Annotated in this window: 55 protein-coding genes and 3 pseudogenes; 55 read left to right on the forward strand and 3 right to left on the reverse strand. The window is 34.3% G+C overall.

Going from position 1 to position 44,754, the window contains the following annotated elements; translation table 11 throughout:
• The 37 genes and pseudogenes from IDG65_RS10060 to IDG65_RS10240 form a co-directional block, all read left to right on the forward strand.
• Positions 1–156: pseudogene (locus tag IDG65_RS10060) on the forward strand (dUTP pyrophosphatase); the annotation flags it as partial.
• Between the two features lie 36 nt (positions 157–192).
• A complete protein-coding gene (locus IDG65_RS10065; protein WP_001106583.1) occupies positions 193–438 on the forward strand; it encodes a hypothetical protein in 246 nt (81 codons plus the stop codon).
• Positions 435–635: a hypothetical protein gene (locus IDG65_RS10070; RefSeq protein WP_001034430.1), complete on the forward strand. Its 201-nt coding sequence runs from the start codon at positions 435–437 to the stop codon at positions 633–635. Before IDG65_RS10065 ends, IDG65_RS10070 begins: the two co-directional genes overlap by 4 nt.
• Positions 635–868, forward strand: a complete 234-nt coding sequence (locus tag IDG65_RS10075) for a DUF1381 domain-containing protein (protein WP_206174088.1) — start codon at positions 635–637, stop codon at positions 866–868. Before IDG65_RS10070 ends, IDG65_RS10075 begins: the two co-directional genes overlap by 1 nt.
• Before the next feature lie 24 nt (positions 869–892).
• Complete coding sequence (locus IDG65_RS10080; protein ID WP_000481976.1) at positions 893–1,129, forward strand: DUF7366 family protein; 237 nt, start codon at positions 893–895, stop codon at positions 1,127–1,129.
• Entirely contained in the window at positions 1,119–1,505 is a 387-nt protein-coding gene (locus IDG65_RS10085; protein ID WP_180992527.1) for a hypothetical protein, read from the forward strand. Before IDG65_RS10080 ends, IDG65_RS10085 begins: the two co-directional genes overlap by 11 nt.
• Entirely contained in the window at positions 1,505–1,678 is a 174-nt protein-coding gene (rinB, locus tag IDG65_RS10090) for a transcriptional activator RinB (RefSeq protein WP_148843742.1), read from the forward strand. Before IDG65_RS10085 ends, rinB begins: the two co-directional genes overlap by 1 nt.
• Positions 1,679–2,080, forward strand: a complete 402-nt coding sequence (locus IDG65_RS10095; RefSeq protein WP_000286968.1) for a hypothetical protein — start codon at positions 1,679–1,681, stop codon at positions 2,078–2,080. It abuts the gene before it with no gap.
• 351 nt (positions 2,081–2,431) lie between these two features.
• Positions 2,432–2,926 (forward strand): terminase small subunit, encoded by a 495-nt coding sequence (locus IDG65_RS10100; RefSeq protein WP_000594088.1) that lies wholly within the window; start codon positions 2,432–2,434, stop codon positions 2,924–2,926.
• Positions 2,919–4,142, forward strand: coding sequence for a PBSX family phage terminase large subunit (locus IDG65_RS10105; protein WP_206174090.1), 1,224 nt, complete (start codon positions 2,919–2,921; stop codon positions 4,140–4,142). The genes IDG65_RS10100 and IDG65_RS10105 overlap by 8 nt, the downstream gene beginning before the upstream one ends.
• Positions 4,139–5,563, forward strand: coding sequence for a phage portal protein (locus IDG65_RS10110; RefSeq protein ID WP_000177426.1), 1,425 nt, complete (start codon positions 4,139–4,141; stop codon positions 5,561–5,563). The genes IDG65_RS10105 and IDG65_RS10110 overlap by 4 nt, the downstream gene beginning before the upstream one ends.
• Positions 5,532–6,482: a phage head morphogenesis protein gene (locus IDG65_RS10115; protein WP_029549386.1), complete on the forward strand. Its 951-nt coding sequence runs from the start codon at positions 5,532–5,534 to the stop codon at positions 6,480–6,482. The genes IDG65_RS10110 and IDG65_RS10115 overlap by 32 nt, the downstream gene beginning before the upstream one ends.
• A 95-nt stretch (positions 6,483–6,577) precedes the next feature.
• The gene (locus IDG65_RS10120) at positions 6,578–7,162 is read left to right on the forward strand and encodes a DUF4355 domain-containing protein (RefSeq protein WP_001019221.1); all 585 of its coding nucleotides are present in this window, start codon (positions 6,578–6,580) and stop codon (positions 7,160–7,162) included.
• Between the two features lie 16 nt (positions 7,163–7,178).
• A complete protein-coding gene (locus IDG65_RS10125) occupies positions 7,179–8,093 on the forward strand; it encodes a phage major capsid protein (RefSeq protein ID WP_029549387.1) in 915 nt (304 codons plus the stop codon).
• 11 nt (positions 8,094–8,104) lie between these two features.
• On the forward strand, positions 8,105–8,248 hold the full coding sequence (locus tag IDG65_RS10130; protein ID WP_000002931.1) for a hypothetical protein: 144 nt from the start codon (positions 8,105–8,107) through the stop codon (positions 8,246–8,248).
• 5 nt (positions 8,249–8,253) lie between these two features.
• Complete coding sequence (locus tag IDG65_RS10135) at positions 8,254–8,604, forward strand: head-tail connector protein (RefSeq protein WP_000177351.1); 351 nt, start codon at positions 8,254–8,256, stop codon at positions 8,602–8,604.
• 11 nt (positions 8,605–8,615) lie between these two features.
• The gene (locus tag IDG65_RS10140; RefSeq protein ID WP_000483041.1) at positions 8,616–8,951 is read left to right on the forward strand and encodes a phage head closure protein; all 336 of its coding nucleotides are present in this window, start codon (positions 8,616–8,618) and stop codon (positions 8,949–8,951) included.
• Entirely contained in the window at positions 8,938–9,345 is a 408-nt protein-coding gene (locus IDG65_RS10145; protein ID WP_001151323.1) for an HK97-gp10 family putative phage morphogenesis protein, read from the forward strand. Before IDG65_RS10140 ends, IDG65_RS10145 begins: the two co-directional genes overlap by 14 nt.
• A gap of 12 nt (positions 9,346–9,357) precedes the next feature.
• On the forward strand, positions 9,358–9,783 hold the full coding sequence (locus IDG65_RS10150) for a DUF3168 domain-containing protein (RefSeq protein ID WP_000270190.1): 426 nt from the start codon (positions 9,358–9,360) through the stop codon (positions 9,781–9,783).
• Positions 9,784–10,341 carry a tail protein gene (locus IDG65_RS10155; protein WP_000057582.1) on the forward strand — a complete coding sequence of 186 codons (558 nt, stop codon included), beginning with the start codon at positions 9,784–9,786 and terminating at the stop codon, positions 10,339–10,341.
• A gap of 66 nt (positions 10,342–10,407) precedes the next feature.
• Positions 10,408–10,914, forward strand: coding sequence for a tail assembly chaperone (locus IDG65_RS10160; protein ID WP_000134337.1), 507 nt, complete (start codon positions 10,408–10,410; stop codon positions 10,912–10,914).
• Positions 10,915–11,093: 179 nt separating this feature from the next.
• Positions 11,094–11,243: a hypothetical protein gene (locus IDG65_RS10165; RefSeq protein ID WP_000617400.1), complete on the forward strand. Its 150-nt coding sequence runs from the start codon at positions 11,094–11,096 to the stop codon at positions 11,241–11,243.
• Between the two features lie 3 nt (positions 11,244–11,246).
• Positions 11,247–14,132 carry a hypothetical protein gene (locus IDG65_RS10170; RefSeq protein ID WP_000379446.1) on the forward strand — a complete coding sequence of 962 codons (2,886 nt, stop codon included), beginning with the start codon at positions 11,247–11,249 and terminating at the stop codon, positions 14,130–14,132.
• A 14-nt stretch (positions 14,133–14,146) separates the two neighbouring features.
• Positions 14,147–15,088, forward strand: coding sequence for a phage tail family protein (locus tag IDG65_RS10175; protein WP_206174092.1), 942 nt, complete (start codon positions 14,147–14,149; stop codon positions 15,086–15,088).
• A 10-nt stretch (positions 15,089–15,098) separates the two neighbouring features.
• Positions 15,099–16,985, forward strand: coding sequence for an SGNH/GDSL hydrolase family protein (locus IDG65_RS10180; protein ID WP_001122001.1), 1,887 nt, complete (start codon positions 15,099–15,101; stop codon positions 16,983–16,985).
• Positions 16,986–16,997: 12 nt separating this feature from the next.
• Positions 16,998–18,896 carry a phage baseplate protein gene (locus tag IDG65_RS10185; RefSeq protein WP_000323257.1) on the forward strand — a complete coding sequence of 633 codons (1,899 nt, stop codon included), beginning with the start codon at positions 16,998–17,000 and terminating at the stop codon, positions 18,894–18,896.
• Complete coding sequence (locus IDG65_RS10190) at positions 18,896–20,719, forward strand: phage baseplate upper protein (RefSeq protein ID WP_000634521.1); 1,824 nt, start codon at positions 18,896–18,898, stop codon at positions 20,717–20,719. Before IDG65_RS10185 ends, IDG65_RS10190 begins: the two co-directional genes overlap by 1 nt.
• Complete coding sequence (locus IDG65_RS10195; RefSeq protein ID WP_000705893.1) at positions 20,719–21,096, forward strand: DUF2977 domain-containing protein; 378 nt, start codon at positions 20,719–20,721, stop codon at positions 21,094–21,096. Before IDG65_RS10190 ends, IDG65_RS10195 begins: the two co-directional genes overlap by 1 nt.
• A gap of 3 nt (positions 21,097–21,099) precedes the next feature.
• A complete protein-coding gene (locus IDG65_RS10200) occupies positions 21,100–21,273 on the forward strand; it encodes an XkdX family protein (RefSeq protein WP_001790193.1) in 174 nt (57 codons plus the stop codon).
• Between the two features lie 40 nt (positions 21,274–21,313).
• A complete protein-coding gene (locus tag IDG65_RS10205) occupies positions 21,314–21,613 on the forward strand; it encodes a DUF2951 domain-containing protein (RefSeq protein ID WP_000466769.1) in 300 nt (99 codons plus the stop codon).
• A gap of 136 nt (positions 21,614–21,749) precedes the next feature.
• The gene (locus tag IDG65_RS10210) at positions 21,750–23,624 is read left to right on the forward strand and encodes a glucosaminidase domain-containing protein (RefSeq protein WP_000524043.1); all 1,875 of its coding nucleotides are present in this window, start codon (positions 21,750–21,752) and stop codon (positions 23,622–23,624) included.
• A 12-nt stretch (positions 23,625–23,636) separates the two neighbouring features.
• Positions 23,637–24,809: a BppU family phage baseplate upper protein gene (locus tag IDG65_RS10215; protein ID WP_029052108.1), complete on the forward strand. Its 1,173-nt coding sequence runs from the start codon at positions 23,637–23,639 to the stop codon at positions 24,807–24,809.
• A 5-nt stretch (positions 24,810–24,814) separates the two neighbouring features.
• Complete coding sequence (locus tag IDG65_RS10220; protein WP_000398862.1) at positions 24,815–25,210, forward strand: hypothetical protein; 396 nt, start codon at positions 24,815–24,817, stop codon at positions 25,208–25,210.
• 55 nt (positions 25,211–25,265) lie between these two features.
• A complete protein-coding gene (locus IDG65_RS10225) occupies positions 25,266–25,568 on the forward strand; it encodes a phage holin (protein ID WP_000339141.1) in 303 nt (100 codons plus the stop codon).
• Positions 25,569–25,578: 10 nt separating this feature from the next.
• A complete protein-coding gene (locus tag IDG65_RS10230; protein ID WP_206174094.1) occupies positions 25,579–27,033 on the forward strand; it encodes an N-acetylmuramoyl-L-alanine amidase in 1,455 nt (484 codons plus the stop codon).
• A 687-nt stretch (positions 27,034–27,720) separates the two neighbouring features.
• Entirely contained in the window at positions 27,721–28,278 is a 558-nt protein-coding gene (locus IDG65_RS10235) for a PBECR4 domain-containing protein (RefSeq protein WP_000526932.1), read from the forward strand.
• Positions 28,279–28,752: 474 nt separating this feature from the next.
• Positions 28,753–28,892: pseudogene (locus tag IDG65_RS10240) on the forward strand (hypothetical protein).
• A 5-nt stretch (positions 28,893–28,897) separates the two neighbouring features.
• Here IDG65_RS10240 and IDG65_RS10245 read toward each other — a convergent pair.
• Positions 28,898–29,212, reverse strand: a pseudogene (locus IDG65_RS10245) (hypothetical protein).
• 365 nt (positions 29,213–29,577) lie between these two features.
• On the opposite strand from IDG65_RS10245, the gene IDG65_RS10250 reads away from it, so the two are divergent.
• The 8 genes from IDG65_RS10250 to IDG65_RS10285 all read left to right on the forward strand — a co-directional run bounded on the left by IDG65_RS10250 (position 29,578) and on the right by IDG65_RS10285 (position 36,632).
• Entirely contained in the window at positions 29,578–30,618 is a 1,041-nt protein-coding gene (locus IDG65_RS10250) for a hemolysin family protein (protein WP_000582326.1), read from the forward strand.
• Between the two features lie 13 nt (positions 30,619–30,631).
• A complete protein-coding gene (locus IDG65_RS10255) occupies positions 30,632–31,699 on the forward strand; it encodes an NAD(P)H-dependent flavin oxidoreductase (protein ID WP_000267252.1) in 1,068 nt (355 codons plus the stop codon).
• Positions 31,700–31,952: 253 nt separating this feature from the next.
• Positions 31,953–32,036 (forward strand): hypothetical protein, encoded by an 84-nt coding sequence (locus IDG65_RS10260; protein ID WP_031789467.1) that lies wholly within the window; start codon positions 31,953–31,955, stop codon positions 32,034–32,036.
• 47 nt (positions 32,037–32,083) lie between these two features.
• Positions 32,084–32,932 carry a DUF72 domain-containing protein gene (locus IDG65_RS10265; RefSeq protein ID WP_000608129.1) on the forward strand — a complete coding sequence of 283 codons (849 nt, stop codon included), beginning with the start codon at positions 32,084–32,086 and terminating at the stop codon, positions 32,930–32,932.
• Between the two features lie 12 nt (positions 32,933–32,944).
• A complete protein-coding gene (locus IDG65_RS10270; RefSeq protein WP_000927633.1) occupies positions 32,945–33,772 on the forward strand; it encodes a sulfite exporter TauE/SafE family protein in 828 nt (275 codons plus the stop codon).
• Positions 33,773–33,798: 26 nt separating this feature from the next.
• Positions 33,799–35,118 (forward strand): bifunctional metallophosphatase/5'-nucleotidase, encoded by a 1,320-nt coding sequence (locus tag IDG65_RS10275; protein ID WP_001241214.1) that lies wholly within the window; start codon positions 33,799–33,801, stop codon positions 35,116–35,118.
• 83 nt (positions 35,119–35,201) lie between these two features.
• Positions 35,202–36,119, forward strand: coding sequence for a lipoyl synthase (gene lipA / locus IDG65_RS10280; RefSeq protein WP_000201875.1), 918 nt, complete (start codon positions 35,202–35,204; stop codon positions 36,117–36,119).
• 129 nt (positions 36,120–36,248) lie between these two features.
• Positions 36,249–36,632 (forward strand): YutD family protein, encoded by a 384-nt coding sequence (locus IDG65_RS10285; RefSeq protein ID WP_000598445.1) that lies wholly within the window; start codon positions 36,249–36,251, stop codon positions 36,630–36,632.
• A gap of 78 nt (positions 36,633–36,710) precedes the next feature.
• Here the strand turns inward: IDG65_RS10285 and IDG65_RS10290 are convergent, their stop codons facing one another.
• Complete coding sequence (locus IDG65_RS10290) at positions 36,711–36,977, reverse strand: DUF3055 domain-containing protein (RefSeq protein ID WP_000566649.1); 267 nt, start codon at positions 36,975–36,977, stop codon at positions 36,711–36,713.
• A gap of 97 nt (positions 36,978–37,074) precedes the next feature.
• Here IDG65_RS10290 and IDG65_RS10295 point away from each other — a divergent pair, with 97 nt between their 5' ends.
• The 9 genes from IDG65_RS10295 (at position 37,075) to dltD (ending at position 43,955) form a co-directional block, all read left to right on the forward strand.
• Positions 37,075–37,509, forward strand: coding sequence for a DUF86 domain-containing protein (locus IDG65_RS10295; RefSeq protein WP_000273979.1), 435 nt, complete (start codon positions 37,075–37,077; stop codon positions 37,507–37,509).
• A complete protein-coding gene (locus IDG65_RS10300; protein ID WP_000816183.1) occupies positions 37,509–38,294 on the forward strand; it encodes a TIGR01457 family HAD-type hydrolase in 786 nt (261 codons plus the stop codon). The genes IDG65_RS10295 and IDG65_RS10300 overlap by 1 nt, the downstream gene beginning before the upstream one ends.
• Positions 38,295–38,320: 26 nt before the next feature.
• A complete protein-coding gene (locus IDG65_RS10305) occupies positions 38,321–39,280 on the forward strand; it encodes a 2-hydroxyacid dehydrogenase (protein WP_000239120.1) in 960 nt (319 codons plus the stop codon).
• 254 nt (positions 39,281–39,534) lie between these two features.
• A complete protein-coding gene (locus IDG65_RS10310) occupies positions 39,535–39,645 on the forward strand; it encodes a hypothetical protein (RefSeq protein WP_001790652.1) in 111 nt (36 codons plus the stop codon).
• A 47-nt stretch (positions 39,646–39,692) separates the two neighbouring features.
• On the forward strand, positions 39,693–39,845 hold the full coding sequence (locus tag IDG65_RS10315) for a teichoic acid D-Ala incorporation-associated protein DltX (RefSeq protein ID WP_000837752.1): 153 nt from the start codon (positions 39,693–39,695) through the stop codon (positions 39,843–39,845).
• Positions 39,846–39,860: 15 nt separating this feature from the next.
• Positions 39,861–41,318, forward strand: coding sequence for a D-alanine--poly(phosphoribitol) ligase subunit DltA (gene dltA, locus IDG65_RS10320; RefSeq protein WP_000129647.1), 1,458 nt, complete (start codon positions 39,861–39,863; stop codon positions 41,316–41,318).
• Positions 41,315–42,529 carry a PG:teichoic acid D-alanyltransferase DltB gene (gene dltB / locus IDG65_RS10325; protein WP_000613541.1) on the forward strand — a complete coding sequence of 405 codons (1,215 nt, stop codon included), beginning with the start codon at positions 41,315–41,317 and terminating at the stop codon, positions 42,527–42,529. The genes dltA and dltB overlap by 4 nt, the downstream gene beginning before the upstream one ends.
• Before the next feature lie 17 nt (positions 42,530–42,546).
• Positions 42,547–42,783, forward strand: coding sequence for a D-alanine--poly(phosphoribitol) ligase subunit 2 (gene dltC / locus IDG65_RS10330; RefSeq protein ID WP_000395692.1), 237 nt, complete (start codon positions 42,547–42,549; stop codon positions 42,781–42,783).
• Positions 42,780–43,955, forward strand: a complete 1,176-nt coding sequence (gene dltD / locus IDG65_RS10335; RefSeq protein WP_000769423.1) for a D-alanyl-lipoteichoic acid biosynthesis protein DltD — start codon at positions 42,780–42,782, stop codon at positions 43,953–43,955. The genes dltC and dltD overlap by 4 nt, the downstream gene beginning before the upstream one ends.
• Positions 43,956–44,212: 257 nt before the next feature.
• On the opposite strand, the gene IDG65_RS10340 is transcribed toward dltD, so the two are convergent.
• Positions 44,213–44,455 (reverse strand): NifU family protein, encoded by a 243-nt coding sequence (locus IDG65_RS10340; protein ID WP_001141883.1) that lies wholly within the window; start codon positions 44,453–44,455, stop codon positions 44,213–44,215.
• 100 nt (positions 44,456–44,555) lie between these two features.
• On the opposite strand from IDG65_RS10340, the gene IDG65_RS10345 reads away from it, so the two are divergent.
• The coding region (locus IDG65_RS10345) for a DUF1462 family protein (protein ID WP_206174096.1) at positions 44,556–44,754 on the forward strand (199 nt) is incomplete at its 3' end.

Here is a 44,754-nt window from a genome sequence, read left to right on the forward strand (position 1 = left end):
CCTTTTACTATAAATGATTATTACGAAATATATAAAGGCGACAAACTAGCTCAATTGGTTATCGTGCCTATATGGACACCTGAACTAAAGCAAGTGGAGGAATTCGAGAGTGTTTCAGAACGTGGAGAAAAAGGCTTCGGAAGTAGCGGAGTGTAAAGACATATTAGATCGAGTCAAGGAGGTTTTGGGGAAGTGAATTACATCATTACATTAGTTCTAATGGTTGTATTCATAGTAATATTTAACAATTTACTCAACAGATATATGGTTTTGTACAAAGAATTAGATTTATTTACATGCAGAATTGGCATGTTATTGGCCTTAATCGTTCTAGTAGAATTTGCAAAGCAACAAAATATGTTGGCTACATTGAGTGTTTTACTAATACTTTTATTCGTAGAAAAACTTAGAATCATTCAAAGGAGTGGCGAGAAGTGAATAAGAAGGAAACGTATTATGTTATAGAGGTTAATAAAGGAATTTATTTATATAGAAGTCGTGCTGGTGGATATCATTTCACTTATGATTTTATGAATGCGTCGAAATATTCGGATGCTAGCGATGCTGGTGATATTGCCAGAAAATCAGGTGGAAAAGTGTTGTGTTACACAATTACGCATGAGGTAATAGGCTAATGCAATACTTAGTCACAACATTCAAAGATTCAACAGGACGCAAGCATACACACATAACTCGAGCTAAAAGCAATCAAAGGTTTACAGTTGTTGAGGCAGAGAGTAAAGAAGAAGCGAAAGAGAAATATGAGTCACAAAATACACCTATTGTTTACTACACTAATAATTCTAAAGTGACCTTATTCGAAAGACCTAGTGAAGAAGTATTACGTTCTTTGTTCGAAGAGAAATAAAATCATTAAAGAGGGGAAATAATAATGTTTAATATACCTAAAATGAAATTACCAGAAAAGCACACTGAGGTATTTAAGACGTATAAAAATGGAACACCAGAAGAAAAAGCTAAGATTGAAGATTACTTTATTAAAACTGTCAAAGATGAAGATAGCGAATTTTACAGCCCTATGTTAGCTGGTCTAAACGAACAACAGTTAAAGAGTATGTTGAGACAGGTACTTTTTTTGATTGATACCGGAGATGATAATGATGATTAAAAAACTTAAAAATATGGATTGGTTCGATATCTTTATTGTTGGAATACTGCGATTATTCGGCGTAATCGCACTGATGCTTGTTGTCATATCGCCTATCTATACAGTGGCTAGTTACCAAAACAAAGAAGTACATCAAGGGACAATTACAGATAAATATAACAAGAGACAAGATAAAGAAGACAAGTTCTATATTGTATTAGACAACAAGCAAGTCATTGAAAACTCTGACTTATTATTCAAAAAGAAATTTGATAGCGCAGACATACAAGCTAGGTTAAAAGTAGGCGATAAAGTAAAAGTTAAAACGATTGGTTATAGAATACACTTTTTAAATTTATATCCAGTCTTATACGAAGTGAAGAAGGTAGGTAAATGATGGTTAAACAAATATTAAGACTATTATTCTTATTAGCAATGTATGAGCTAGGCAAGTATGTAACTGAGCAAGTATATATTATGATGACGGCTAATGATGATGTAGAGGCGCCGAGTGACTTCGCAAAGTTGAGCGATCAGTGTGATTTGATGAGGGCGGAGGTGTCAGAATAGATGTATAGCAAAGAGTCAATCGTTAATATGATAGGCACACATAAAATGAAGTGTAATGTGTTAGCTGATGTAATACCGGAATATGATAGCAATTCAATCGCACAGTATGGTATACAAGCGACGTTACCGAAACCACAAGGGGAAAACTCAAGCAAAGTTGAAGATGTTGTTGTGAGGCTTGAAAGAGCAAATAAAAGGTATGCGCAGATGTTAAAAGAAGTTGAGTTTATAAATCAATCACAACAGAGATTAGGACACGTTGATTTTTGCTTCTTAGAGTTGTTGAAGAAAGGTTATAACAGAGATGCAATTATCAAGAAGATGCCTAACTCTAAATTGAACAGAAACAACTTCTTAGCGCGCCGTGATGAGTTAGCAGAAAAGATTTATCTACTACAGTGACGAAAATGACAAAAATGACAGAAATGACGAAAATGACACTATTTTTAAACTGTGAATTAATTTTATATAATTGACTTGTAAGAATTATCTTAAGACGTGGGGTAATAGCCACAACAGATGTTCTCATCGATGTGATTGAGAAGTGACAAACATATAAAAGATGATATGTTACGCTATTAATCACTTACTACCTGCCTATATGGTGGGTAGTTTAATTCTTGCAATTTGAGTCATAACTATTTTCCTCCTTTCACATTTATTGAACGTAGCTCCTGCACAAGATGTAGGGGCATTTTTGTATTTAAATAACTAGAGTAATTAACGTAAAGGCGTGTGATACAGTGAAAACAATTGATTAAATTAACACCGAAGCAAGAAAAGTTTGTGCTAGGACTCATAGAGGGCAAGAGCCAACGGAAAGCATATATTGACGCAGGGTATTCGACTAAAGGTAAGAGTGGGGAATATCTAGATAAAGAAGCGAGTACACTTTTTAAAAATCGGAAGGTTTCCGGAAGGTACGAAAAATTGCGTCAAGAAGTAGCTGAACAATCAAAATGGACACGCCAAAAGGCCTTTGAAGAATATGAGTGGCTAAAGAATGTAGCTAAGAATGACATTGAAATAGAAGGAGTGAAGAAAGCGACAGCTGATGCATTCCTCGCTAGTTTAGATGGTATGAATAGAATGACGTTAGGTAACGAAGTTTTAGCTAACAAGAAAATAGAAACTGAAATTAAGATGCTTGAGAAGAAGATTGAACAAATAGATAAAGGTGACAGTGGAACAGAAGATAAAATCAAACAACTTCACGACGCAATAACGGAAGTGATCGTCAATGAATAAACTTAAATCTTTATATACGGACAAACAAATTGAAATATTGAAGCAAACGCAAAAACGAGATTGGTTTATGTTAATTAATCACGGAGCAAAGCGTACAGGTAAAACAATATTAAACAATGACTTATTTTTACGTGAGTTAATGCGTGTGCGAAAGATAGCAGACGAAGAAGGAATTGAGACACCTCAATATATACTTGCTGGTGCAACATTAGGTACGATTCAAAAAAACGTACTAATAGAGTTAACTAACAAATATGGCATTGAGTTTAATTTTGATAAATATAATTCATTCATGTTATTTGGCGTTCAAGTGGTTCAGACAGGTCACAGTAAAGTAAGTGGTATAGGAGTTATACGTGGTATGACATCGTTTGGTGCATATATCAATGAAGCGTCGTTAGCGCATGAAGAGGTGTTTGACGAGATTAAGTCACGTTGTAGTGGAACTGGTGCAAGAATATTGGTAGATACCAACCCTGACCATCCCGAGCATTGGTTGTTGAAAGATTATATTGAAAATACAGATCCTAAAGCAGGTATACTGAGTCACCAATTTAAGCTCGATGACAATAACTTTCTTAATGATAGATATAAAGAGTCTATTAAGGCTTCAACACCATCAGGTATGTTCTATGAACGTAACATCAACGGTATGTGGGTGTCTGGTGACGGTGTAGTATATGCCGACTTTGATTTGAATGAGAATACGATTAAAGCAGATGAACTGGACGACATACCTATCAAAGAATACTTTGCTGGTGTCGACTGGGGTTACGAGCACTATGGATCTATTGTGTTAATAGGACGAGGTATAGATGGTAACTTTTATTTTATTGAGGAGCACGCACACCAATTTAAGTTTATTGATGATTGGGTGGTTATTGCAAAAGATATTGTATGTAGATATGGCAATATTAATTTTTACTGCGATACTGCACGACCTGAATACATCACTGAATTTAGAAGACATAGATTACGTGCAATTAACGCTGATAAAAGTAAACTATCGGGTGTAGAGGAAGTTGCTAAGTTGTTCAAACAAAACAAGTTACTTGTTCTTTATGATAATATGGATAGGTTTAAGCAAGAGGTATTTAAATATGTTTGGCACCCTACAAACGGAGAGCCTATAAAAGAATTTGATGACGTGTTGGACTCGTTAAGATATGCCATATACACACATACTAAACCTGAACGATTAAGGAGGGGGAAATGACATTGTATAAGTTAATAGATGATATTGAAGCACAAGGAATATTGCCTAAGCATATTGAGGCTCTAATAGAATCACATAAAGACGATAGAGAGAGAATGGTTAATCTCTATAATAGATACAAGACACATATTGACTATGTACCAATATTCAAACGTCGACCAATTGAAGAAAAAGAAGATTTTGAAACTGGTGGAAATGTAAGGCGATTAGACGTGTCTGTTAATAACAAACTTAACAACTCTTTTGACAGCGAAATTGTTGATACACGTGTTGGTTATTTACATGGTGTTCCTGTTACTTATGATTTAGATGAAAACGCAGAAAAAAACGAAAAGTTGAAAAAGTTTATAACCAACTTTGCCATTAGAAATAGTGTTGATGATGAGGATTCTGAAATAGGTAAAATGGCAGCAATTTGCGGATATGGTGCTAGGTTAGCATATATTGATACGAATGGTGATATTAGGATTAAGAATATAGATCCCTATAATGTTATTTTTGTTGGCGACAATATTTTAGAACCTACATACTCATTGCGCTACTTTTATGAAAAAGATGATGATAATGGCACTGATTATGTGTACGCAGAGTTTTACGATAATACTTATTATTATGTATTTCGAGGAGAAGGTATTGACGCTTTGCAAGAAGTTGGACGATATGAACATTTATTTGATTACAATCCATTGTTTGGTGTACCTAACAACAAAGAGATGATAGGAGATGCTGAAAAGGTTATTCACTTAATTGACGCATATGATTTAACAATGAGCGATGCATCAAGTGAGATTAGTCAGACACGTTTAGCATACCTTGTGTTACGCGGTATGGGTATGAGTGAAGAAATGATTCAAGAAACACAAAAGAGTGGCGCATTTGAGTTGTTCGACAAAGATATGGACGTTAAATACTTAACAAAAGATGTAAATGACACAATGATTGAGAACCATTTAGATCGAATCGAAAAGAATATCATGCGTTTTGCAAAGTCAGTAAACTTTAATTCTGACGAGTTTAACGGAAATGTACCTATCATTGGAATGAAACTTAAACTTATGGCTTTAGAGAACAAGTGTATGACGTTTGAGCGTAAGATGACAGCTATGTTGAGGTATCAATTCAAAGTTATTTTATCTGCATTAAAGCGTAAAGGGTACAACTTGGATGATGATAGTTATTTAAACCTGATATTTAAGTTCACTCGTAACATTCCAGTTAATAAGTTAGAAGAATCACAAGTGCTAATTAACCTGAAGGGACAAGTTTCAGAACGAACAAGGTTAGGACAATCACAACTAGTTGATGATGTTGATTACGAATTAGACGAAATGGAAAAAGAAAGCCTTGAATTTAATGACAAATTACCTGACATAGATGAAGGTGACGCAAATGACAAATCCCAAAATAACCAATCAGAATGATATTGATGAGTATATCGAGGGTTTAATCTCTAAAGCAGAAAAACCAATAGAACAACTATTTGCTAATCGACTTAAAGAGATAAAACAAATCATCGCAGATATGTTTGAGAAATATCAAAATGATGATGTGTATGTTACATGGACTGAATTCAATAAATACAACAGGCTCAATAAGGAGTTAACTCGTATAGGTACGATGTTGACTGATGACTATAGGCAAGTAGCTAAGATGATTCAGAAGTCACAAGAAGATGCTTATATAGAAAAATTCCTTATGAGCCTTTATTTATATGAAATGGCGAGTCAAACATCTATGCAGTTTGATGTTCCGAGTAAAGAGGTAATCAAATCAGCTATTGAACAACCTATTGAGTTCATTCGTTTAATGCCAACACTACAAAAACATCGTGATGAAGTATTGAAAAAGATACGTATGCACATTACACAAGGTATTATGAGTGGAGAGGGTTACTCTAAGATAGCTAAAGCAATACGTGATGATATTGGCATGTCTAAAGCTCAATCATTGCGTGTGGCTCGTACAGAAGCAGGCAGAGCAATGTCACAAGCTGGACTTGATAGTGCAATGGTTGCTAAAGATAACGGTTTGAAGATGAAGAAACGTTGGAATGCTACTAAAGATACACGAACACGTGATACTCATCGTCATTTAGATGGGGAATCAGTGGAAATAGACCAAAACTTTCAATCAAGTGGATGTGTTGGACAGGCACCCAAGCTATTTATCGGTGTAAACAGTGCGAAAGAGAATATTAATTGTCGTTGTAAATTACTCTATTACATTGATGAAGATGAATTACCAACTGTGATGAGAGTGCGTAATGATGATGGTGAAAACGAAGTTATACCATTCATGAATTATCGTGAGTGGGAAAAGCACAAGAGGAAAAAGAAATAATACACCTATCGACCTTAGCATGTCGTTAAACTGCTTTTTATTATGCACTTTTCGGACTGTTAGGGTACGCGAAGGGCAAAAAGGAGTTCTGATATATGAATATCGAAGAAGTTAAGTCTTTTTTTGAAGAACACAAAGACGATAAAGAAGTAAAAGATTATCTAAACGGACTTAAGACGGTGTCTGTTGATGACGTTAAAGGCTTTTTAGATACAGAAGAAGGTAAACGATTCATTCAACCTGAATTAGATCGTTATCATTCGAAAGGATTAGAATCATGGAAAGAGAAAAATCTTGAGGATCTAATCGAACAAGAAGTACGGAAGCGTAATCCTGAGCAATCAGAAGAACAAAAACGTATTAGTGCTCTTGAACAAGAGTTAGAAAAACGCGACGCAGAGGCAAAACGTGAGAAGTTAAGAAGTAACGCGCTAGGTAAAGCGCAGGAACTAAATTTACCAACATCCTTAGTTGATAGATTTTTAGGCGATTCTGATGAAGATACTGAGCAAAACTTAAAAGCTTTAAAAGAAACCTTTGACAAGTATGTTCAAAAAGGTGTTGAGTCTAAATTTAAATCGAGTGGAAGAGATGTTAAAGAATCACGAAATCAAGATTTAGACCCTTCAAATGTAAAGTCCATTGAAGAAATGGCGAAAGAAATCAATATTAGAAAATAAAGTGAGGTAATAAAATATGGCAACTCCAACATACACGCCAGCCAATGTTATTTTATCGGATTTTAAAAACGGCGTTATTCCAGCAGAACAAGGTACTTTAATCATGAAAGACATTATGGCTAATTCAGCAATTATGAAATTAGCTAAAAATGAGCCAATGACAGCACAAAAGAAAAAATTTACTTACTTAGCAAAAGGTGTAGGCGCCTACTGGGTATCAGAAACGGAACGTATTCAAACTTCTAAGCCTGAATATGCACAAGCAGAAATGGAAGCTAAGAAAATTGGTGTAATTATTCCGTTATCAAAAGAGTTTCTTAAATGGACTGCAAAAGATTTCTTTAATGAGGTTAAACCTCTAATTGCAGAGGCATTTTACAAAGCGTTTGACCAAGCTGTTATCTTTGGTACTAAATCACCTTACAACACTTCAACTAGTGGTAAACCGCTTGTTGAAGGCGCAGAAGAGAAAGGTAACGTTGTTACAGATACTAATAATTTATACGTAGACCTTTCGGCATTAATGGCTACTATTGAAGATGAAGAGTTAGATCCAAACGGAGTATTAACTACACGTTCATTCAGAAGTAAAATGCGTAATGCTTTAGATGCTAATGACAGACCATTATTTGATGCTAACGGGAACGAGATTATGGGATTACCACTATCTTATACTGGAGCGGATGTATACGACAAAAAGAAATCGTTAGCACTAATGGGTGATTGGGATTACGCACGTTACGGTATCTTACAAGGTATTGAGTATGCAATTTCTGAAGATGCCACGTTAACGACGTTACAAGCATCAGATGCTTCTGGCCAACCAGTATCATTATTTGAACGTGATATGTTCGCTTTACGTGCGACGATGCATATTGCATACATGAACGTTAAACCAGAAGCGTTCGCAACGCTTAAACCAACTGAATAGGAGGAGATATGATGGCTAATCCTGCAGAAGAGATTAAGGTAAAAAAAGACAATATGACTATTACTGTTACAAAGAAGGCGTTTGACTCTTATTACAGTCTTGTCGGTTACAAAGAGGTTAAATCACGCCGTACTACGTCTGATAAGAGCGAGTGATAAAAATGACTCTTTATGAAGATGTTAAACTTTTACTCAAGAAAAATGGAGTGGAAGTTAAAAGTGATGAAGAAGAAATATTTAAGATGGAAGTTGACGGAATACTAGAAGATGTTAGGGATATAACAAACAATGATTTTATGAAAGATGGTCAAGTCATTTATCCTTACTCAATCAAAAAGTATGTCGCAGATGTCCTAGAGTATTATCAACGACCTGAAGTTAAAAAGAATTTAAAGTCAAGAAGTATGGGGACAGTGTCGTACACTTATAACGATGGTGTCCCTGATTACATTAGTGGAGTATTAAACAGGTATAAACGAGCAAAGTTTCATCCGTTTAAACCAATAAGGTAGAGGTGTTGTTTGTGTTTAACCCATACGACGAATTCCCTCACACTATTTCTATTGGAAGTATCAAAAAAGTAGGAGAGTATCCAATTATACAAGAGCGCTTTGTAAGCGATAAAACAATTAAAGGATTTATGGATACGCCTACTACATCTGAACAACTAAAATTTCATCAAATGTCACAAGAATATGACAGAAACCTATATGTACCTTATGACTTGCCAATATCTAAAAACAATTTATTTGAGTATGAGGGTAGAATCTTTAGTATTGAAGGTGATTCTGTAGATCAGGGCGGACAACATGAAATTAAGTTACTACGACTTAAGCAGGTGCCATATGGCAAAAGTTAAGTACGGTGCTGATAGCATGGTTGTTGAATTGGATAAGTTCGATAAGAAAATAGAAGAGTGGGTTAAAAAAGGTATCGCTAAAACAACGATGAAGATATATAACACTGCTGTAGCATTAGCTCCTGCTGACTTAGGATTTTTGAAAGAAAGTATAGACTTTCGATTTGAGAACAACGGTCTAACAGGAGTTATCAATGTAGGTGCAGAGTATAGTGTTTATGTTGAGTACGGCACAGGTATTTATGCCACTAAAGGTAGTCGCGCTAAAAAGATACCGTGGAGTTATAAAGACGCTAACGGTAAATGGCATACTACTAAAGGACAAGCGCCACAGCCGTTTTGGAACCCTGCAATTGACGCAGGACGCAAGACATTCGAGCAGTATTTTTCATAGAGGTGGTTAAATATGTGGGTATCAGTTGAACCTGAACTTACAAATCAAATATATAAAAGATTAATCTCAGACCCTAACATTAACAAAATAGTTGGTGATAGGGTCTTTGACGTTGTTCAAGATGACGCTGTTTACCCATATATTGTTGTGGGTGAATCAAACGTCACTAACAACGAATCTAGTGCAACAATGAGAGAAACAGTTGGTATTGTCATACATGTGTATTCACAGTTCGCTACACAATACGAGGCTAAGCTCATTTTAAGCGCAATAGGCTATGTGCTAAACAGGACTATAGAGATAGAAAATTACGAATTCCAATATAGCCGTATCGATAGTCAAGCAGTATTCCCTGATATAGACAGGTTTACTAAGCATGGCACGATACGACTTTTATTTAAGTACAGACATAAAAAGAAAAACGAAGGAGTGTATTAAATGGCGCAAAAAAACTATTTAGCAGTTGTACGTCCAGCTGAAACTGACTTAGATCCAGTAGAATCTTTATTATTAGCTGACTTACAAGAAGGTGGACATACGATTGAAAATGATTTAGCTGAAATAGTACGAGGCGGTAAAACGGACTATTCTCCCAATGCAATGTCAGAATCATTTAAATTAACAATTGGTAATGTGCCTGGAGATAAAGGAATTGAAGCAGTGAAACACGCTGTACAAACAGGTGGACAGTTGCGTATATGGCTTTATGAGCGTAATAAACGTGCAGACGGTAAACATCACGGAATGTTTGGTTATGTTGTTCCAGAATCATTTGAAATGTCATTTGATGATGAAAGTGACAAAATCGAACTATCATTAAAAGTTAAATGGAATACAGCAGAAGGTGCTGAAGATAACTTGCCGAAAGAGTGGTTTGAAGCTGCAGGTGCGCCTACAGTTGAATACGAAAAATTCGGCGAAAAAGTCGGAACATTCGAGAATCAAAAGAAAGCTAGTGTTGTATCTGATTCACACACGGAAGACCATTCTATGTAAACTAATAGATCAAGGGGGCGTAAGCTCCCTATTTTTTTATAAAAAAATTGAAAAGAGGTATATATTTTGACTGAATTTAATCCAATTACAACATTAAAAATTAATGACGGAGAAAAAGATTACGAAGTAGAAGCAAAAGTAACATTTGCATTTGACCGAAAAGCTGAAAAATTCTCAGAAGATAGCGAAGATGGGAGAAAAGGAGCAATGCCAGGATTCAATGTTATCTTTAACGGTTTGCTAGAATCTAGAAACAAAGCGATTTTACAATTTTGGGAATGTGCTACTGCTTATTTAAAAAACCCACCAACTCGAGAACAATTAGAAAAAGCGATTGATGATTTCATCACTGAAAACGAGGATACTTTGCCGTTATTACAAGGGGCTTTGGACAAACTTAACAATAGTGGTTTTTTCAAGAGGGAGAGTCGCTCGTACTGGATGACATTGAACAAAGCACCGAATATGGCCAAAAGCGAGGACAAAGAAATGACGAAAGCAGGCATAGAAATGATGAAAGAGAATTACAAGGAAATCATGGGCGCAGAACCTTACACGATTACTCAAAAATAAGGCAACTGACAGCTAGATATTTAGGATATATCCCTGAACATGAATTATTAGCACTAACACCTGCTGAATGGCGTGATTGGCTTATTGGTGGTCAGGATAGGTACCTAGATCAAAGACAATTATTAATTGAACAAGCGCAAGCTAACGGCTTAGTACAAGCTTCTAAGAGGCTAACTAGTATGATTCGTGACATTGAGAAACAACGTTACGAAATAAGAGAACCTGGTAGCTATGCTCGTGTACAAAAAGTTAGATTAGAAGAAGAAAAAAGAAGACGTGAACTCTTCAAAGAAGGTACAAGAAAATTCCTTGAATCGAAAGGAGGTTAGCCTTTGGATACTCATTTTATGGCAAAGATTATGGCCAATATTAGAGATTTCCAAAGCAACGTAAGGAAAGCTCAACGATTAGCAAAGACGTCTGTACCAAACGAAATTGAAACAGATGTAAAAGCAGATATTTCAAGATTCCAAAGAGCTTTACAACGCGCTAAAGCTATGGCGCAAAAATGGCGTGAACATAACGTTAAAATAGATGGTAATAATTCACCGTTAAAACGTGCAATTGCTAGTGCAAAAACGATGTTGGCCACGTTACACAACAAAACAATAAAAGTTAATTTCGATACGAGAGGTATGACAAAAACCCAAATTTTAACTAAGGCACTGAATCAGTCCTTAACTGATTATAGTGAGAAAATGGACGCGCTAGCTACTAAAATTCGTACATTTGGTACAATTTTTGCACAACAAGTTAAAGGCTTAATGATTGCTAGTATACAAGCATTGATACCAGTGATTGCCGGGTTAGTACCTGCAATAATGGCAGTACTTAATGCGGTTGGTGTATTAGGTGGTGGCGTTTTAGGTTTAGTTGGCGCATTCTCTGTCGCAGGTCTTGGAGTTGTTGGCTTTGGTGCAATGGCTATTAGCGCTCTTAAAATGGTTGAAGATGGAACATTGGCAGTAACAAAAGAAGTTCAAAACTTTAGAGATGCGAGCGATCAGTTAAAAGATACATGGCGTGATATTGTTAAAGAGAATCAAGCTAAAATATTTAACGCTATGTCAGCAGGATTAAGAGGTATTGCAAGCGCGTTAACTAAAATGAAACCTTTCTTGTCTGAGGTATCAATGTTAGTTGAAGCGAATGTGCGTAAGTTTGAAGAATGGGTCAAAACGTCTAACACTGCAAAAAAAGCGTTCGAGTCGTTGAATACCATCGGTGGGGCTATATTTGGTGATTTATTGAACGCTGCAGGACGATTTGGTGATGGATTAGTCAATATCTTTACTCAATTGATGCCGTTATTTAAATTCATGTCACAAGGTCTGCAAAACATGTCTATAGATTTCCAAAATTGGGCTAATAGTGTAGCAGGACAAAATGCGATACAAGCGTTTATCGAGTACACTAAGACAAATCTACCTAAGATAGGTAAAATATTCGGAAACGTTTTTAAAGGTATTGGTAATTTAATGATTGCGTTCAGTCAAAACAGTTCTAATATTTTTGACTGGCTCGTCGAATTGACAAATAAGTTTAGAGAATGGTCTGAACAAGTAGGGCAATCTCAAGGTTTTAAAGATTTCATCAACTATGTTCAAGAGAATGGCCCAACTATTATGAAATTAATCGGTAACATTGTTAAAGCGTTAGTAGCGTTTGGTAAAGCAATGGCACCTATAGCTAGTAAATTACTAGATTTCATCACCAATCTAGCTGATTTTATCGGTAAGTTATTTGAAACTCATCCGGCAGTAGCTCAGGCTATGGGTATTTTAGGTATATTAGGTGGTGCATTCTGGGCTTTGATGGCTCCGATTGCAGCAGTGAGTAGTGTTTTAAGCAATGTATTTGGTACAAGTTTATTAAGAATTATAAAGAAAATGTTAGATTTAACAGGGATACCGAAATTGTTATCTAAAGCTTTTGCGCCATTAGCTGGTGTGTTTACAAGTATTTCTTGGCCTGTATTACTAGTTATTGCAATTATAGCTGCGTTCATCGGTGTTGTCGTTTACTTATGGAAAACTAACGAGACTTTCAGAAAGAATATGACAAAAGCGTGGGAAGATATCAAAAGCGCTGTTTCTGAAGCGATTCAAGGCGTAATTGATTGGTTAAGTGAACTATGGGATAAAATACAGACCACAATAGAACCAATCAAACCGATATTAGAAGCGTTAGGTAAAGTTTTTATGACTGTGTTAGGCGTTTTAGTGATAGGTGTCATAGTAAACGTAATGAATGTCATTCAAGGATTATGGACAGTGATAAAAATAGCATTCGAAGCTATAGGAACAGTGATATCTGTAGCAGTCCAAATCATAGTAGGATTGTTCACTGCTTTAATTCAGTTGCTTACTGGCGACTTCTCAGGTGCTTGGGAGACTATTAAAACTACGGTTACCAATGTACTTGATACGATTTGGCAATACATGCAATCAGTTTGGGAGTCAATTATCGGCTTTTTAACTGGCGTAATGAATCGAACGCTTTCAATGTTTGGTACAAGTTGGTCACAGATATGGAGTACAATCACTAATTTTGTTAGCAGTATTTGGAACACTGTTACAAGTTGGTTCAGTCGTGTTGCTTGGAGTGTAGCTGAAAAAATGGGACAAGCATTAAACTTTATTATCACAAAAGGTTCTGAATGGGTTTCTAACATTTGGAATACAGTTACAAGTTTCGCGAGTAAAGTAGCTGATGGGTTTAAAAGAGTTGTCTCAAATGTAGGTGACGGTATGAGTGATGCACTTGGTAAGATTAAAAGTTTCTTCAGTGATTTCTTAAATGCCGGAGCGGAATTAATCGGCAAAGTAGCTGAGGGTGTAGCCAATGCTGCGCACAAAGTAGTCAGCGCGGTAGGCGATGCGATTTCATCAGCTTGGGACTCTGTAACTTCATTCGTAAGTGGACACGGTGGAGGTAGTAGCTTAGGTAAAGGTTTAGCGGTATCGCAAGCAAAAGTAATTGCTACAGACTTTGGCAGTGCCTTTAATAAAGAGCTATCCTCTACTTTGACAGATAGTATAGTAGATCCTGTAAGTACTTCTATAGACAGACACATGACTAGCGATGTTCAACATAGCTTAAAAGAAAATAATAGACCTATTGTGAATGTAACGATTAGAAATGAGGGCGACCTTGATTTAATTAAATCACGCATTGATGACATGAACGCTATAGACGGAAGTTTCAACTTATTATAAGGGAGGTTTGTTAGTTGATAGCGCACGATATAGAAGTAATAAGGAATGGTTCACAGTATCGCGTCAGTGACAATCCTTTCACTTATAATCACTTGGAAGTAGTTGAATATAACGTTACAGGCGCAGGATATCATCGTAACTATTCTGATATAGAGGGTATTGATGGTAGATTTCATAATTACGCTAAAGAAGAACTTAAAAAAGTAGAGCTTAAGATAAGGTATAAAGTACCTAAAATTGCTTATGCTTCACATTTAAAGTCAGACGTCCAAGCACTATTTGCTGGACGTTTTTATTTAAGGGAATTAGCTACACCAGACAATTCAATTAAGTATGAGCATATATTAGATATACCAAAAGACAAACAAGCATTTGAGCTTGATTATGTTGATGGACGACAACTTTTTGTAGGACTAGTAAGTGAAGTTTCTTTTGACACAACACAAACATCAGGGGAATTTTCTTTGTCGTTTGAAACAACCGAACTACCATACTTTGAAAGTGTCGGTTATAGTACTGATCTTGAAAGTAATAACGACCCTGAAAAATGGTCGGTACCTGATAGATTGCCTACAAACGAAGGTGATAAGAGGCGTCAAATGATATTTTACAACACTAACTCAGGAGAAGTTTATTATAACGGTGATGTTCCTTTAACACAGTTTAATCAGTTTAATGTTGTTGAAATAGAGTTAGCTGAAGATGTTAAAGCTAATGATAAGGATGGATTCACTTTCTATACAGATAAAGGAAATATCTCAGTTATTAAGGAAGTTGATTTAAAAGCCGGAGATAAAATAATCTTCGACGGTAAACATACCTATAGAGGTTATTTAAATATAGATTCTTTTAATAAAACTTTAGAACAACCGGTTTTATATCCAGGCTGGAATCGATTCAAGTCTAATAAAGTAATGAAACAAATTACATTTAGACACAAATTATATTTTAGATAAGGAGTAGCCTATGCCAATTTTATTAAAAAGTCTACAGGGTGTAGGGCACGCTATTAATGTTAGTACAAAGGTAAGTAAAAAGCTAAATGAAGATAGTTCTTTGGATCTAACTATTATCGAGAACGCGAGTACGTTTGACGCAATAGGTGCTATAACTAAAATGTGGACGATCACTCATGTTGAAGGTGAAGATGATTTCAACGAATATGTAATTGTCATACTTGATAAGTCTACTATTGGCGAAAAAATAAGGCTTGATATCAAAGCTAGGCAAAAAGAACTTGATGACCTTAACAATTCTAGGATTTACCAAGAGTATAACGAAAGTTTTACAGGCGTTGAGTTCTTCAATACTGTCTTTAAAGGAACGGGTTATAAGTATGTATTACATCCAAAAGTAGATGCATCTAAATTCGAGGGATTAGGCAAAGGAGATACACGATTAGAAATCTTTAAAAAAGGACTTGAGCGTTATCATCTCGAATATGAATACGATGCAAAGACTAAAACGTTTCATTTGTATGATGAATTATCTAAGTTTGCCAATTATTACATTAAAGCTGGTGTGAATGCTGATAACGTCAAAATACAAGAAGATGCATCTAAATGTTATACCTTTATTAAAGGTTATGGTGATTTTGATGGACAACAGACTTTTGCAGAAGCGGGACTACAAATTGAATTCACTCATCCATTAGCACAATTGATAGGTAAAAGAGAAGCGCCACCGCTTGTTGATGGACGTATTAAAAAAGAAGATAGTTTAAAAAAAGCAATGGAGTTATTGATAAAGAAAAGTGTCACTGCTTCTATTTCCTTAGACTTTGTAGCGTTACGTGAACATTTCCCAGAAGCTAACCCTAAAATAGGTGATGTTGTTAGAGTGGTGGATTCTGCCATAGGATATAACGACTTAGTGAGAATAGTCGAAATCACTACACATAGAGATGCGTACAATAATATCACTAAGCAAGATGTAGTATTAGGAGACTTTACAAGGCGTAATCGTTATAACAAAGCAGTTCATGATGCTGCAAATTATGTTAAAAGCGTAAAATCTACAAAATCCGACCCATCTAAAGAACTAAAAGCATTAAACGCAAAAGTTAACGCAAGTTTATCTATAAATAATGAATTGGTTAAGCAGAATGAAAAAATAAACGCTAAAGTCGATAAGATGAATACTAAAACAGTTACAACTGCTAATGGTACGATCATGTACGACTTTACTAGTCAATCAAGTATAAGAAACATCAAATCAATTGGAACGATTGGCGACTCTGTAGCTAGAGGGTCGCACGCAAAAACTAATTTCACAGAAATGTTAGGCAAGAAATTGAAAGCTAAAACGACTAATCTTGCAAGAGGTGGCGCAACAATGGCAACAGTTCCAATAGGTAAAGAAGCGGTAGAAAACAGCATTTATAGACAAGCAGAGCAAATAAGAGGAGACCTAATCATATTACAAGGCACTGATGATGACTGGTTACATGGTTATTGGGCAGGCGTACCGATAGGCACTGATAAAACGGATACAAAAACGTTTTACGGTGCCTTTTGTTCTGCAATTGAAGTTATTAGAAAGAATAATCCAGATTCAAAAATACTAGTGATGACAGCTACAAGACAATGCCCTATGAGTGGTACAACAATACGCCGTAAAGACACGGACAAAAACAAACTAGGGTTAACACTTGAGGACTATGTAAACGCTCAAATATTAGCTTGTAGTGAGTTAGATGTACCAGTGTTTGACGCATATCACACAGATTACTTTAAGCCATACAATCCAGCTTTTAGGAAAGCGAGCATGGAGGACGGCTTACACCCTAACGAAAAAGGTCACGAGGTTATTATGTACGAGTTAATCAAGGATTATTACAGTTTTTACGACTAAAGGAGGCAACCAATGGCTTACGGATTAATTACAAGTTTACATTCAATGACAGGTCGGAAAATAGTTGCTCAACATGAGTATAACTATCGCTTGTTAGATGAAGGTATGAGCAAACTTGAGAAAATGTTTATATACCATCAAAAAGAAGAAATATACGCACACTCAGCGAAACAAATTAAATACTTGAATGACAGTGTTGAAGATTATTTAACGTATTTAAATGGCCGTTTTAGCAATATGATTCTAGGCCATAACGGCGACGGTATCAATGAAGTAAAAGACGCGCGTATTGATAATACAGGTTATGGTCATAAGACATTGCAAGATCGTTTGTATCATGATTATTCAACACTAGATGCTTTCACTAAAAAGGTTGAGAAAGCTGTAGATGAACACTATAAAGAATATCGAGCGACAGAATACCGATTCGAACCAAAAGAGCAAGAACCGGAATTTATCACTGATTTATCGCCATATACAAATGCAGTAATGCAATCATTTTGGGTAGACCCTAGAACGAAAATTATTTATATGACGCAAGCTCGTCCAGGTAATCATTACATGTTATCTAGATTGAAGCCCAACGGACAATTTATTGATAGATTGCTTGTTAAAAACGGCGGTCACGGTACACACAATGCGTATAGATACATTGATGGAGAATTATGGATTTATTCAGCTGTATTGGACAGTAACAAAAACAACAAGTTTGTACGTTTCCAATATAGAACTGGAGAAATAACTTATGGTAATGAAATGCAAGATGTCATGCCGAATATATTTAACGACAGATATACGTCAGCGATTTATAATCCTATAGAAAATTTAATGATTTTCAGACGTGAATATAAAGCTTCTGAAAGACAAGCTAAGAATTCATTGAATTTCATTGAAGTAAGAAGTGCTGACGATATTGATAAAGGTATAGACAAAGTATTGTATCAAATGGATATACCTATGGAATACACTTCAGATACACAACCTATGCAAGGTATCACTTATGATGCAGGTATCTTATATTGGTATACAGGTGATTCGAATACAGCCAACCCTAACTACTTACAAGGTTTCGATATAAAAACAAAAGAATTGTTATTTAAACGACGTATCGATATTGGCGGTGTGAATAATAACTTTAAAGGAGACTTCCAAGAAGCTGAGGGTCTAGATATGTATTACGATCTAGAAACAGGACGTAAAGCACTTTTAATAGGGGTAACTATTGGACCTGGTAATAACAGACATCACTCAATTTATTCTATCGGCCAAAGAGGTGTTAACCAATTCTTAAAAAACATTGCACCTCAAGTATCGATGACTGATTCAGGTGGACGTGTTAAACCGTTACCAATACAGAACCCAGCATATCTAAGTGATATTACGGAAGTTGGTCATTACTATATCTATACGCAAGACACGCAAAATGCATTAGATTTCCCGTTACCGAAAGCGTTTAGAGATGCAGGGTGGTTCTTGGATGTACTGCCTGGACACTATAATGGTGCTCTAAGACAAGTACTTACCAGAAACAGCACAGGTAGAAATATGCTTAAATTCGAACGTGTCATTGACATTTTCAATAAGAAAAACAACGGAGCATGGAATTTCTGTCCGCAAAACGCCGGTTATTGGGAACATATCCCTAAGAGTATTACAAAATTATCAGATTTAAAAATCGTTGGTTTAGATTTCTATATCACTACTGAAGAATCAAAACGATTTACTGATTTTCCTAAAGACTTTAAAGGTATTGCAGGTTGGATATTAGAAGTAAAATCGAATACACCAGGTAACACAACACAAGTATTAAGACGTAATAACTTCCCGTCTGCACATCAATTTTTAGTTAGAAACTTTGGTACTGGTGGCGTTGGTAAATGGAGTTTATTCGAAGGAAAGGTGGTTGAATAATGATAGTAGATAATTTTTCGAAAGACGATAACTTAATCGAGTTACAAACAACATCACAATATAATCCAATTATTGACACAAACATCAGTTTCTATGAATCAGATAGAGGAACTGGTGTTTTAAATTTTGCAGTAACTAAGAATAACAGACCGTTATCTATAAGTTCTGAACATGTTAAAACATCTATCGTGTTAAAAACCGATGATTATAACGTAGATAGAGGCGCTTATATTTCAGACGAATTAACGATAGTAGACGCAATTAATGGGCGTTTGCAGTATGTGATACCGAATGAATTTTTAAAACATTCAGGCAAGGTGCATGCTCAGGCATTCTTTACACAAAACGGGAGTAATAATGTTGTTGTTGAACGTCAATTTAGCTTCAATATTGAAAATGATTTAGTTAGTGGGTTTGATGGTATAACAAAGCTTGTTTATATCAAATCTATTCAAGATACTATCGAAGCAGTCGGTAAAGACTTTAACCAATTAAAGCAAAATATGGCTGATACACAAACGTTAATAGCAAAAGTGAATGATAGTGCGACAAAAGGCATTCAACAAATCGAAATCAAGCAAAACGAAGCTATACAAGCTATTACTGCGACGCAAACTAGTGCAACACAAGCTGTTACAGCTGAAGTCGATAAAATAGTTGAAAAAGAGCAAGCGATTTTTGAACGTGTTAACGAAGTTGAACAACAAATCAATGGCGCTGACCTTGTTAAAGGTAATTCAACAACAAATTGGCAAAAGTCTAAACTTACAGATGATTACGGTAAAGCAATTGAATCGTATGAGCAGTCCATAGATAGCGTTTTAAGCGCAGTTAACACATCTAGGATTATTCATATTACTAATGCAACAGATGCGCCAGAAAAGACGGATATAGGCACGTTAGAGAAGCCTGGACAAGATGGTGTTGATGACGGTTCTTCGTTCGATGAATCAACTTATACATCAAGCAAATCTGGTGTGTTAGTTGTTTATGTTGTTGATAATAATACTGCTCGTGCAACATGGTACCCAGACGATTCAAACGATGAGTACACAAAATACAAAATCTACGGCACATGGTACCCGTTTTATAAAAAGAATGATGGAAACTTAACTAAGCAATTTGTTGAAGAAACGTCTAACAACGCTTTAAATCAAGCTAAGCAGTATGTAGATGATAAATTCGGAACAACGAGCTGGCAACAACATAAGATGACAGAGGCGAATGGTCAATCAATTCAAGTTAACTTAAATAATGCGCAAGGCGATTTGGGATATTTAACTGCTGGTAATTACTATGCAACAAGAGTGCCGGATTTACCAGGTAGCGTTGAAAGTTATGAGGGTTATTTATCGGTATTCGTTAAAGATGATACAAACAAGCTATTTAACTTCACACCTTATAACTCTAAAAAGATTTACACACGATCAATCACAAACGGCAGACTTGAGCAACAGTGGACAGTTCCTAATGAACATAAATCAACGGTATTGTTCGACGGTGGCGCAAATGGTGTAGGTACAACAATCAATCTAACTGAACCGTACACAAACTATTCTATTTTGTTGGTAAGTGGAACTTATCCAGGTGGCGTTATTGAGGGATTCGGACTTACCGCATTACCTAACGCGATTCAATTGAGTAAAGCGAATGTAGTTGACTCAGACGGCAACGGTGGCGGTATTTATGAGTGCTTACTATCCAAAACAAGTAGCACTACTTTAAGAATAGATAACGATGTGTACTTTGATTTAGGTAAAACATCAGGTTCTGGAGCGAATGCCAACAAAGTTACTATAACTAAAATTATGGGGTGGAAATAATGAAAATCACAGTAAACGATAAAAACGAAGTTATCGGATTCGTTAATACTGGCGGTTTACGCAATAGTTTAGATGTAGATGATAACAATGTGCCTATTAAATTTAAAGAAGAGTTCGAACCTAGAAAGTTTGTTTTCACTAACGGCGAAATTAAATACAATAGCAATTTCGAAAAAGAAGACGTACCGAATGCATCAAACCAACAAAGTGCGTCAGATTTAAGTGATGAGGAACTTCGCGGAATGGTTGCAAGTATGCAAATGCAGATGACGCAAGTGAACATGTTGACAATGCAATTGACGCAACAAAACGCTATGTTAACACAACAGTTGACCGAACTGAAAACTAACAAAACAAATACTGAGGGGGACGTTTAAATGATGAAGATGATTTATCCAACTTTTAAAGACATTAAAACTTTTTATGTGTGGGGTTGCTATAAAAATGAGCAAATTAAGTGGTACGTAGACATGGGTGTAATCGACAAAGAAGAATATGCATTGATCACTGGTGAAAAATATCCAGAGGCAAAAGATGAAAAGTCACAGGTGTAATGCTTGAGGCTTTTTAATTTAACACAAAGTAGGTGGCGTAATGTTTGGATTTACCAAACGGCACGAACATGAATGGCGAATTAGAAGATTAGAAGAGAATGATAAAACAATGCTTAGCACTCTCAATGAGATTAAATTAGGTCAAAAAACTCAAGAGCAAGTTAACATTAAATTAGATAAAACTTTAGATGCTATCCAGAGGGAAAGACAGATAGACGAAAAAAATAAGAAAGAAAACGACAAAAATATACGCGATATGAAAATGTGGATTCTCGGTTTGATAGGGACTATCTTCAGTACGATTGTCATAGCTTTACTAAGAACTATTTTTGGTATTTAAAGGAGGTGATTACCATGCTTAAAGGGATTTTAGGATATAGCTTCTGGGCGTGCTTCTGGTTTGGTAAATGTAAATAACAGTTAAGAGTCAGTGCTTCGGCACTGGCTTTTTATTTTGATTGAAATGAGGTGCATACATGGGATTACCTAACCCAAAGACTAGAAAGCCTACAGCTAGTGAAGTGGTGGAGTGGGCAAAGTCGAATATTGGTAAGAGGATTAATATAGATAATTATCGGGGCAGTCAATGTTGGGATACACCTAACTTTATTTTTAAAAGATATTGGGGTTTTGTAACATGGGGCAATGCTAAGGATATGGCTAATTACAGATATCCTAAGGGTTTCCGATTCTATCGTTATTCATCTGGATTTGTACCGGAACCTGGAGACATCGCAGTTTGGCACCCTGGCAACGGAATAGGTTCGGACGGACACACCGCAATAGTAGTAGGACCATCTAATAAAAGTTATTTTTATAGCGTTGACCAAAACTGGGTTAATTCTAATAGTTGGACAGGTTCTCCGGGAAGTTTAGTAAGACACCCTTATGTAAGTGTTACAGGCTTTGTCAGACCTCCATATTCAAAAGATACTAGCAAACCTAGTAGTACTGATACAAGTTCAGCATCAAAAGCCAATGACTCAACAATTACTGGCGAAGCGAAGAAACCGCAATTTAAAGAAGTTAAAACAGTAAAATACACTGCTTACAGCAATGTTTTAGATAAAGAAGAGCACTTCATTGATCATATAGTTGTAATGGGTGATGAACGCTCAGATATTCAAGGATTATATATAAAAGAATCAATGCATATGCGTTCTGTAGACGAACTGTATACGCAAAGAAATAAGTTTATAAGCGATTATGAAATACCGCATTTATATGTCGATAGAGAGGCTACATGGCTTGCTAGACCAACCAATTTTGATGACCCGCGTCACCCTAATTGGCTAGTTATTGAAGTATGTGGTGGTCAAACAGATAGCAAACGACAATTCTTATTGAATCAAATACAAGCGTTAATACGTGGTGTTTGGTTATTGTCAGGGATTGATAAAAACTTATCTGAAACGACGTTAAAGGTAGACCCTAATATTTGGCGTAGTATGAAAGATTTAATTAATTACGACTTGATTAAGCAAGGTATACCGGATAACGCAAAGTATGAGCAAGTTAAAAAGAAAATGCTTGAGACATACATTAAACGAGATATATTGACACGAGAAAATATAAAAGAAGTAACGACAAAAACAACAATAAGAATTAGTGATAAAACATCAGTTGACAGTGCGTCCACACGAGGCCCTACTCCATCAGACGAAAAACCAAGCATCGTTACTGAAACAAGTCCATTCACATTCCAGCAAGCACTGGATAGACAAATGTCTAGGGGTAACCCGAAAAAATCTCATACATGGGGCTGGGCTAATGCAACACGAGCACAAACGAGCTCGGCAATGAATGTTAAGCGAATATGGGAAAGTAACACGCAATGCTATCAAATGCTTAATTTAGGCAAGTATCAAGGCATTTCAGTTAGTGCGCTTAACAAAATACTTAAAGGAAAAGGAACGCTCGACGGACAAGGCAAAGCATTCGCGGAAGCTTGTAAGAAAAACAACATTAACGAAATTTATTTGATCGCGCACGCTTTCTTAGAAAGTGGATACGGAACAAGTAACTTCGCTAATGGTAGATACGGTGCATATAATTACTTCGGTATTGGTGCATTCGACAACGACCCTGATTATGCAATGACGTTTGCTAAAAATAAAGGTTGGACATCTCCAGCAAAAGCAATCATGGGCGGTGCTAGCTTCGTAAGAAAGGATTACATCAATAAAGGTCAAAACACATTGTACCGAATTAGATGGAATCCTAAGAATCCAGCTACCCACCAATACGCTACTGCTATAGAGTGGTGCCAACATCAAGCAAGTACAATCGCTAAGTTATATAAACAAATCGGCTTAAAAGGTATCTACTTCACAAGGGATAAATATAAATAAAGAGGTGTGTAAATGTACAAAATAAAAGATGTTGAAACGAGAATAAAAAATGATGGTGTTGACTTAGGTGACATTGGCTGTCGATTTTACACTGAAGATGAAAATACAGCATCTATAAGAATAGGTATCAATGACAAACAAGGTCGTATCGATCTAAAAGCGCATGGCTTAACACCTAGATTACATTTGTTTATGGAAGATGGCTCTATATTCAAAAATGAGCCCCTTATTATCGACGATGTTGTAAAAGGATTCATTACCTACAAGATACCTAAAAAGGTTATCAAACACGCTGGTTATGTTCGTTGTAAGCTGTTTTTAGAGAAAGAAGAAGAAAAAATACATGTCGCGAACTTTTCTTTCAATATCGTTGATAGTGGTATTGAATCTGCTGTAGCAAAAGAAATCGATGTTAAATTGGTAGATGATGCTATTACGAGAATCTTAAAAGATAACGCGACAGATTTATTGAACAAAGACTTTAAAGAGAAAATAGATAAAGATGTCATTTCTTACATCGAAAAGAATGAAAGTAGATTTAAAGGTGCGAAAGGTGATAAAGGCGAACCGGGACAACCTGGTGCAAAAGGTGAAGCAGGTAAAAAAGGAGAACAAGGCGCACCCGGTAAAAACGGTACTGTAGTATCAATCAATCCTGACACTAAAATGTGGCAAATTGATGGTAAAGATACAGATATCAAAGCAGAACCTGAGTTATTGGACAAAATCAATATCGCAAATGTTGAAGGGTTAGAAGATAAATTGCAAGAAGTTAAAAAAATCAAAGATACAACTCTCAACGACTCTAAAACGTATACGGATTCAAAAATTGCTGAACTAGTTGATAGCGCGCCTGAATCTATGAATACATTAAGAGAATTAGCAGAAGCAATACAAAACAACTCTATTTCAGAAAGTGTATTGCAACAGATTGGCTCAAAAGTTAGTACAGAAGATTTTGAGGAATTCAAACAAACACTAAACGATTTATATGCTCCAAAAAATCATAATCATGATGAGCGGTATGTTTTGTCATCTCAAGCTTTTACTAAACAACAAGCGGATAATTTATATCAACTAAAAAGCGCATCTCAACCGACGGTTAAAATTTGGACAGGAACAGAAAATGAATATAACTATATATATCAAAAAGACCCTAATACACTTTACTTAATTAAGGGGTGATTTTTATGGAAGGTAATTTTAAAAATGTAAAGAAGTTTATTTACGAAGGTGAAGAATATACAAAAGTATATGCTGGAAATATCCAAGTATGGAAAAAGCCTTCATCTTTTGTAATAAAACCCTTACCTAAAAATAAATATCCGGATAGCATAGAAGAATCAACAGCAAAATGGACAATAAATGGAGTTGAACCTAATAAAAGTTATCAGGTGACAATAGAAAATGTACGTAGCGGTATAATGAGGGTTTCGCAAACTAATTTAGGTTCAAGTGATTTAGGAATATCAGGAGTCAATAGCGGAGTTGCAAGTAAAAATATCAACTTTAGTAATCCTTCAGGGATGTTGTATGTCACTATAAGTGATGTTTATTCAGGATCTCCAACATTGACCATTGAATAATTTTAAACGACTAATTTTTTAGTCGTTTTTTATTTTGGATAAAAGGAGCAAACAAATGGATGCAAAAGTAATAACAAGATACATCGTATTGATCTTAGCATTAGTAAATCAATTCTTAGCGAACAAAGGTATTAGCCCAATTCCAGTAGACGATGAAACTATATCATCAATAATACTTACTGTAGTCGCTTTATATACAACGTATAAAGACAATCCAACATCTCAAGAAGGTAAATGGGCAAATCAAAAATTAAAGAAATATAAAGCTGAAAATAAGTATAGAAAAGCAACAGGACAAGCGCCAATTAAAGAAGTAATGACACCTACGAATATGAACGACACAAATGATTTAGGGTAGGTGATGATTTATGTTAATGACAAAAAACCAAGCAGAAAAATGGTTTGATAATTCATTAGGAAAGCAGTTCAATCCTGATTTGTTTTATGGATTTCAGTGTTACGATTACGCAAATATGTTTTTTATGATAGCAACAGGCGAAAGGTTACAAGGTTTATACGCTTATAATATTCCATTTGATAATAAAGCAAGGATTGAAAAATACGGGCAAATAATTAAAAACTATGATAGCTTTTTACCGCAAAAGTTGGATATTGTCGTTTTCCCGTCAAAGTATGGTGGCGGAGCTGGACATGTTGAAATTGTTGAGAGCGCAAATTTAAACACTTTCACATCATATGGGCAAAATTGGAATGGTAAAGGTTGGACAAATGGCGTTGCGCAACCTGGTTGGGGTCCTGAAACTGTTACAAGACATGTTCATTATTACGATGACCCAATGTATTTTATTAGATTAAATTTCCCAGATAAAGTAAGTGTTGGAGATAAAGCTAAAAGCGTTATTAAGCAAGCAACTGCCAAAAAGCAAGCAGTAATTAAACCTAAAAAAATTATGCTTGTAGCCGGTCATGGTTATAACGATCCTGGAGCAGTAGGAAACGGAACAAACGAACGCGATTTTATCCGTAAATATATAACGCCAAATATCGCTAAGTATTTAAGACATGCAGGTCATGAAGTTGCATTATATGGTGGCTCAAGTCAATCACAAGACATGTATCAAGATACTGCATACGGTGTTAATGTAGGAAATAATAAAGATTATGGATTATATTGGGTTAAATCACAGGGGTATGACATTGTTCTAGAGATTCATTTAGACGCAGCAGGAGAAAATGCAAGTGGTGGGCATGTTATTATCTCAAGTCAATTCAATGCGGATACTATTGATAAAAGTATACAAGATGTTATTAAAAATAACTTAGGACAAATAAGAGGTGTAACACCTCGTAATGATTTACTGAACGTTAATGTATCAGCAGAAATAAATATCAATTATCGTTTATCTGAATTAGGTTTTATTACTAATAAAAAAGATATGGATTGGATTAAGAAGAATTATGACTTGTATTCTAAATTAATAGCTGGTGCGATTCATGGTAAGCCTATAGGTGGTTTGGTAGCTGGTAATGTTAAAACATCAGCTAAAAACCAAAAAAATCCACCAGTGCCAGCAGGTTATACACTTGATAAGAATAATGTGCCTTATAAAAAAGAGACTGGTAATTACACAGTTGCCAATGTTAAAGGTAATAACGTAAGGGACGGCTATTCAACTAATTCAAGAATTACAGGTGTATTACCTAATAACGCAACAATCAAATATGACGGCGCATATTGCATCAATGGGTATAGATGGATTACTTATATTGCTAATAGTGGACAACGTCGCTATATTGCGACAGGAGAGGTAGATAAAGCAGGTAATAGGATAAGTAGTTTTGGTAAGTTTAGCACGATTTAGTATTTACTTAGAATAAAAATTTTGCTACATTAATTATAGGGAATCTTACAGTTATTAAATAACTATTTGGATGGATGTTAATATTCCTATACACTTTTTAACATTACTCTCAAGATTTAAATGTAGATAACAGGCAGGTACTACGGTACTTGCCTATTTTTTTGTTATAATGTAATTACATTACCAGTAACCAATCTGGCTTAAAACCACATTTCCGGTAGCCAATCCGGCTATGCAGAGGACTTACTTGCGTAAAGTAGTAAGAAGCTGACTGCATATTTAAACCACCCATACTAGTTGCTGGGTGGTTGTTTATATATAACGCAAGTTAACCAAAACTAACTCTATCTAATAAAAAGTATGAAAAATTTATTCATATCTATTTAATAAAAAGTATGAAAAATTTACTCATATCTATTGCGTATAAAGTTAAAAGATATTATAGTTAACTATGAAGAAAGTCAACTCTCTATTCCGTTCTTTCTTCCTAACTTGCATTCTTTCGTAGTTAGTTCGTCAAGTAACTATTAATTTAGTTATATACAATCAGGAGTGAATTGTATAGCCCGGCAGAGGCCATATATCTGACTGTTGGTCCCGCAGGAGACTTCTTCCTTGCCATCACTCATATACATAATCCCTACTTACATTAATGTTTGTAGGGATATTTTTTAAGGGGTGTACTAGGTGGGGAACATAACGTATTTAAAAATAAATAGTGAAAACGATGTTGATTTACAAGACATCTTGAATGATTTTATTAATTGCTTTTGCAAAGGTTATGTGGAAATTAAAACGAAATATAAATTGCTTCCCATCTTTAAAATAAATTTTCATAAAAATAATTTACCCCACTTATTAGGTTTGCATTACACACATAAAAAAGTGAGCGCTAAAAAGATCATTGGAAGAATAGCTGAAGGGAAAATTACACACGAATCTATAAAAAAACATTATGAATATAGTAACATTAAAGATAGGCTTATCAATTATAATTTTTTGCATAAATGCTTTATTGATAAAGAAATCAGGCTATGCGTTATAGTTCCAAAAAATTCAATTAATCCACAAAAGATTGATGTAGCTTTTATAGATGACAAGAACAGCCAAGTTATGATACTCGGGTTAAGGAAGTCTAACAATAATGATTTTTATAGTCCGGCGACTATGTACGTTCTGGGTAAAAACAGTTCATATCGAAGAATGAGAAGAACACATGTTATTAGCATAGAATGGAAAAATTAATAAATTCGCCTATCGGTGAATCAGTATAGATCGCATCTTAAATGGTGTGTTTATTTTACTCCCCCTACAACCAACAAAACCACACCACCTATTAATTTAGGAGTGTGGTTATTTTAATATATGAAGCTAAAATAACTACAAATGATACCATTTTTGATACCAAAAAATAATAACCTCAAAATTTCAAGAGAAATAACTTTACTTTAAATCGCATTAAATCAACGTTTCTATAAAAATAAGTCCTTAAAAATTAGTTTTTTCAATCGAAATGGAAGGTAGTATTGGCTAGCTTTAAACCGCGTTGTTAAGCTATTCTTAACTTCCGGAAATAGGTATTGATACCATTTCGATACTGAATATAACAAAAAGCCACATTAATGTGGCTTTTTTTGGTTTTATAACTAAATCGGATTGATAGATAAGCTTTGTGCGTATTTATAAATCCGATTTTTTGATTGGTGTAAAAAATAATCATTGATGGTGGATAAAGCGACAACACAAATACAACATGATTGTGGCATTAGAGTGCTGGTCTTTATTAAATTAATTGAAAACTACATCAAATATTCTTTAAAGATAATTCGATATTAGTTCGATTAAGATTCGTTGTATAAGTGAGTTAAAATAAGAAAACTATTAATAATATTAAGTTCACTACAGATGTTGCTAATGGACCGTAAGTTTTAAAGACATCTTTACTTTTATAACCAACAATCGCATCTAAAAATTGAACTAAAATCATTGCAATGGATATAGTTATCAAAAATATAGCACTATGAATGACTAAAGAAAAAATAGCTAATTAAAATAAAGGTAAGCTTCGACTAAGTGCATAATATGCATTTATATTATGGCTAGATGCACATGCTTGAATTGAATAACCTAAACTTATACTGGCACTAATGATTGTAAATATAGCTAAAACAAAATACATGTTAATCCTTCTTTCTATATTTGGATATAAACAAGTACTTGTCTAAAGTTATTTAAAAGATAATTAGAATAAATTTATGAGAAACTTGTTGTTATCATTATAGCGGTTTCAAATCATTATAACTATGTCATAAACTGAATTTGTTAAAATTTTTTTATTGTGTAAATTTATTCGTAACAATCAGGTCGAACTATAGCATCATTTTACTAATGAACGCATTAAAGTAACTATGACTAAAAATGCATATTAATTATCATTATTAAGACTATTCTATATAATGAATTTTAACTGGTTTATTAAACGAGAACGTCGGGAATTAAGTAACTACAATAAAAATAAGATATGACAATAAGGAGACTACACGCGTGATCATTGCCATAATTATATTGATATTTATTTCGTTTTTCTTTTCAGGAAGCGAGACGGCATTAACGGCTGCCAATAAAACAAAATTTAAAACTGAAGCTGATAAAGGTGATAAAAAAGCAAAAGGCATTGTAAAGTTACTTGAAAAACCAAGCGAGTTTATTACAACGATTCTAATTGGGAATAATGTCGCGAATATTTTATTACCAACACTTGTTACAATTATGGCTTTACGTTGGGGGATTAGCGTTGGTATTGCATCAGCTGTTTTAACAGTTGTTATCATTTTGATTTCCGAAGTGATTCCCAAGTCTGTCGCTGCAACATTTCCAGATAAAATAACAAGGCTTGTATATCCAATTATTAATATTTGTGTCATTGTGTTTCGCCCTATCACATTACTTTTAAATAAGTTGACGGACAGTATTAATCGAAGTTTATCTAAGGGCCAACCTCAAGAACATCAATTTTCAAAAGAAGAATTTAAAACAATGTTAGCAATTGCTGGACATGAAGGTGCTTTAAATGAAATTGAGACGAGTAGGTTGGAAGGTGTCATTAATTTTGAAAATTTAAAAGTAAAAGATGTAGATACAACACCTAGAATTAATGTGACGGCATTTGCTTCAAATGCGACATACGAAGAAGTTTATGAAACGGTTATGAATAAGCCATACACTAGATATCCAGTATATGAGGGAGATATTGATAACATTATTGGGGTGTTTCATTCTAAATATCTGTTGGCTTGGAGTAATAAAAAAGAAGATCAAATTACAAACTATTCAGCTAAGCCATTATTTGTGAATGAACACAATAAAGCTGAATGGGTATTACGTAAGATGACTATTTCTAGAAAACATTTAGCAATTGTGTTGGACGAATTTGGTGGTACCGAAGCGATAGTGTCACATGAAGACTTAATTGAAGAATTATTAGGTATGGAAATTGAAGATGAGATGGATAAAAAGGAAAAAGAAAAACTTTCTCAACAGCAAATTCAATTTCAACAACGGAAAAATCGCAACGTATCTATATAAGGAGCGAACAGCTATGTGGAATAAGAATCGACTTACTCAAATGTTAAGTATTGAATATCCAATTATACAAGCAGGTATGGCAGGAAGTACGACACCGAAATTAGTTGCATCAGTAAGTAACAGTGGTGGGTTAGGCACAATAGGCGCAGGTTACTTTAATACGCAGCAATTAGAAGACGAAATAGATTATGTACGCCAATTAACGTCAAATTCTTTTGGCGTAAATGTCTTTGTACCAAGTCAACAATCATATACCAGTAGTCAAATTGAAAATATGAATGCATGGTTAAAACCTTATCGACGCGCATTACATTTAGAAGAGCCGGTTGTAAAAATTACCGAAGAACAACAATTTAAGTGTCATATTGATACGATAATTAAAAAGCAAGTGACTGTATGTTGTTTTACTTTTGGAATTCCAAATGAATCTATTATAAAAAGATTGAAAGAAGCAAACATTAAGCTAATAGGTACAGCAACAAGTGTTGATGAAGCTATTGCGAATGAAAAAGCGGGTATGGATGCTATCGTTGCTCAAGGTAGTGAAGCAGGTGGACATCGTGGTTCATTTTTAAAACCTAAAAATCAATTACCTATGATTGGAACAATATCTTTAGTGCCACAAATTGTAGATGTCGTTTCAATTCCGGTCATTGCCGCTGGTGGAATTATGGACGGTAGAGGAGTTTTGGCAAGTATTGTCTTAGGTGCAGAAGGGGTACAAATGGGCACCGCATTTTTAACATCACAAGATAGTAATGCATCAGAACTACTGCGAGACGCAATTATAAATAGTAAAGAAACAGATACAGTCGTTACAAAAGCGTTTAGTGGAAAGCTTGCACGCGGTATCAACAATAGGTTTATCGAAGAAATGTCCCAATACGAAGGCGACATCCCAGATTATCCAATACAAAATGAGCTAACAAGTAGCATAAGAAAAGCCGCAGCAAACATCGGCGACAAAGAGTTAACACATATGTGGAGTGGACAAAGCCCGCGACTAGCAACAACGCATCCCGCCAACACCATCATGTCCAATATAATCAATCAAATTAATCAAATCATGCAATATAAATAATCGACCGCAATCCACAAAAGCACAAGCACCCCCAAACATTATTTTAGTGCTTGCCATTTTTGTGGATTGCGTTTCTATTTTACCAATCTAATCAAACGAAATTATCGAGCTGAAGGTCACCGAAATGATTATAATTAAACGAAATTATCGAGCTAAAGTTCGCTGAAATGATTATGATTAAACGAAATCATCAAACGAAAGTTCACTGAAATGATTATGATCAAACGAAATCATCATACGAAAGTTCACTGAAATGATTATAATCAAACGAAAACATCAAGCTGAAGAACGCCGAAAGATTTTAATCAAGCAAAAACATCAAACGAAAGTTCGCTGAAATGATTATGATAAAAGTTATATGGTATGATGACATTGGTGATATATATGATAAACATCGGATTAACAGGTTGGGGTGATCACTATTCATTATATGAAGATTTAGAACGCCAAACCGATAAACTTAAAACATATGCTGGACATTTTCCGGTTGTCGAATTAGATGCGACATACTATGCGATACAACCGGAAAGAAATATATTGAAATGGATAAAAGAAACGCCTGATACATTTGAATTTGTGGTCAAAATTCATCAAGCACTCACATTGCATGCAGACTACAAAACATTTGCAGATACAAGGCAAGAACTATTTGATCAATTTAAGAATATGTTAGAGCCCTTACATACACAGAAAAAATTAGCAATGGTATTAGTTCAATTTCCGCCATGGTTTGACTGCAATGCACAAAATATCAAATATATTTTGTATGTAAGACAGCAATTACAAGCATTTCCAATGTGTGTAGAATTTAGGCATCAATCATGGTTTAGTGATGCATTTAAAGAACAAACATTGGCATTTTTAACAGAACATCAAATCATTCATGCAGTAGTTGATGAACCACAAGTGAAAGATGGCAGTGTACCTTTAGTCAATCGAATCACAAATGAAATTGCGTTTGTACGTTATCATGGACGTAATCATTACGGTTGGACTAAGAAAGATATGTCAGATCAAGAATGGCGAGATGTACGCTATTTATATGATTATAATGAGCAAGAATTAATAGACTTGGCACAAAAGGCACAAATATTAGCACAAAAAGCTAAGAAAGTTTACGTCATATTTAACAATAATTCTGGTGGTCATGCAGCAAATAATGCCAAAACATATCAGCGATTATTGAATATAGAATATGAAGGGTTAGCACCACAACAATTAAAATTATTTTAAGAGGCGACGACTATGTTATTAACAATTACATTATTAGTTTTAATCGGAGGTTTGTCAGCGATTATAGGGTCAATCGTAGGCATTGGAGGCGGTATTATTATCGTTCCAACAATGGTTTACCTCGGTGTTGAACATGGATTACTACATAATATTACAACACAAGTAGCGATAGGGACGTCTTCAGTCATTCTAATTGTGACAGGACTTTCTTCATCACTTGGATATTTAAAAACAAAACAAGTTGATATTAAAAATGGTTCCATCTTTTTATTTGGATTATTACCAGGTTCATTGCTTGGGTCATTCATTAGTAGATATTTAACATTTGAGTCATTTAACTTATATTTTGGAATCTTTTTAATTTTCGTAGCCATTTTATTAATGGTAAGAAATAAGATTAAACCGTTTAAAATATTTGATAAACCTAAGTATGAAAAAACTTATGTAGATGCTAAAGGTAAAACATATCATTATAGTGTACCGCCTTTATTCGCTTTTGTTACTACATTTTTAATTGGTATTTTGACAGGTTTATTTGGTATTGGAGGTGGCGCACTTATGACGCCACTAATGCTTATTGTATTTAGATTTCCACCTCATGTAGCTGTTGGAACAAGTATGATGATGATTTTCTTTTCAAGTGTCATGAGTTCTATAGGGCACATTGCTCAAGGTCACGTAGCTTGGGGTTATGCAATCATTTTAATTATTTCTAGTTATTTTGGTGCGAAAATCGGTGTCAAAGTGAATCAATCAATTAAGTCAGATACGGTAGTAACATTATTGAGAACAGTAATGTTGTTAATGGGTATATATTTAATTATTCGTGCGTTGATTTAATACAACTTTAAAAGGAGGACGTCAATTTGAGGCTTACAATTTATCATACGAACGATATTCATAGTCATTTACATGAATACGAACGCATTAAAGCATATATGGCAGAACATCGGCCACGACTTAACCATCCTTCTTTATATGTTGATCTAGGTGATCATGTAGATTTATCCGCACCTATAACTGAAGCAACTTTAGGTAAAAAGAATGTGGCATTACTAAATGAAGCAAAATGTGATGTTGCAACAATCGGTAATAATGAAGGGATGACCATTTCACACGAAGCTTTAAATCACCTTTACGACGAAGCAAAATTTATAGTGACATGTAGCAATGTTATAGATGAATCAGGTCATTTACCAAATAATATCGTTTCTTCTTATATTAAGGATATAGACGGTGTGAAAATACTATTCGTTGCAGCGACAGCACCTTTTACCCCATTTTATCGTGCGCTAGATTGGATTGTTACCGATCCACTTGAATCTATAAAAGAAGAAATTGAACTTCAACGAGGTAAATTTGATGTATTAATCGTGCTAAGTCATTGTGGCATTTTCTTCGATGAAACATTATGCCAAGAATTGCCTGAAATTGATGTCATTTTTGGTAGTCATACGCATCATTATTTTGAACATGGTGAAATTAATAATGGTGTACTGATGGCGGCAGCTGGAAAGTATGGTAATTATCTTGGAGAGGTTAATTTAACTTTTGAGGCACATAAAGTAGTACATAAAACTGCAAAGATTATTCCTTTAGAAACATTACCTGAAGTTGAAACTTCATTTGAAGAAGAAGGAAAAACGTTAATGTCCAATTCAGTAATTCAACATCCAGTAGTGCTTAAGCGTAGTATGAATCACATAACTGAAGCTGCATACTTATTAGCTCAAAGTGTTTGTGAGTATACACATGCACAATGTGCCATCATCAATGCCGGCTTACTCGTTAAAGATATTGTAAAAGATGAAGTGACAGAATATGACATTCATCAAATGTTACCGCATCCGATTAATATGGTAAGGGTTAGACTTTCTGGTGTGAAATTAAAAGAGATTATAGCTAAAAGTAATAAACAAGAATATATGTATGAACATGCACAAGGTTTGGGTTTCAGAGGGAATATATTTGGAGGATATATTCTTTATAATTTAGGGTACATTCATTCTACAGGGCGTTACTATCTGAATGGAGAAGAAATCGAAGACGACAAAGAATATGTATTAGGTACGATAGATATGTATACGTTCGGTCGTTATTTCCCAATATTGAAAGAATTACCAAAAGAGTATTTAATGCCAGAGTTTTTAAGAGATATATTTAAAGAAAAATTATTGGAATATTAAAAAGTAAGATTATTGGATTTTCATTTGTCATGAATTTCGATATAATGTTTAAAGATACACTTAACAGGAGGGTATGTGTTGTTATGGCGACAAAAAACGAGGAAATATTACGTAAACCGGATTGGTTGAAAATAAAATTAAATACCAACGAAAACTATACAGGACTTAAGAAGATGATGAGGGAAAAAAATCTTAATACTGTATGTGAAGAAGCTAAATGTCCTAATATACATGAATGTTGGGGTGCACGTCGTACAGCGACATTTATGATTTTAGGTGCCGTATGTACAAGAGCTTGTCGTTTTTGTGCGGTTAAGACAGGTTTACCTAATGAACTTGATTTAAATGAGCCTGAACGTGTAGCTGAATCAGTTGAATTAATGAATTTGAAACACGTTGTTATCACTGCTGTTGCGCGTGATGATTTAAGAGATGCTGGTTCAAATGTTTATGCTGAGACAGTACGTAAAGTTAGAGAAAGAAATCCATTTACAACGATTGAAATTTTACCATCAGATATGGGCGGGGACTATGATGCGTTAGAAACATTAATGGCGTCAAGACCTGACATTTTAAACCATAATATTGAAACTGTTCGTCGCTTAACACCGAGAGTTCGTGCGCGTGCGACTTACGACAGAACATTAGAGTTTTTACGTCGTTCAAAAGAATTACAACCGGATATCCCAACTAAATCAAGTATTATGGTTGGATTAGGTGAAACTATAGAAGAAATTTATGAAACGATGGATGATTTACGTGCGAATGATGTAGATATTTTAACGATTGGTCAATATTTACAACCTTCACGTAAACATTTAAAGGTTCAAAAATATTACACGCCTTTAGAGTTTGGTAAATTAAGAAAAGTGGCAATGGATAAAGGTTTTAAACATTGCCAAGCTGGACCTTTAGTACGTAGTTCTTATCATGCGGATGAGCAAGTAAATGAAGCTGCTAAAGAAAAGCAACGCCAAGGTGAGGCACAGTTAAATAGTTAATATTTAACCATTAATAAGGCATAAAGGCTTAGTTTGTACAAAACGAACGTGTCATAGAAGTAATCATTATTTTTATGAAACACTAAAAGTATAAACTGAGCCTTTCATTGTCATAGATAGGTGAAGAATTTGATAAAAGTAGATCAACATTACTTTGAATTAATAGAAAATTATCGCGAATGTTTTAATGAAGAACAATTTATTGCTAGGTATTCAGATATTTTAGATAAATATGATTACATAGTTGGTGACTATGGTTACGATCAATTACGATTAAAAGGCTTTTACAAAGATTCTAATAAAAAAGCAGAGATGAGTAAACGTTTTTCAAATATTCAAGATTACATATTTGAATATTGTAACTTTGGTTGTCCTTACTTTGTATTAAGACATTTGTCTAAACAAGAGGTTAAAAAGTTAATAGAAGAAGTTCATCCGTCTGATGTGATAGATGACGACAATAAACTTCAAGATGTGAAGATTAAGCCAACCATTCAAGAAACTGAACATTAATAAAACCCTTAGCTAGATTGAAAATGGGAATCATGCAATTCAAGCATGGACCTGTAATCTAGTTAGGGGTTTTTATCTTTAATGAATGACTTCATTTAAATACTCAGTAATTTCATCGCCTTCTTCAGCATTTACACCTAAAATATGAGCGATATAGCCTTCTTCTTTTAAATCATCAGTACCGATAATACCGAATTTATTTGTTTGCATATTAAGTACGAGTGTCTTACCATAATGCCTATTTGTATGGACTAACATTAAATCATATCGACTATGCTCGCCAACAAAACCAACAAACTGAACTTGACTCTCTTCGTTGTCATCATATAAATACATATCAATCATTTTGTAGCGACTCCTTTTAAAAGTAGTAAAGTTAGTATAACGACAAATGAAGTATACTGCAAAATTATGATAATATATAAGCGAGAGGTGACAAGGAATGTATTTTGTAGACAAAGATAAACTAACTCAGAAATTAGCCTATTTACAAGCATTAACTGATGATTACCATGAGAGCAAGCACAATCATTATGCATTTGAACGCATTGCTCAAATGTTGATAGAATCATCGGTAGATATAGGGAATATGATTATCGATGCATTTATTTTAAGGGATCCTGGTAATTATAAAGATGTGATTGATATATTAGAACTAGAAAATGTTATTACTAAAGAAACACAGCAGGCGATTAATAAAACTGTCGATATTCGTAAACAATTTACATATGATTACACAGCCTTAGATATTAAGGTTATCATGCCAATGTTTGATGACGCATTACCTTATTACAAACAATTTATTACAGAAGTAACGACATTTTTACATCAAGAAAATGTACCAGTAACAGCTTTTGGTAAAGGAGAAAATCAATAATGAAACAGTATAAAGCGTATTTAATCGATTTAGATGGCACAATGTATATGGGAACAGATGAGATTGATGGAGCAAAACAATTCATCGATTATTTAAATGTAAAAGGCATTCCTCATTTATACGTAACTAATAATTCAACGAAAACACCTGAGCAAGTAACTGAAAAATTACGTGAAATGCACATTGATGCTAAACCAGAAGAGGTTGTAACGTCAGCGTTAGCCACTGCTGATTATATTTCAGAACAATCACCAGGAGCATCAGTATATATGTTAGGTGGTAGTGGTTTAAATACTGCGTTAACCGAAGCGGGACTTGTCATTAAAAATGACGAGCATGTTGATTATGTAGTTATTGGACTTGACGAACAAGTTACATATGAAAAGCTTGCGATTGCAACGTTAGGTGTAAGAAATGGAGCAACATTTATTTCTACAAATCCAGATGTGTCAATTCCAAAAGAACGAGGATTTTTACCTGGGAATGGTGCTATTACAAGTGTTGTAAGTGTATCGACAGGCGTATCGCCACAATTTATTGGTAAACCAGAACCAATCATTATGGTTAAAGCATTAGAAATTTTAGGATTAGATAAATCCGAAGTTGCTATGGTAGGCGATTTGTACGATACCGATATTATGTCTGGTATTAACGTAGGTATGGATACGATTCATGTACAAACAGGTGTATCTACGTTAGAAGATGTGCAAAATAAAAATGTGCCACCAACGTATTCTTTTAAAGATTTAAATGAAGCAATAGCTGAATTAGAAAAATATATGTAGTCATTTTATAAAGTAGGTGAATTGATTTGGTAAAAATAGTTGTTTCGAGGAAAATTCCAGATAAATTTTATCAACAATTAAGTAAACTTGGTGACGTTGTTATGTGGCAAAAATCATTAGTGCCTATGCCTAAAGATCAATTTGCGACAGCACTTCGTGACGCAGATGCTTGTTTTATCACATTAAGTGAACAGATCGATGCAGAAATTTTAGCACAATCACCAAATTTAAAAGTAATTGCGAATATGGCTGTAGGATATGACAACATCGATGTTGAAAGTGCAACAGCGAATAACGTGGTTGTCACGAATACACCAAATGTACTTACTGAAACAACTGCAGAATTAGGATTTACATTAATGCTTGCTATAGCACGCCGTATTGTAGAAGCTGAAAAATATGTAGAAGCAGATGCATGGCAAAGCTGGGGTCCTTATTTATTGTCAGGTAAAGATGTTTTCAATTCAACTATTGGAATATATGGTATGGGAGATATTGGTAAAGCTTTTGCAAGAAGGTTGCAAGGGTTTAATACTAATATTCTTTATCATAATCGATCAAGACATAAAGATGCAGAGGCGGACTTTAATGCAACATATGTTTCTTTTGAAAAGCTGTTAGCAGAAAGTGATTTTATCATCTGTACAGCGCCACTTACAAAAGAAACACATCATAAATTTAATGCTGAAGCATTTGAACAAATGAAAAATGATGCAATTTTTATTAATATCGGTAGAGGGCAAATTGTAGATGAAACAGCATTAATCGATGCACTAGACAATAAAGAAATTTTAGCATGTGGTTTAGATGTATTAGCAAATGAACCGATTGATCATACACATCCATTAATGGGACGTGATAATGTTCTGATTACACCACACATTGGTAGTGCATCAGTAACAACACGGGACAATATGATTCAATTATGTATTAATAATATAGAAGCGGTTATGACAAATCAGGTACCACATACTCCAGTAAATTGAAAATAAGTATGGTTTTTAATCATTGGTAAAACAAGCAAAGCAATTGTTAAATATGTTACGCTTGACTTGCGAATGTATATATTTGCGCTGATGATAATTCAATAACATTATAAACTCGTCATATTAATGTGATGAGTTTATTTGATTTTTGACGTATATAACAAAATTGTTATATAGACTGTAATTGTTTATTGTTTAAATAACCTTTAAAATGAATGATGTTCTCAACATAGTGTATCATTTACAATAATTGAGTGATGACAACCAATTACTATGTTGAATCTATAAAATTAAAATTGAATTTCATTATGAATATCGATATAATGAATTGTAAAAAACAAATTTTAAAACGTATTTTATATTGAACGGTCTTTATAAAGGCGTTTTTACTAAGAACTTTAAGAGGTGCAATATGAAATCTAAAAGTAAACAGCCACCTAATAAATATGTTGAAGCATTCAAACCATATTTATTAACACTATTGTATTTGGCAATATTTATTACTTTATATTTAATTTATGGCAGTGGCGACACACACAATAACTTCATTTATAATGAGTTCTAATGAGGGAGACTTAATATGACAGATATTATTAATAAGCTGCAAGCGTTTGCGGATGCAAATCCACAAAGCATTGCTGTTAGACACACAACTGATGAATTAACTTATCAACAGTTAATGGATGAGTCTAGTAAATTAGCACATCGATTACAAGGTAGTAAGAAACCGATGATTTTATTCGGTCACATGTCACCATATATGATTGTTGGGATGATAGGTGCCATTAAAGCAGGATGTGGATATGTACCTGTAGACACTTCAATTCCTGAAGACCGTATTAAAATGATTATTAACAAGGTTCAACCAGAGTTTGTATTTAATACGACTGATGAATCATTTGAAAGTTTAGCAGGCGAAGTATTTACAATAGAAGATATTAAAACATCTCAAGACCCAGTAATTTTTGATAGTCAGATTAAAGATAACGACACAGTATACACAATCTTTACATCTGGTTCTACTGGGGAACCTAAAGGTGTTCAAATTGAATATGCAAGTTTAGTTCAATTTACTGAGTGGATGTTAGAACTTAATAAATCAGGAAATGAACAACAATGGCTTAACCAAGCGCCATTTTCATTTGACTTATCTGTAATGGCTATTTATCCATGTTTAGCATCAGGCGGTACATTAAATCTTGTAGATAAAAACATGATTAATAAACCTAAATTATTAAATGAAATGCTAACAGCAACACCGATTAACATTTGGGTATCAACACCATCATTTATGGAAATGTGTTTATTATTACCAACGCTTAATGAAGAACAGTATAGTAGTCTTAACGAATTCTTCTTCTGTGGTGAAATTCTACCTCACAGAGCAGCAAAAGCGTTAGTAAGCCGTTTCCCAAGTGCGACGATTTACAACACATATGGTCCAACTGAAGCTACGGTAGCAGTTACAAGTATTCAAATTACACAAGAAATCTTAGATCAATATCCGACATTACCTGTTGGTGTTGAAAGACCAGGCGCAAAATTATCTACTACAGATGAAGGTGAACTTGTTATCGAAGGTCAAAGTGTAAGTTTAGGATACTTAAAAAATGACCAAAAAACAGCTGAAGTATTTAATTTCGATGACGGTATTCGTACTTATCACACTGGTGATAAAGCGAAGTTTGAAAATGGTCAATGGTTCATTCAAGGTCGTATTGATTTCCAAATCAAATTGAATGGCTACAGAATGGAATTAGAAGAAATTGAAACACAATTACGCCAGTCTGAGTTCGTAAAAGAAGCGATTGTTGTACCTGTATATAAAAATGATAAAGTTATTCATTTAATTGGTGCAATTGTGCCAACGACTGAAGTTACGGACAATTCAGAAATGACTAAAAATATTAAAAATGACTTGAAATCACGCTTACCAGAGTATATGATTCCTAGAAAGTTTGAATGGATGGAACAATTACCATTGACTTCAAATGGTAAAATTGACAGAAAGAAAATTGCAGAGGTAATTAACGGATGATTCCATATGGTGATTTTACATTCTTCTTAATTGCTTTAATTGCATTATTACCAGTCATTATACTTGGATTTTTAGGTAAGCGAAGTTACATTTATAATGGCGTAGTTACAGCATTTATGATTGTGTTAATCTTTTCTTCTGATAAACATAATCTGTTTGACCAAAAGTATTTAAGTGTTCAATTAATTAGTTTTATTATTTACGTCGTATGGCAAGTTTTATTGATAATGTTTTATTATCATTCAAAACCAAAAAATAATTCATTTTCAAAATTTGTAACTGTAATGGTTTTATCAATATTGCCATTAGCACTTGTGAAAGTGTTACAAAGTACATGGTTAGGTGGGCATCAGATTCACTTCCATGAAAGCAAATTAATTGAATTTGTTGGTTTCTTAGGAATTTCTTATGTTACATTCAAAAGTGTGCAGTTAATTATGGAAATTCGTGATGGTTCTATCAAAGAAATTAAAGTATGGAAATTAATTCAATTTATTTCATTCTTCCCAACGATTTCATCTGGACCAATCGACCGTTACAAACGTTTCGTTAAAGACGATAAAAAAGTACCAACAGGCAATGAATATCGTGAATTAGTATTAAAAGCAATTCACATGATTATGCTTGGTTTCTTGTATAAATATATTGTTGCTTACTTTATTAACACATATGCAATCATGCCGTTACAATTAGACTTACATGGTTTTGTCAATTTGTGGTTATATATGTACGCATACAGCTTATATTTATTCTTTGACTTTGCAGGTTATAGTTTATTTGCGATAGCATTTAGTTATTTATTCGGTATTAAAACACCACCAAACTTCGATAAACCTTTCAAAGCGAAAAATATTAAAGATTTCTGGAATAGATGGCATATGACATTATCATTCTGGTTCAGAGATTGTATTTACATGAGATCTTTATTCTACATGTCTCGTAAAAAATTATTGAAGAGTCAATTTGCAATGTCTAACGTGGCATTCTTAATCAACTTCTTCATAATGGGAATTTGGCATGGTATCGAAGTGTATTACATTGTTTATGGTTTATACCATGCAGCATTGTTTATAGGTTATGGCTATTATGAACGTTGGCGCAAGAAACATCCGCCACGTTGGCAAAATGGTTTCACAACAGCACTTAGCATTGTGATCACATTCCACTTTGTAACATTTGGCTTTTTAATCTTCTCAGGTAAACTTATATAATAAAGGAGAATTTAATTATGGAATTTAGAGAACAAGTATTAAATTTATTAGCAGAAGTAGCAGAAAACGATATTGTAAAAGAAAATCCAGACGTAGAAATTTTTGAAGAAGGTATTATTGATTCTTTCCAAACAGTTGGATTATTATTAGAGATTCAAAATAAACTTGATATCGAAGTATCTATTATGGACTTTGATAGAGATGAGTGGGCAACACCAAATAAAATCGTTGAAGCATTAGAAGAGTTACGATGAAATTAAAACCTTTTTTACCCATTTTAATTAGTGGAGCGGTATTCATTGTATTTCTATTATTACCTGCTAGTTGGTTTACAGGATTAGTAAATGAAAAGACTGTAGAAGATAATAGAACTACATTGACAGATCAAGTACTAAAAGGCACACTCATTCAAGATAAGTTATACGAATCAAACAAGTATTATCCTATATACGGCTCTAGTGAATTAGGTAAAGATGACCCATTTAATCCTGCAATTGCATTAAATAAGCATAACGCCAACAAAAAAGCATTCTTATTAGGTGCTGGTGGTTCTACAGACTTAATTAACGCAGTTGAACTTGCATCACAGTATGATAAATTAAAAGGTAAGAAATTAACATTTATTATTTCACCACAATGGTTTACAAACCATGGTTTAACGAATCAAAACTTTGATGCTCGTATGTCTCAAACTCAAATTAATCAAATGTTCCAGCAGAAAAACATGTCTACTGAATTAAAACGTCGTTATGCACAACGTTTATTACAGTTTCCACATGTACACAATAAAGAATACTTGAAATCTTATGCTAAAAACCCTAAAGAAACTAAAGATAGTTATATTTCTGGTTTTAAAGAGAATCAATTGATTAAAATAGAAGCGATTAAATCATTGTTTGCAATGGATAAATCTCCATTAGAACATGTTAAACCTGCTACAAAACCAGACGCTTCTTGGGATGAGATGAAACAAAAAGCAGTTGAAATTGGTAAAGCTGATACTACATCGAATAAATTTGGTATTAGAGATCAATACTGGAAATTAATTCAAGAAAGTAAGCGTAAAGTTAGACGTGACTACGAATTCAATGTTAATTCTCCAGAATTCCAAGATTTAGAATTACTTGTAAAAACAATGCGTGCTGCTGGTGCAGATGTTCAATATGTAAGTATTCCATCAAACGGTGTATGGTATGACCACATAGGTATCGATAAAGAACGTCGTCAAGCAGTGTATAAAAAAATCCATTCTACTGTTGTAGATAATGGTGGTAAAATTTACGATATGACTGATAAAGATTATGAAAAATATGTTATCAGTGATGCCGTACACATCGGTTGGAAAGGTTGGGTTTATATGGATGAGCAAATTGCGAAACATATGAAAGGTGAACCACAACCTGAAGTAGATAAACCTAAAAATTAAAATACAAATAGCACATAACTCAACGATTTTGATTGAGCGTATGTGCTATTTTTATATTTTAAATTTCATAGAATAGTAATATGCGCTTGGATATGTGGCAATAATAAAATAATTAATCAGATAAATAGTATAAAATAACTTTCCCATCAGTCCAATTTGACAGCGAAAAAAGACAGGTAATAACTGATTATAAATAATTCAGTATTCCTGTCTTTGTTGTTATTCATAATATGTTCTGTTAATTTAATATCTTTATATTAGAATACTTGTTCTACTTCTATTACACCAGGCACTTCTTCGTGTAATGCACGCTCAATACCAGCTTTAAGAGTGATTGTAGAACTTGGGCATGTACCACATGCACCATGTAATTGTAATTTAACAATACCGTCTTCCACGTCAATCAATGAGCAGTCGCCACCATCACGTAATAAAAATGGGCGAAGACGTTCAATAACTTCTGCTACTTGATCAAACATCGTTGTATCTTCAGTAGGCATCAGGCAAGTCTCCTTTCGAGAGATGAATTTGATAATCTTTATTAGTATATTATAATAGATAGTGTAATAAAAATCTATCAAACCAATGGGGGATAAATATATGGAGCACGTGAGTGTGGTAGTATATGGGGCAGATGTTATATGTGCAAGTTGCGTTAATGCGCCAACATCGAAAGATATTTATGACTGGCTACAGCCGCTATTAAAAAGAAAATACCCAAATATATCATTTAAATATACGTATATAGATATTACAAAAGATAATGACAACTTAACAGATCATGATTTACAATTTATTG

The sequence above is a fragment of the Staphylococcus sp. EG-SA-17 genome (genome assembly GCF_017151845.1).
GTDB lineage: Bacteria > Bacillota > Bacilli > Staphylococcales > Staphylococcaceae > Staphylococcus > Staphylococcus aureus.

Coding starts and splice junctions, on each gene's coding strand:
- IDG65_RS10075 (WP_206174088.1), top strand. CDS start 635: ATGCAATACTTAGTCACAACATTCAAAGATTCAACAGGACGCAAGCAT.
- IDG65_RS10080 (WP_000481976.1), top strand. CDS start 893: ATGTTTAATATACCTAAAATGAAATTACCAGAAAAGCACACTGAGGTA.
- IDG65_RS10085 (WP_180992527.1), top strand. CDS start 1,119: ATGATGATTAAAAAACTTAAAAATATGGATTGGTTCGATATCTTTATT.
- rinB (WP_148843742.1), top strand. CDS start 1,505: ATGGTTAAACAAATATTAAGACTATTATTCTTATTAGCAATGTATGAG.
- IDG65_RS10095 (WP_000286968.1), top strand. CDS start 1,679: ATGTATAGCAAAGAGTCAATCGTTAATATGATAGGCACACATAAAATG.
- IDG65_RS10105 (WP_206174090.1), top strand. CDS start 2,919: ATGAATAAACTTAAATCTTTATATACGGACAAACAAATTGAAATATTG.
- IDG65_RS10110 (WP_000177426.1), top strand. CDS start 4,139: ATGACATTGTATAAGTTAATAGATGATATTGAAGCACAAGGAATATTG.
- IDG65_RS10115 (WP_029549386.1), top strand. CDS start 5,532: ATGACAAATCCCAAAATAACCAATCAGAATGATATTGATGAGTATATC.
- IDG65_RS10120 (WP_001019221.1), top strand. CDS start 6,578: ATGAATATCGAAGAAGTTAAGTCTTTTTTTGAAGAACACAAAGACGAT.
- IDG65_RS10125 (WP_029549387.1), top strand. CDS start 7,179: ATGGCAACTCCAACATACACGCCAGCCAATGTTATTTTATCGGATTTT.
- IDG65_RS10130 (WP_000002931.1), top strand. CDS start 8,105: ATGGCTAATCCTGCAGAAGAGATTAAGGTAAAAAAAGACAATATGACT.
- IDG65_RS10135 (WP_000177351.1), top strand. CDS start 8,254: ATGACTCTTTATGAAGATGTTAAACTTTTACTCAAGAAAAATGGAGTG.
- IDG65_RS10145 (WP_001151323.1), top strand. CDS start 8,938: ATGGCAAAAGTTAAGTACGGTGCTGATAGCATGGTTGTTGAATTGGAT.
- IDG65_RS10150 (WP_000270190.1), top strand. CDS start 9,358: ATGTGGGTATCAGTTGAACCTGAACTTACAAATCAAATATATAAAAGA.
- IDG65_RS10155 (WP_000057582.1), top strand. CDS start 9,784: ATGGCGCAAAAAAACTATTTAGCAGTTGTACGTCCAGCTGAAACTGAC.
- IDG65_RS10165 (WP_000617400.1), top strand. CDS start 11,094: ATGATTCGTGACATTGAGAAACAACGTTACGAAATAAGAGAACCTGGT.
- IDG65_RS10180 (WP_001122001.1), top strand. CDS start 15,099: ATGCCAATTTTATTAAAAAGTCTACAGGGTGTAGGGCACGCTATTAAT.
- IDG65_RS10185 (WP_000323257.1), top strand. CDS start 16,998: ATGGCTTACGGATTAATTACAAGTTTACATTCAATGACAGGTCGGAAA.
- IDG65_RS10190 (WP_000634521.1), top strand. CDS start 18,896: ATGATAGTAGATAATTTTTCGAAAGACGATAACTTAATCGAGTTACAA.
- IDG65_RS10195 (WP_000705893.1), top strand. CDS start 20,719: ATGAAAATCACAGTAAACGATAAAAACGAAGTTATCGGATTCGTTAAT.
- IDG65_RS10200 (WP_001790193.1), top strand. CDS start 21,100: ATGAAGATGATTTATCCAACTTTTAAAGACATTAAAACTTTTTATGTG.
- IDG65_RS10205 (WP_000466769.1), top strand. CDS start 21,314: ATGTTTGGATTTACCAAACGGCACGAACATGAATGGCGAATTAGAAGA.
- IDG65_RS10210 (WP_000524043.1), top strand. CDS start 21,750: ATGGGATTACCTAACCCAAAGACTAGAAAGCCTACAGCTAGTGAAGTG.
- IDG65_RS10215 (WP_029052108.1), top strand. CDS start 23,637: ATGTACAAAATAAAAGATGTTGAAACGAGAATAAAAAATGATGGTGTT.
- IDG65_RS10220 (WP_000398862.1), top strand. CDS start 24,815: ATGGAAGGTAATTTTAAAAATGTAAAGAAGTTTATTTACGAAGGTGAA.
- IDG65_RS10225 (WP_000339141.1), top strand. CDS start 25,266: ATGGATGCAAAAGTAATAACAAGATACATCGTATTGATCTTAGCATTA.
- IDG65_RS10230 (WP_206174094.1), top strand. CDS start 25,579: ATGTTAATGACAAAAAACCAAGCAGAAAAATGGTTTGATAATTCATTA.
- IDG65_RS10255 (WP_000267252.1), top strand. CDS start 30,632: ATGTGGAATAAGAATCGACTTACTCAAATGTTAAGTATTGAATATCCA.
- IDG65_RS10260 (WP_031789467.1), top strand. CDS start 31,953: ATGATTATAATCAAACGAAAACATCAAGCTGAAGAACGCCGAAAGATT.
- IDG65_RS10265 (WP_000608129.1), top strand. CDS start 32,084: ATGATAAACATCGGATTAACAGGTTGGGGTGATCACTATTCATTATAT.
- IDG65_RS10270 (WP_000927633.1), top strand. CDS start 32,945: ATGTTATTAACAATTACATTATTAGTTTTAATCGGAGGTTTGTCAGCG.
- lipA (WP_000201875.1), top strand. CDS start 35,202: ATGGCGACAAAAAACGAGGAAATATTACGTAAACCGGATTGGTTGAAA.
- IDG65_RS10290 (WP_000566649.1), bottom strand. CDS start 36,977: ATGATTGATATGTATTTATATGATGACAACGAAGAGAGTCAAGTTCAG.
- IDG65_RS10295 (WP_000273979.1), top strand. CDS start 37,075: ATGTATTTTGTAGACAAAGATAAACTAACTCAGAAATTAGCCTATTTA.
- IDG65_RS10300 (WP_000816183.1), top strand. CDS start 37,509: ATGAAACAGTATAAAGCGTATTTAATCGATTTAGATGGCACAATGTAT.
- IDG65_RS10315 (WP_000837752.1), top strand. CDS start 39,693: ATGAAATCTAAAAGTAAACAGCCACCTAATAAATATGTTGAAGCATTC.
- dltA (WP_000129647.1), top strand. CDS start 39,861: ATGACAGATATTATTAATAAGCTGCAAGCGTTTGCGGATGCAAATCCA.
- dltB (WP_000613541.1), top strand. CDS start 41,315: ATGATTCCATATGGTGATTTTACATTCTTCTTAATTGCTTTAATTGCA.
- dltC (WP_000395692.1), top strand. CDS start 42,547: ATGGAATTTAGAGAACAAGTATTAAATTTATTAGCAGAAGTAGCAGAA.
- dltD (WP_000769423.1), top strand. CDS start 42,780: ATGAAATTAAAACCTTTTTTACCCATTTTAATTAGTGGAGCGGTATTC.
- IDG65_RS10340 (WP_001141883.1), bottom strand. CDS start 44,455: ATGCCTACTGAAGATACAACGATGTTTGATCAAGTAGCAGAAGTTATT.